A 57671-nucleotide genomic window follows, 5' to 3' on the forward strand; every position below is an offset into this window, starting at 1 on the left:
TGTTAAAGATTTCGTTTGCTCTAAAATACGGTCAGCAAGCGTTGATTTCCCGTGGTCAATATGTGCAATAATAGAGAAATTTCGTATATTCTCTTGTCGTTTTAAACGTGCTTCTCGGTTCATCTTTTCCACTCCTAATTAAACTATAATGAATTATACTATGAAAGATACGCAAAGTACAACAGCAACAAGACTAGAAAGCCTATAATATCAATACTTTTAAGTGTTTTTGCGGTTTTTATATTTTGCAAGATAAGGCGTATAAAAGCATGGATTTGGGGCTAAAGGGGTCTAGATTGGGGCCAATAAAATACGGCGAGCTATGTGCAGGATTGAGTGAGTGAGATAGATTGATGCTAATATTTTTTTAGTTAGTTCATTTAATAGATGTTATATGCACTCCCTTAAATAGAAATAAAATAAATTTATCTATTATATACAGATTTATATGAATAAGGTTTCGGCCATTAAAATACATATCCAATGATACCCATATTTATAAAGAAAATAAGCAAATTTTCAAATAGACTTTTGCAAAAGATATGGATGCAGAAAATATTAACTGTCGTTTATCCCAATTTGCTAAAGAAAATAATTTAGGTAGTCAGATAGCAATTATACACTAGTATCTAGTATATCTCGTAATCCAAAATAAATAAAAAAGAGTAGCGAAAATAAAAAAGACCAGGCTCAAATTAATTGAATACCTGGTAAATAATAAGAAGTTCTTCTAAATATCTTATAAGCATTTTATTGGTATATAAATAATTCACCTTCATTAACTACGTGTCAGTGACATCAATAAAAAATTTAATAACCATAATATATTTTGGCCCTTATTTAAAATTGGTCATTCATTAAGATTTTTTCTCTTCGAATATTTACCATCTTCAGAGTTGAATATATACACATGTTCTCTTGTGTATATATAGTACATTCCTAATTGTCCCTTTATTTCATTTTCTTTAGACAAATCAATTTCTTCAGATGTTTCCTTAATTATTATTTCTTTAGCTTCTAAATAAGTAAAATTAGGTAGATTATAAAAAATAATAAAGCTTATTAAGACTAGCCCTATAGGATAAATCATTAATAAAAGATTTGATATTTTATTAATCACTTTATCCTTACTAATTATAAAAACTACTAGAAGTAATAGACTAACTAATAAATTAGGTAACCAAGTGTTTGTATATTTAACAGTAAATTCATATTTATTTCCTATAATAAAAATTGTTATTGATATACAAACATGGATTGCCGCTAGTGCTATCAGTATTGTTTTCTTCATTATAGCACCTCACACCATTTAAATGTTACATGGGAAAAACACTTTTACCAAGCCCATGTAAATTCTTGTCTTGATGGTTCATGTCCTCTTGGATAAACAATATATCTATATTGTTTGATAGCCTATTCTATTAATATACTATGAAATCCATGTTGAAAGATTGTAAGTGTTATTGTAAAATCCCATATTTATTTTTTATTCGATCTAGTTTTTCTCTAATCGGTTTGGCAAGTAAGAGTAGAAAAATCACATTAGAAATTGCATAAATTATCATAAAGGGGACGGCGGAGGTCAGTGCCAGTGCATAAGCCTCCCAGCTGAAAACACCATACATGGATATTGTTCCCCAAATATCCATACCAAACGAAAAGAAGATACCTGCAAAAATACCAAATACAATAAGGGGAATTTTTTTATGCATCATACCCGTTTTTCCTAATAAACCAGCAATAAAACCTATCATTCCCCACATAAACATTTGAAACGGTGTCCAAGGACCTTGTCCAAAAAACATATTTGAAACTAATGCAGACATTGCCCCTGTTAAAAATCCTGCTTCTGCACCAAGTGAAAACCCTGTAATAGCTGTAATAGCTGCCACAGGCTTAAAGCCAGGTGTCACAACAAATAGGGCACGACCTGCTACTGAAATAGCTGACATCACAGCTATTACTAAAATTTCGCGTGGCTGTGGATTCCTACGCTCAAATGAAAGAAGGAATGGAATACACGCTAAAATCATAATTACAATTGAAATAAAATAATATTTTCGATCAGCAAATATTGTCATACCCACATATAAAGTAAGTGGAATTAAGACTAGGATGACAATGAGTGACATAATTAATCGAATGATTCTTTGCATAAAGTTACTACATCCTCACATGTAATGGCATTGCTTAATAGATCTCTTGATATTCGATGTGCAGCAGTTGTATAAAAATTGTTTCCACTATAAAATGCTCGCGGCTCTCCCTCAGATACGATACTACCATCGAAAAACAGGGCACATCTATTACTGTATTGTGCAGAAAATTCAATATCATGTGTCACCATAATAATTGTCATACCTTTAGCTTGTAAATCTTTTAAAATTCCTGCGAGTTCTTCCTTTGCATGTGCATCAAGACCCTTTGTCGGTTCATCTAACAGCAAAATTTTAGGTTCTATTAATAAAAGCTTTGCGAGTGCTAGCTTTTGCTGCTCACCACCACTTAAATCATACGGATGACGATTTAATAAATGAGTTAAATTGAACAATTGAATAGTTTCTTGAATTTTTGCTTCTGACACTTTATGTAAATGAGCCAACTCATTTAGCTCCTGACGCACCGTTTTTTGTACAAATAATGTTTTCGGATTCTGTGGTAATAATGTTAAATATTGTTGATACAATTGTTTATTACTGTAGCTTTTTAATGCCTTACTGAATAAAAATACTTTGCCATGATAAGGTTTTTGTAGCCCAGATAAGATTGCAAGAACTGTGGATTTTCCAGTGCCATTCCCACCGATTATCGTTACAAATTCCTGTTTCTTCACCTGCAGATTAAAATGATGGACTATATCCAAGCCGTTTTTTTCATAACGAAAAGCAATATCCTTTGCCTCTAATATAATATCTGTATCAGTTTTGGATGTTCTAGGTAGTGTGTTTGATGAGGTAAAGTTATATTGCTGATTACTAAGCCAGCGTTGTCCCTCACGAATAGTAAGAGGAATAGGCCCATTACCGTTCAGTAGGTGGAAAATCTTCGTAGCTGTTGGTAGTGCTGTAATCATGGCATGATTTGCTGGTAAAGCCTTTAACATTTCCTTAGGCAGACCATCAAATAAAATACTACCCTCATCCATAATTAGTACACGATCTGCGAGGGTAAGCACTTCCTCAAGACGATGTTCAATTAAAATAATTGTAATACCTAATTCTTTATTTAAACGATGCAGTGTTTGAATAAACTCCAATGCTGCTATTGGATCTAATTGCGATGTTGGTTCATCAAGCAACAATAATTTTGGCTGCATCACCATAATAGATGCTAAGTTTAATAATTGCTTTTGTCCGCCAGACAGCTCAGTTGTTTTATTATGAAACCATTTTTGAATGCCAAAGAAATTGGCCATTTCGGCTACTCTGCGTCGAATTGTTGGTGCATCTATCCCTAAGCTTTCTAACCCAAAAGCAAGTTCATGCCATACTTTATCTGTAACAATTTGGTTATCTGGATTTTGAAATACATAACCAATATCTGCTGCAGCAACTTCAGCATTTAGTTGCTCCAAGTCACAGTCTTTGTAGAAAATAGTACCTGTCATCGTTCCATGTGGGCGCAATTCTCGTTTGAAATGGCGCAGCAATGTACTTTTCCCACAGCCCGATTGCCCTATTAGAGCAATAAATTCGCCTTGATGAATAGTAAGATTCATATTTTTTAATATTGGATTTGTTTCATTAGGATAAGTAAAGCTTACATTGTTGATTTTAATGATCGCCATTTTAATGCCCCCCTAATTTCGATTGCTAATGGAATAGAGAGTAGAATGAAATAGCTACTATAAAATAGAATGCTTACGATATCCCATTTAATCGCTCCGAAAGTTGGATAAAAATAAAATGTTGTTGTGCCAATAAAACTTGCAGCTAAATTGCTAAGAAAAAGCAATATAATGATTGCCAAAACGTAGCCGTCCCGACGCTCAAAAATAAAGAGTGAAAAGGCAGTTCGCTTTTTGACACCGTAGCCACGAGCTTTCATAGAATCAGCTGTATCAATGGCATTATCCAATGCCCAAGTAATCAAAATTGATAAAATACGCACTATACATTTGATACGATGCCATAATGAGCCAGCTGTATAATCCATGCCGATTCCCTTTTGTGCTTGAACGATTTGCGTTAGCTGATGCTTAAAGCGCGGAACTAAACGTAATGAAATCGACAATGTTAGCGATAAAGCTGGCGACACTTTTCCAAACAAATAAATAAATTTATCTGATGTCATCACGACATTATAGCAGCTAAACCATAGCATAATAGCTACAATCATTGTGGCTATTGCGATTCCATACATAATTGCCTCTACAGTAAGCGCATTACCATTTATATAAAGCAATACAAGCTGCCCATTATGACTAATCATTGGATTAATAATCGCCATTAAGAAAAACAGAGGTACATATAGCTTCCAGTCTTTTAAAAAAGGCTGTCTTCGTAAAGCTGTATTTAAGCTTATCGCTGAAAAAATGGTAATAGCTAAATAGATTGGATGCATAAAAAACATGGATAAGCCGATAGCAGCGACAAAAAAAGAAAAAAGTACAATAGGATGATACGTTTCAAATGCCTTCATTAGTTACCATCCCAATCATGTCCTAAGTCGCGACCTAAATCGACAGTATAGTTCCATTCAATGATATCGCCATCTTTTAATACATATTGGCTACAGCCATAGTTCGGATAAACCCCGTTTACTTTATACATCCAACCACTTAATTCACCAGCACTAAATTCATACAAATGATTAATACCCTCTACATAAACACTGTTATAAATATTTTCGTTGGCTCCTTGATATTCCATTTGAATTTTATGCTCCTTCGTTGCACGCTGTAGCACATCCCAAACTGTATCTTTCTCAGACAACAGCTCGTATTTTGTTGGCTTTAGAATAATCCCGTTCTTTGGTACATATTTCTCGCTTTGTAAGGAAGGGTCTAACTTATTCCAATGCTTTAGTAATGTATCAACACGTATCGCTATTGTTACAGTACGTTTTTGCGGTGCTGGCTGTTGCTGCTTTTCTGTTTTAGAAGTAACTGTATTCGTTTTTTGTTTATCATTAGCTGGTTTTGAACTTGGTGATTTTGTGACTTCTTGCTTCTTCTCATCTTCTTGTTTTGGTTTTTGCTTTACTTCATTTGTTTCTTGCTGTGCTTTTTGCTCTTCTATTGTTTGTTGGAGCTCTTTGTCATTTCCCTTGAATAGTGCGTTGTCATCTACCTCAGGCTCCTGTAATTTCTGCTTTTCCTCGGCAGATTCACTTTCTACTGAGGGATTTTGTTCTTGTTCAGAAGTAGGATGGGGGTTAACGCTTCGTTCCTGCTCCTGCATCTGCTCGAATTTTTCAACTGTTTGAATATTACATGCTATTAAAAATATTGCTAGCAGTGATATTAGTAAGAAGTGTAAACCTTTTCTCATATTATTCTTCAATTACCTTTAAGAAGTTGACATACATTTTAGCTGCATGTGCGCGTGTAATAAAATTAGTAGGATTAAACAAACCATTTGAGCCCTGGGCAATATCAAAATCATATAAAAAAGTGATTGCTTGCTGAGAATTCATTGTTAGCTTCGCAATATCATTCAGGGGTGCAATATTTTTTGGTATATAAGGCTTACCTGTTTTATGTGTAAAGGCATTAGCTAGCATAACAGCTAGTTCCTCACGTGAAATTGATGAGGAGGGTGAAAATTTATTGGACTTTTCTACTAATATATTGGCATCGTAAGCAGCAGCAATTTCTTGTTTTGTTTCCTCTTTATATGAGTCAATGTCCGTAAAAGGTGCATTTCCTGAACTTGTTAAATGAAGAGCGCGCACTAAAATCGATACAGCCTGTACACGAGTTAAATTGTTATTTGGCTTAAAAGTATTGTCCTCATAGCCCTTTAGTAATCCTTTAGCTACTGCAGCTTCGATATCAGCCTTTGCCCAATGAGATTGTGTATCCTTAAAGCTCACTTTAGCTGGAGAAACTGTAGGTTGATTTGGCTGAGCTGGTGTTGATGGATTATTATTTGGCTTTTTATCAGATGTATCATATAGCTTTGTTTTGCCTGCAAGCAGTCTGTTATACGCTACTAATGTATAAGAAGCCTGCTCTGTTGCCATGCCGTTAGCTACAGATTCAGTTAATACATGCTTGAAGCCACCATCTTTTGCATTATAGAAGGTGAAAAAGCTTTCAAATAACTTATTAAAACGCTGATCTTTTTTGGCATCAATATTCAAGCTAGCAAGTGCTGTAATAATTTGTGCAACACTTTCTAAGTTTGTTGTTCCCCAGCTCTGATAGCTACCATTAGCTCCTTGCAAGTTTTCTAATGTATCAAGTGCTTTATTAATAGATGCCTTAACATCCGCTCTATCTTTATAAGTTGAAAGAGCTTGAATAGCCATTGCTGTCATATCTGGATCGGCTTTCGCTCCCGTTAAATTCCATCCACCATCAGGCAATTGCTTTGCTAGTATGTGCTGAATAAGCTTTTCGCGTGTCGTTGTGGCAGTTTTAGGAAGCTCGAAGCCCCATGTATCTAAAGAAATTAATGCGAAATAAGCACCATTCGGCCCTTGCCATACTACATTGTCAAAGTCACTTAATTTTTCAACTATATTGTAGCCACCTACATTTGTAGGGTCTTTTCCGATAGCAGTAAGCGCAATAATTAAACGGGAATATTCAGTATATTTACGTTTGTGTAATTCACCTTTTACTGATTGTACATGCTTTACGACATTATCATAATATTTATCGTAATAGTCTTTCGAAACATTATATTCACCACGTGCAAGGGCAATAATAAACCACTCATCACCAAAAGAAGGGTTTGGTGCTTTATTTACGATAAACTGCCCTGTTGTCTGATACGCCTCTGCCGTTGATACCTGCTGTGCAGAAACTGGAACCACAATAAGCAACAGCGCAAGTAGCATGATCAGCAATGATAATCTTTGTTTCATTTGAACAACCTCCATTCTATAAAAAGGGACTAACCCAAAAGCGTAAGCGTTTAGGTTAGTACGGATGATTACATAATGTCTGCGATATTTAACGTACGTTTTAGAATTTTCGCTGTTTGCCCTCGTGTTAACGAAGCACCTGGATCAAATGAGCCATCCGGTTTTCCTGTCATAATATCCAGACTATTTAATAGCTTGATATAAGGTAAGTACTCAGCACTAATTTTACTAGAATCATTGTAATGAACCTCTCCCTTTGCTTTCACATCGGCATTTAGATATTCTAAGATTCGTGCCATAAATGCTGCGCCTTGCTGACGTGTAATTGGTGCCTCCGGATTAAATGTTGAAGCCGTTGTACCCTTCGTAATACCTGCTTCGTACAGAGCTTGGATATCCGTTGCATACCATTTGCCGTCAGTATCACTAAATGGATTTTCTCCTGTTGCTTGTAATCCAAGTGCACGGCTAATTAATACTGCAAATTGTGCACGAGTAATTGGTTTATTTGGCTCAAATGTTTCTGGAGTTGTGCCTTGAATGACAGAACGACTCGCTAAAAACTCGATTTCTTCTTTGTTTGCTAAATGTGCAATATCATTAAATGTGACTGTTCTTTCAGTTACTATAAATGTGCCACTTCCTTTTAAGAACAGAACTATTTTGCCGTTCACAATTTTATGTGGTACTGGCTTGTATTCACCACCAACAAGCTGTAGAACAACAGTGTTAGATTTTACTTCGAAAGCAGCTAAAGTAACCTTTAAGTAATCTTGCTTTATTGAAAGTGGTTTTAATCTACCGTTAGTAGCTTCTATGGCAAAGCTAACAGTAAATTGGTTGCCTTCTGCATGTGTTGTCATAGAGGCAATAATTTTTTCATTTTTTGCAAGTTCAATGTCTGAAAGAGCAGATATTGAAATGTCTATTTGGTTGCCTTTTTCATCTTGAACCACAATTGTTTTACTTTGATTTTTAAGATGTTTTTGAATATCATCAAGTGTCAATGCTATCTCGGCTTTATCATTTTTAGAATTTACTTCGTTTTCTTCGATCACTTTATTGTCTTTATTTTCTTCCTTGTCCGTTTTTTCTTTTTCTTCTTCCTTATTTTTTTCATCTAAGATGTCTTTGCCCTTTTCAGGTGTTTTCTCTACATCTTCAACATAACCGCCAATATCTTTTCCTAAGTCAAGCGTGTAAATCCATTCAACGGTGTCGTTTGGAGACAATGTGTAATTCGCCGCTGAAAATGAAGGGAATACGCCATTTACACGGTACATCCAACCGCTTAAAGGGCCACGATCAAATTCATAAACACCTGCAATTCCGTCAATATATGTTCCGTATTCTGTTTGACGATAGCTTAATGCTACACCATTTTCAGCAGCTACTCTTTGCAAAACGTCAAAAACGGTTTCACCAGTAAATAATTTTGTTGTTGTTGTTTTTAATGGTACTTCAGAAGATGAAATTTGAATGGAAAATGTTGTATAGCCAATTTCCTCTTTTTCAGCAGGAACGGATGGCTGATTACCATTGTTACCAGGAGAGGAAGGCTCGTCATCATCACTACCATCCTCGCCACCAGGCTTAGTCGGCTTGTTTTTCGTGTCTGACATATTATAGAGCGGTGTTTGTCCGCTTAAAAGACGGTTGTAAGCTGCTAGAGTATAGCCAACTTGAACTGTCGCCATACCATCTGCTTTTGATTGGCTTTGAACATGTTTAAAGCCACCGTCACCAGAGCTAAATGTCATAATATTAGCAATAACTTTATCGAATCGTTTATCTTTATTTGCATCAATGCCTAAGCTAGCAAGTGCTGTTATAACTTGGGCAGCGCTTTCAGCAGCTTCCGGGCTGCCCGCTGTCGAAATATAGCCACCTTTAGCGGTTTGGATAGCTACTAATTGAGCGATTGAGCGATCAGTTACAGCCTTAACTTGTGGATTACTTTGATATGGTGCTAATGCTTGAAGTACCATCCCTATCATATCAGGATCAGGATCAGTACCGCTCCATGCAAATCCGCCACCATTTTTTATTTCCTTTGATAAAATACTTTGAATTAGTTTATCACGTGTTGTTGTTGCGGTTTTAGGTAATTCAAATCCCCAAGTATCCAGTGCAATTAATGAAAAGATAGACGAGTTGACACCAGGGCTTGTAGCAAAACTCAAATCTGATAACTTTTCAACTAGATTGTAGCCAGCAACATCTCTCGGATCTTTCCCAATTGCTGTGAGAGCGATTATAACTCGAGCCCAGTCTGTTGCTTGAGTGCCTATTTCCCCATTTGTTGCTTTTACATGATTAACGAGATTGCGATAATATTTATCATAATAAGTTGCATATTTTGCAGTATGATCACCACGAGCTAATGTTAAAATAGTCCATTCAGACCCATAAATGGGCTCATATGAACCTGACGTCAAGTAGTTCGCAACAGCATTGTATATTTCAACTGTTGTCGGTTGTAGTTCAACTAAGCGCTTTTGTAAAGCTTCTAGTTGGGTATAATTTGTTACTCTGCTTTGATGTGCAGGTAATAGCTTATCATAAGCCTGCTGTGCTTCAAGAACTTTTAAATGATCAGCCCAAGTAAGTGCCTCTACAGTAGGAAGTGCATTAATTTTTTCGATAACTTGTTTAATATCATCCTCTGCATTAATCATTTTCTCCTTTTCAAGGAGGTCGTTATAGTTTGATACTCCTTTGGAGGCACCAGGTATATTGTTTGGATTAGCTAACTTTTTCAAAGCGTCTTTTGCAGTTTTTAATTGTTCTTCTGCTAATGGGCTATTTATATCAATAGCATCAATTAACAGTTCAACATATCGAACTTCTTTTGCAAAAAGGTCTTCCTTATTGGCTACTTTTTTTTGTTCTGCTGTTGGTATAGCAGCATATTTTTTTCTTGCATGATCGAGTTGCTCTTTTATTGCTGAATCAATTGTTAAATCTTCTATTTTAGGAAGCGCATCGATAACAAGAAATACATATTTAACTTGTTTTGCTGCAAGTTCTTGATTAAATACTAGTATATCTGCTGGATCTGTTATTTTTTTTAGATCTCGATAACCAGATGTTTTAATCAGGGAATTATATCTTTCACGAACTGCATCTAACTTCTTATCCAATTCATCACTTAAAAAGTTTATATCTTCAGGTGCAGGTAAAGCGTTGCTAGGGTCTTGCATATAATATCTAAAATAGGCAATTTCTTTTTCTAGTAACTGAAAAAAATAAGGTAGTTTATTATCGGAGATTAAAAGAGTACGAGCCGGAGCTTTTACTTTACTATCTAGTACTCGTGCTTGCTGTAATAGCTGATAGGTTGCTTCATCGGCTCTTTCGATTGTAGGTAGGGCGATAATAAAATCTATTGCCTCCCGTGCTTCGGGTGAAATAACATATACAATAACTGTTTTAGATCCACCATCTAATTGGGCGGTAATGACTGTCTCTCCGATTGCCTGAGCTATTACGCTCCCATTTGTGTCAACTGTTGCAATTCCAGAGTTGCTTGAAGACCATGTAACTGTGGCACTATCATCTGTTGTTGCGTTAGTGGCAGTAAGTTGAAATGTTTCTCCTACTAATAATAGTAAAGGTTCCTCAGTGTTTAGCTGAATATCGCTAATTGCAACGGGCGCATTCTCTACTAATGGAGCTAGTTCCGCTGCATCTTCTAATGGTATAAGATCATCTAATTCAGCTTCTTCATCTGTATGCGGTGCTTTTTCCTGTTCTGTTAAATCCTCTACATCTATTTCATTCTTAGACTCTGTAGCATTGTCCTGCTCTTCTGAATCATCGGGTTCAATATCATTGATGTTTGGAGTAGGATCGAGTAAATCCCCTTCAAAATGCTGTGCCTTAATTGCAGTGACTGGAGAAAATAGCGATACGATTAAAATAAAAATAACTGCTATATGTAGCTGCTTTTTCCATATAGTCATATAAACACTCACTTCCTTTATAAATAATTAAATACTGACAAGCTGAATTAATTCATCTTGTCAGTATCCATTTATCTAGCTATTGTACTTTTACTTCAAGTGGCTCACTTGCTGAACTACCGAATAAAGCATTGGCAGAGGCTGTAATGGTAATAGTACCTGCTTGTGCTTGACCTGCAAATGTAATAACAGCTTGTTGGTTTGCATTCATAGTAACTGACTGAGCTGTTAATGTTGTTGTCCCTGTGTTAATTGTCCAGTTTGCTAAATTAGAGCCGTTTGGTGTCGTAAATAAATCACCAGTTAAATTTACCGTAACGGATGGATTGTTATCATTTACTGCAATTACACTTGCTGTTTCTAATTTAGACCATGTAGTGTAATAAATATGAACGACATCATCAGCCTGTAATTGATACTCAGCTAATCCAAAATTGGGGCTATATCCATTTACAGTGTAGACCCAGCCATCCCAACCATTTAAACTGCCTGCCGCAAGTCCATCAATTGATTGAAGATATGGACCATATTGAGTAGAAACTACTACATAAGGAATACCCTCGGCATCTAATACTTGCTCTACAAGCTCTAGCGCAGTTGTCCCTTCTTGAACATTTACTGTTGTTCCTTCTAAAATTTCATGGCATGAACCAGTACCGCATAAACCTTTTACTGATAACTGAACATCAAAATCTGCTGATTGTGCTTCTTGACTTACAGGCTGTAATACTGCTGCACTGGCTGATGGTGTTACGAGCGAAAATGCTAAAAGTAGGACTAACGCTAAATGCCACCATTTTTTGAAACGAACCATTTGTAAAACCTCCTATTTTTATTATTTCGTGAATGTTTTTGCAATTAACTCGAAAATAAAAAGATGCTTCTCCAAAATGGGGAAGCATCTAATGGAAAACAGAAAAAAGGCGCAAAAACGTAGTTTGCCTGTCCGTCTATTTGCCGTAAGTTCTCCTAGCTTCCGAAGAGAGTTAATACGATGGAATAAAGGCAGGTCTCCTGGCTCGTGTATCCTATTCAGAACCTTCCCATCTACTGAAGGCATTTTTCCTTGTTCGACAGTGGTATTTTCTGTAGTCATCTACACTTACAGTTGCGGAAACAGCTTCGGCTTTAAACCGAATTCCCTATTAAGCTCTTAAAAGAGCACCTTTATACTGCAATTGTTATTCACTTAATGTTAAGTCTAGCATATATTTCTATTTTTCGAAATAGTTTAACAAAAAGAATTATGCTTTATAGAAGTAGTAAGCTTTAAAAGAGGAAGTAAACATCTAGTATCAATATTACTATTCCTATTAAAAAGCAATATGATAATATAAATAGATAGATAATATAAATCGTATAATAGAGAGTGAGCGGGCAAAAAGGGTTTACCCATTTAAATATTAAGCAAAACAAAAAGCTGCACAGTTAATGGCAGCTTTTTGTTTCATCTGTTTTCAGCAACGTATACGGTGATTGTGATAAATAATAAACGGTGAGTCCCGTATATAGCTGTGTCTTTCACTTAATCTATCCATCTTAGCTTTATAAATTTTTTCTTTTGTATTCTTAGTACTCTGCAGCAATTGCTTGATAGGCTGAAGTATAGAAGTCTTCAGGCTTTTTGCTGTTTGTTTCTTTTTATAAGGTTTGCTACCGTACTTGAATCGTTGTCATTGCAGACGCTTTAATCGTCTGATGCTGTGGGGGGGCTTTTGGTTCAATCAGTAATGTTGAGTAGTATGCATCAGCAATGGTGATTAAGTAAATGACAAAAAGTAATTGTTTTGTTCAATAGTTCAAAAATGTTTTTCTCCTTTTTAAGTGCAATTCATTAAAAATGTATAATAGTAATACGAGCAACCATTAGAAAGGTTTCAACCATACTTAAATATTTGAAAAAAAGTTATCTCACTTAAAATGTTTGCAGGCTATTTATGGTTTTTAAACGAATCAATTGGTCTCGTCTATAGCTTGTTGAATTAGATTTGTTAAAGAAGCAATCCCCTTTTGCTCTAAATGTACGCCGTCTGGAGCGAAAAACTCAGGATGGTTAATTGCAGTTGCATGCCAATCAATTAAAGTAATGTTTTCATATTCCTGTGCTTTCTGTTGTAATGCTTGATTTACTTTCCCCTCCCAAGAACGTGGTACACGCGTATTTACTAAATAAATATCAGCATTGGAAAAAGCCTTTAAAAGGGTATCTATTTGTGTATTGGTAAAATACCCGTTTGTTCCAAGCTGAATGATGACTGCTTTATCTGGTTGATTAAAGCTTGCATAATTAGGAGCTAATTTAACCGCTTGTGAAACTTGGCGACCAATCTTTGCATCTATGGTAATGCTAGGGTAGATATTATGTAAGCTCGAAGCAATATCTATCATTACAGAATCGCCAATGGCTAATATTCCATTATACGATTCATGAACAGGATGAACTTCTGTCTCATTTTCCCCCTGATGAGGCTCAACCGCATTTTGATCCGAATTTGAATCAACACCCTCTTCTTCATCACTTAATGAACCTGGCTGAGATGTTTCCTGCTCCTTTTCAGAATCACGATGGGTTGAATGCTGCTCTGTTCCACCATCTATTTTAATAGTCGTTGGCCGTGATTCAATAGATTCTATTTTTTCTTCGCCCACAACCCCTGTCATTCCTGTAAAAAATACTAGGAGGAAAAGTGGAATGAGCGTGGTTGAAATTTTCCTAGCAAGCGTGAAACTTCCCCATTTGTGTTTATTGAATACAAAGTACTGTCTAAAATAACAGCGGAACCCATCCTTACGAATCGGCATTTCGATAAAACGATAGGATAGTTCTGCAATTGTAAAGATAATCAGCAGTTGTAAAGTAACTCGCCAATAGGCTGGATTACCAATTTCTCGTACTGGAGTACCTAGCACAATAATCGGATAATGCCATAGATAAATCCCGTACGATCTTGACCCAATCCAACGCAAAGGCTTCCAAGAAAGTAATTTTCCCAAAATGCTAACTGGGTGACAGACGCAACCAATTAAGATAGCTGCATTTAAGCAAAATACGAACATCCCTCCTCTATATAGGAAAGATTGATATTCATTCACAAACAAAATACTGACAATGAAAACACTAAAAGCTACTAAGCTTACACTATTTAGTTGGTAGACATGATTCGTAGAGATTTTTTGTGATGAAAGTCTTTTCATCGGCCAGATAAGAGCTAACCAGCAACCTATTAGCAATTCAAAGGAACGCGTATCTGTTCCATAGTATACACGACTGGGATCAGCGCCTGGTTGATATAGTATAGCCATTAGCATTGCAGAACCGAGTGCTCCCAAAAAAACGAAAATGGCGAGCTTATTTTTCTTTTTGGCAATAAGAAGCCCTAGCATTAAAAGGATTGGCCATAATAAATAAAATTGTTCCTCAATGGCTAACGACCATAAATTCTTCAATGGTGAAGGGGAACCAAAACTATCAAAATAGGAGAGTTTGTGAAAAATAAACCACCAATTACTTGAATAAAAAATTGAGGAAATTGCATCACCACGTAGTGTATGAAGTAGCTCCTTATGAAATAGTGTCGCCCATGCAAATGTTACAATAATCATGACATAAGCAGCTGGAAGTAAGCGTCGAAATCGTCCTATCCAAAACTTTTTTAATCCAACAGTTAACTTATTTCCTTTTAAAGGTAAAATAGTTGAAGTAATTAAATACCCCGATAAAACAAAAAAGATATCGACTCCTAAAAATCCCCCACTGGCCCATTTGAAATTAAAATGGTAAGCAATAACAGCTAATACTGCTAATGCTCTAATCCCGTCGAGTCCAGGGATATAACGATGATTGAATGACTTGCCTGACATAATATTCCTTCTCCCAATATTTTATAAACCTTTTTCCATGTATTAAATAATATAGCCAAACATCGTCTCCTTTTGTATGTTCACTTATATAATGACGAAGAAGGCACTTTAAAAGTTGATCATAAGTGCTCTATTCGTAAAATTTTTATTCGTCTATTTTTATGCATACCGTAAATCTATATGTATGTGCATTCCAAAAAAGCATCTCCATTAATGGTAGATGCTTAAAAGCGTATTTGCCTAATGCATATGCCTTAATCGTAAGAGCTAACTCGAAAATTATAAGGCATGAAATAAACAATTTAAAGGCTTTTCACTATAAAAATTTTTGGTAATTTTTTATAATCAGGCACTTTGTCCAAGACACGATTTCGCCTTCTTTAACATTAGTAAAAAGAAGGCGAATCATTCTGCTAAATCTCTATTATAATTCCTGTTTTTCTGTAATAAAGGATTTCGCAATGGCTTTCCCAATTATAGCGATTGTACGATTCAATTCTTCTTCTGTATTATCTATTCCACCTAGTTCAATTAAAATCATTTCCTTTGTCAAATCCTGGTTATAGCGTCCATCCACATTATCACCGCTTTTAGAGATCACACCTCTAGAAATTTTCGGCACAATTTCATTCATAGCAGCTGATAAGCTTTCTGCATAAGCAGTATTCCATCTATAATTTTTATGCTCTGCTCCTACAACGATGGCAATACGAGCATAGGACTCATTGTTGTGTGTAATCGTTGTAGCATTTTTCTTGGCAGAATCTCGATGCAAATCAATAACTAAATCATAGGTTTGCTCTTGCAAACGTTTAGATAAATAAGGACGCACCGTATTATAAGCATCTGGAAAAGTTTTTCCCTCAAGTTTCATTACCTTCATAACGTCAACATCTAAAACATCTGTTTGAATACCATTCATACTAAAATGCTTAGAAATAGTACCTTGTAAATTAAAAATATTTGTTTTGTCATGATAAACTTCTGCTTTCCCGCTGACAGCTTTCACCATAGGTTGATAGGATTCCTGAGAATGCGTAAACAATAATAATACTTTAAAAGGATTCGTTTCTATTGTCTGCTCTAGTGCACTTTGTTCAGCTAGATTCGTAGCAGCAAACACGACTTGCTTATCCTCGGGTTGTTTAATCGGAGTCGATGCTTGCTTGTTGAACGGAAGTTGCCCAGCAATGACAGGTAATACGAAGAAGAACAATAATAAACCAAATGACCACTGTAGTTTTTTTAGCAAAGTCACACCCTCCTCCCCTTATCGTATGGAGGGGGTGGACCTTTTAGAACGAAAAAAATTAGAGTTTATTTGCCCATTTCATCAGCATAGATGAAACAAGTTTTGCATAGTTATCTATCCAATAATCTGCTTCCTTTGGCGTCACCATCAGCTGTGTATGTGATCCTGCGAACGTCTCTTCAAACAATTGTTGACGCTCCTCCTTTGACCAAGTAGCCCACTCACCAAAGATTGGTTTTACTAAAGACATATCTAATTCTTTATTGATATCTGGTTGCCAAGATGACAAAGACAATTTGGATGACGGCTTACTCCGTTCTGCAACCCGTGCGGCTATCGATCGCATCATAAGTTCTACAGCATCTGCTATTAATACAGGCGCATCCACAACTGTGGGTATACCAATTGCTGTTACGGGAATTCCCAGCATTTCATAGGAAATCTCCTTACGCTGATTACCTACGCCAGAACCTGGATGTATACCAGTATTTGTTAATTGAATAGTTTTACATAATCGATTGCTAGCTCTTGTCGCCAATGCATCCACAACAATAATTAATTTAGGCTTTAGTCGCTCAGCTATTGCAGCTACAAACTCTCCTGTTTCATAGCCTGTTTGTCCTGTTACACCTGGCGCATACATGACAAATTTTTCATCTATTACATCCAGGCTATGCAAATGATCAATAAGATATGGTCCTATTGCATCGGGCGTAATGGTACGATTACCCAGACCAATAATTAAAATTTTATCGTCTTTATTCCAAGAGATTGCTTCATGCATTTTCTTAAAATTTACAAGCAACTCATTCTCAAGCTGCTCAAATCCGTCGTGATCATCTAGCGTCAAGGTTGGTACTGAGAGAGTAATATATTGACCTTCCTTTTTACCTATTTTCTTTTCACCTTCTGAGTCCACTAATACATCTGTAATCTTTACTCGTCCAGCAGTCCGATCTTCAATTTGAATTCCGCTCGATTGTTCAAGAGTATCTTTTTGCTCTTTCGTTTGATGTAAAACAACCTCTTCAGATTCATCGATTAAATCCGTACGTTGCCAATTTAAATTTTGCATACAGTTCACCTCAATCTATAGTTTGTTCAAACTGTCAAGTAAATATTCTTTGCATAAATCTATTGCAATTTGGCCAAGCGTTTGTTAAAATGATTTTTGTTGTATTGACACAAGAAATCAATGAGAAGATATCATCTCGTACCTAATTTAGGAGGTGAAAGATATGCCAAACATTAAATCTGCAATTAAACGCGTAAAAGTTAACGCTAAAGCTAACGCTGCTAACTCTCAAGCTAAATCTGCAATGCGTACTACAGTGAAAAAAGCTGAAAACGCTGTTGCTGCTAATGCTGAAAACGCACAAGAACTTTTACAAGCAGCTTACAAATCTTTAGATAAAGCAGCTTCAAAAGGACTTATCCACAAAAACGCGGCGGCTCGTAAAAAGTCACGCCTTGCTAAAAAAGCGTAATTGTTTAAAGGATCAGTATACTCTATAAGGGTAGCTGGTCTTTTTATTTATAGGGATAAAGAAGAGCTGTCCATTTTAACATTGGACAGCTCTTCTATTACTGATTAAAGTTGACGCAATAAAAAAAGCTCTAAATAACGCTCACGATTTCCCCCAGTCGATTTTAACTGTAAATCGACTTCTGCTAATTGATACAATGCTTTCAGCAGACTCTCCTCCGATGGACGATTACGCTGCTCCACCATTAATTTCACACGATATGGATGTATCTTTAAATTTTTTGCAATTTGCTGTGGATGATAGCCTTTTTTCAATAAATAAAATACATTGGACATCGTTCGTACATTGGATGCAAGCAATCCAACAAGCATGATTGGCTCTTGCTTTTGACGCAATAAATCATGGTAAATCGTCAAAGCCCCGACAGAGTCATTTGCAAAATAAGCATTTAACATTTTAAAAGCATCCTGCTCTAATGTTTTAGCGACTAAATCCTCGACTAACGAAGTTGTAATCTCTCCTCCATCACCTAAATAAAGACTTAGCTTCTCAATTTCCATTTGTAGCTGCAGCATATTAGGTCCAACCATCGCTACAAGTTGCTCAATGGCATTTTGTGTAATACTATTGCCTTCTGCTTTTACGACACTTTGAATCCATACGGCTAGATCCTGTTCTTTTGGTGTTTCAGCCTGTACTAAAAGCGCATGTTCCTTCATTATTTTTGTTACTTTCTTACGTTCATCTAATTTTTCATAGGGTGCGATAAATATAGTTATCGAAAAATCAGAGGGATTCGCCAGCCATGCCTCCAATCGCTTAATGTCATGGTCGATTTTTTCCTTTCCCTTTTCAGTCGCTTTTAAAAAAGAGGCATTTTTGGCTATAATAAGCTTACGCTCAGAAAAAAAAGGAATGGTATCTGCTTCATCCATCACAGCATCCACTGGGACTTCCTCTAATTCAAATGTAGACAATTCTAGCTCTTCTTCTGGCCCCATTGCCTCTTTTATACGTTTCACCGTTTCATCTATAAAATAGTTTTCTTCACCAACGAGTAAATAAACTGGTGAGAGTTGTCCTTTTTTGATATTGTTCCAAACCGTTGAAATCATACTTTTCCCTCCATCTAGCAATACTATTAGTATACATCATTTATTTTCCCTATGTGACTTTGACTGAATTGTGTCGATTCCTTGCCACTGCGTGAATTCTCCTTTTCGATATAGCTTTTATGAAAATGATGTCTTATAATAAATAACAGAATTGGAGGGATAACAATGAATCCATTTGAAGGAAAAAACATACAATGTCGCCGTAATGATGCAATCGATTCTGGCGTTGGTTTCGGTGTATCATTTGGAGTGTTTACACTTATGTTTATCATCGCAACTGTAGTAGAATTCGTATCTAAATAATCGAACAAAATGTACGAAGGAAAAAGACCCTCCTTATTGGACAAGGTCTTTTTCCTTTTGTACTGACCATATATTTTCGTGAACGCGCACTTCAATCGTACCATCTAAACCCGTAATCAATGTAGGAAGATTGCGACTGAAGAAACGCTCCATTACTTCTTCATGTGGATGTCCATATCGATTCTTAAGCCCTGCGCTAAAAATAGTTAGTTCAGGTTGTAGTAGCTCCACAAACTGTTCTGTGCTGGAAGTTTTACTACCATGATGTCCAGCCTTCAGTAACGTTATATTCGCTAATTGACTTTTATATAGCTTGATTAGCTGATGTTCACCAGCCTCCTCTAAATCACCTGTTAATAATGCACGAAAGCTTCCCTGCTGCACAAACAGAACAATTGAATCATTATTTCCCTCATAGTGAGTATCTCGAGGCCATAAATAGTGGAAGCTAATATTTCCCATTTTCCAGGCTGTCCCTTGCATCTTTTCTTTCACTGGAATTCTTCGCTTTTTGGCCTCGATTAATAAATCATGCATCACGGGCTTATCAAGTGAACCAGGAGTAACATGAATTTCCTGCATATTAATTTCCTGTAAAACCTCCTCAGCTCCCTCTACATGATCTGCATCTGCATGGGTAACGATAAAAATATCTATATCACGAATTCCTTTACCCTTTAAAAAGGGTACAACTATCTGCCTCCCAACTTCATATGGACTTTCTGCTGTCTTCCATGATTCCTGCTCAAAGCGTAGTATACCTCCTGAATCAATGACATAGACAGCCCTTCTAAACGGTAATTCAATTACCGTACAGTCTCCTTGCCCTACGTTTAAAAATGTAAGCTTAGTTTCTTTAAACAGCATTGGAGACACATGAATAACAAATGCAGGTAATAGAATCACAGCTACAAATTTACCATAATGCTTCTTTTCTAAATAATATAAGCCCACTAATACACTACCCATTGCTACACAAATTAGCCAAAAGGATGGCTTTCCTGGTGTCCATAATTGAAATGGCCACTGTTGAATATAAAGGATAAACTCTGTTAGCCAAACTCGTAGTGGCTCATAGATAGCAAAGAAAATTTTTGCGACAGGTAAGGATATAAACGTTAGTACTAGCAGAACAATATTAATGGGTAAAATAACAAAGGAAAATAGTGGAACAAAAATAATATTTGCAATAAAGGAAGAAATAGAAATTTCATAAAAATGATGCAGTAATAATGGATAAACCAGCAGCTGACAAACAAGCGTAATGAAAAAGGAACGAATCAACGTAGTCGTCGTTTGCTTAAAGATTACACCTGAATAAATAAGACTGCTAGTAGCTAAATAGGATAATTGAAAGCCAATTTGAAAAATAACACCTGGCTCAAGGAGGACAAAGCCTATAAAACTAATAGCAAGCGCATCATTGATGGGAAGTTGCCACTTAACATGGCGCATTAGTAGAATTAATTCCACGACAGATACTGCACGCCAAACTGAGGGAGCGCCACCTGCTAATACCCCGTATATGGGTAAAATGATAACAAGCACTATAGTCGCTATTTCCCTCCGTATTCCTATCCGTAAGAGGCCTTCAAAAAATAACCAAGACACAAGAGCCACATGTAGTCCTGAAATCGCAAAAAGATGTGTAATACCAAGCTTTTGATAGGCTCGTTGAAGCTCGTTGTCTACTTGATCCTGTAAACCAATTAGAAGTGCCTGGGCCTCTGCAACGAGCGATTGTGGAAACGTTCTCTCAATATGTTTTTTTATTATGTGTCTCTGCTTTGCAAGAAAAGACTGTATAGATTTTTTCTCTTCTACAAACATCCAGTCTGAAATCTCAACTATTCCAACTGCACCTTTGCTTAGTAAGTATTTCTCCATCGAAAATGCATATTGATGGGCTGGTGGAATAGGTGCACTTAATTCGCCCTGTACAAGGTAGGTGAAGCCTGTTAATGAGTTATTTTCATAATAGTTTTTCTCCTGCTCAGAAGAAAAAGTATACACTATATATAGTTTGTCACCTGTCTTAGTTTTTGCAAAGCCTCGAAGGTTTTGACCATTTATTTTATATTCACTTGTCCAAGTAATTTGAAATGTCGACGGCAGCGGGGATGGTTCCGTCAGTTGAAATGTAACAAGGAAGAGATAGCTAAGCAATCCGGTGCCGATTACTAGACCTGAGATGAAATGGGGTTCATTCTTCAAGTATAGACAAACGACCATAAGGAGGAGAATAGACAGTAGCCAAGCTGACTTGTATGCCGCTATCGAGGCTACAAGTACAGCTAATGCTATGTAAATCCATTTATGCTTTAAAAATTTTTGCCAAATAATGCACTCACCTTCTGTTCATATGGGCGCAATTTTTCAGCAGACATACCACTCTCACGAAGCTCGTTTAGCATGTCTATGTACAAGGCTAATTTTTCATCGCTTAAAAAGTCGATTTTACGTTCATCAAATGGTACGTGAACAACCTCCACACCTGCTTTTTCAAATAATTCCTGTGCATACGGGTTATTCTTATAATCTGTCGCATAGTACACACGCTCAATACCCGCTTGAATTATGGACTTTGTGCATGGGAGACATGGAAAATGAGTCACATATAGATCTGCACCCTTTGTAGGTGTACCATATTTAGCACATTGCAGAAGTGCATTCATCTCAGCATGTACTGTACGTACACAATGATTGTCTACAACGTAGCATCCCTTTTCAATACAATGTTCATCACCTGTAATTGAGCCATTATAGCCACCAGCAATAATTCGTTTATCCCGTACAACAGTTGCGCCAACAGCTAGTCTTGTACATGTACTACGCAATGCAAGAAGATGGCTTTGTGCCATAAAAAATTGATCCCAAGTAATTCGCTCCATATGACTACCTCCATAATAATTTACTATCAATCACTTAAAAATCTAACATTTTATCATATCACTTTTCTACTATAGTGTAGCCCTTTTTAAAAAGAGTCGTCAATATGACAAAGTTTGTAGCTATTATTTTACTGTAATAGAATCCTTTAGCTTCTCAAACGTTTTTTCTCCAATTCCACTTACTTTTTTTAAATCCTCAATCGTTGTGAAGCGCCCATTCTCCTCACGATAGGAGATAATACTTTGTGCCTTAGACGGACCAATCCCAGATAAAGTTGACAGGGTTGCTTCATCTGCTTGATTTAAATTGACCTTTTGATCTTTTTGAGACCCTTCATTGGTTGATATCCCACTAGTAGACATCGCTAGAATGGAAGCCGTGATCTCGTCTAGCTTTTCACCCTTAACAGGGATATAAATTACCATTTCATCCTGAACTTTTTGGGCATGATTAATGAGTTGGGGATCAGCTTCCTGTGTATAGCCACCTGCTAGCTGCACTACATCCACAATACGTTGGTCGGCTTGAAGCTCATAAACACCTGGATACATAACAGCACCCTTAATATCCACTGATACCTGCTGAATGACCGCCTCTTTTGCAGGTTCATCTTGTTCAATTTGTTCAATTGGTTGGATGGTTTCGATGAGCTCTTCCTGGGGGGATGAAGAGTCGGAACTCGAAAAAAAGAAGTAACAAAGTCCACTGATTACAAGTATGGCGGGGAGCAACATACTCTTTTTATACTTTTGCCATAAAGATTGGAGCATTCTCTACATCCTTTCTTTTGCAAAAGGTAATCATATGGAGTCTATTTCATCTTACAATATTATCCTTGTATTGAAAAGATAGTTCGACAATCAATTTCACCTTGGCGTAATTGTAGCTGCTGCTGCCGCTACGCTTTCGCGCAAAAAACATCTGCCGTTTTGTTTTCGATATAAAAAACATTTGCTGAATAGAGATAAAATAATATAACTACTTTTTGATTCACAAAACATTAGACTCTGACAGTATTAGACAAAATTGTGTTATGCTTTGAAAGTGACACAGCAAACCTTTGCGTACTGAAATGGAGGATGACAATGCAGCTAACGATCCGAGCAAAGGGAGAAAATGTGAAAGCTATCTCCTATTTACTTTCAAAAAATCCTAATAATCTTTATGAGCGAAGAGTCAGGGAGCATTTAGTTCGACTTGTCTATCATGAGTTCACTGAAACAAATCTAGGGGTAACCATTTTTGTTACACCAGATCCACTTGCTCTTGTTCAAAATGACAATGCACTTGATATAACACACTATATTAATGATCGCGAATTCGCTGCCAGCAGTATTTTTTTATCTCTTATCCGCTCAGCTTTAGGTACAGCATTAAATGGTAAGCCAAAAGAGGAGTATACGGAATGGGTCTTACATTCATTTGGATTTGAATTTGAAGTGGGACCCATCGCATCCACAATGACAAATGAAGAGATAAGTGACCTATTTGAGCCTCTAGGGTATACTGTAAGCATTGAGGCTATACATCACCAGCAACGTGCACGTTTTCTAACATTATCAGCGGACATCACGCTTCAACAAGCATTGCAACATCTTTTTGTGCTCATCCCAGTGTTAGATGATTACAAGCACTATTTTATCGATCAATTAGAGGTGGATAAGCTTAATCGTTATGGAGAAGGCTGGTTAGCTACACATCCAATGAAAGAGGTTATTTATAAAAAAGCACTTCGCTTCTCCCATCTATATGATAAGAGTACAACAGCAAAACCTTCTACTAGTTCTCTAAATGCATTACGTTATGAAAAAATAGTAGAAACGATTAAACAGCTCCCCCGAAAATCGTCTATTGTGGATTTAGGCTCTGGTGAGGGCAAGCTTTCAAGTTTACTTGCCTATATAGAAGGCGTTGAAGAGCTGCTTGCTGTTGAGCCAAGTGAAATAGCTATGAAAAAAGCGCTTAAGCGTTTTGAAGCGCTAGAGGGAGTATCTGTATCCCCTACACCTACATGGGGTTCTTTATTCTATTATGATGCACGTTTACAGCATAAGGATGTCATTGTATTATGTGAGGTTATTGAACATATTGATGAGGAGCGTCTTCCCAAGATTATGTCATTATTGCTAACTCAATACAGTCCCCAAACATTAATCCTTACAACACCAAATGCTGAATATAATAAGGTTTATGAATTGAATACTATGCGTCATAATGATCACCGATTTGAATGGACTCGAGAACAATTTCAAGAATGGTGTTCTACGATGAATACTCATGAACAATATGAGCTTTCATTTACAGGCATTGGTGATCGGCACGAACTATATGGACAACCTACTCAAATGTGTATTTTCAGGAAAAAGGAGATGATTTTATGAACATTACCATACCAAGCATTGGGATTGTTCTGCTAATTGGTCCATCCAATAGTGGGAAATCGACACTTTTACAACACTGGGTAAATACAGGCATCCTTTCTCCTTCAGAAATCATTAGTTCAGATACATATCGGACACTTGTTTCAGATTCGAATTATATAAATTTTCAAGGCCATTCACAGGAAGAAGCAGAACTTTTATATGAACAATATTTCGCAATCTCAACGCAAGCATTTGCCGTTATGGAGCGGGTTTTAGAAGCAAGATGTACGTTGAATAAATGCACCTTTGTCGATGCAACTCACCTAAAATCAGAAGAACGTCAACAATACATTTTACTTGGTAAAAAGCTACATGTTCCTGTTTGTGCAATTGTATTAGATATTCCCCTAGAAGAATTACTACAACGTGATACGATGCGTAAGGACCCACGAGGAATTAAACGCATTAAACAACAGGCACGATTATTGAAATCGGAAAAACGATTGATAAAAAAAGAGTCGTTTTTGAAAACATATTTTGTAAAAGAAATAGAGGCGCTAACGCTAACTAGACAAGAGTCCCCTTTATATCTAAATGTAGATGCAGGGCTTGATATTATTGGCGATATTCACGGTTGTTATGACGAATTACTTGAATTACTTAAAAAGCTAGAATACGAAGTTAATAACGAGGGTTATTTTATTCACCCACAAGGCCGACGCTTTGTTTCAGTGGGCGATATTATGAGTAGAGGGCCAAAATCAATCAAAACCATGGAATTTTTTGAACGTCATATCGAGCGCGGACTTGCCTTTATGACCGATAGTAATCATGGCTGGAAAATTGCTCGTTGGTTAGACGGACGAAATGTATCGTTGCATCATGGGGATGAGCTGGTAGAAGCAGAATTTATGGACTATGAAAATACCTATGGAGGGGCGCAAACAGCAGCCTTAAAAGCACGACTAGCAAAATGTTTACTTGCTGCACCTTCCCATTACGTGTTAATGAATAAAGGCCTTGCATCCGCTGTTGTCACGCATGCAGGAATTCGTGACCGTTATATAGGCAAGCAATCATCTAGAATTTCTGATTTCTGTCGCTATGGAGATGTACAAGAGCTAAATATTTCTGGCAAGCCTATACGCAATGATTGGTTTACTGAGCATCAAACATCCCAGCTAATTATTTGGGGGCATGACCCAAAAATCAATCCTCTTAAACAGAATCATACTTTGAATATCGATCAGGGCGTTGTCTTTGGTGGTCAATTAACCGCATTTCGATATCCTGAACAAACAATTATTTCTGTAAATGCCTATAAAAACTATGCTGGTACGCAAAATAATCCCTTACTTGAAGCGAAAGCAAAACGGTTCGAGCCACCGAACATTGCGGCATTTCTAGCGGGATTTGCTGTTGAAACCTCGTACTTGGGCGCAATACAAATTCCTGGTGCGCAAGCAAAAGCGGCTATAGACAGCGTTTCTCACTATACAGTACCCTTAGAACAACTTATTTATATACCACCAACTATGAGTCCCACTCCGCAAACTTCTGCTCTAGACAATACTTTAGAGCATCCTGCTGAAGCATTTGCTTATTATAAAAAACACGGCGTGCAAACAATGATTGCCGAGAAGAAACACATGGGGAGTCGTGCAGTAGTTTTACTATTTAAGGATGAACAAGTTGCAAAAGAATATATGGATATGGAAATGTTCGGTATTTTGACTACTAGAACCGGCAGACGCTTTTTTGATAAAGAGATGGAATTTAAAATTGTTCAACAGCTTCATTCTGAACTGCTTGGGAAAAACTACTTTGAAAAATTTAATACGAATTTTGTTCTGCTTGATGCCGAAATTCTACCTTGGAACTTAAAAGCACAGCAGCTAATTGATCAGCAATATGCACATGTCGCTGAACAAGCACTGATGGACCGTTCAAAGCTTGTAGAGAAATTACAAAATACAACACAAATCAATGTATCAGAATGGCTTCAAGACTATCAATATTTACTTAACAATGCACAACAATTTTCAACGATTTATCAAAACTACTGCTGGGAGGTTCAAGACACGTCAGCTATTCAAATAGCTCCCTTCCATGTATTAGCACATAGCGCTGAAACGTATTTCCACAAACCACATACATGGCATATGGAAATGAATCGACTATTTGCCAAAAACTCCGACATCTTTATTGAAACAGACTATAAAATTATTCATGATGAAGCCTCTGAGCAGGAGGTCATTGCATGGTGGGAGGAAATGACTGCTGCTGGTCATGAAGGGATTGTGATTAAACCTGAACTATTTGTAACAACATATAAAGGCAAATTAATTCAGCCAGCAATTAAAGTACGTGGGCGCGAGTATTTGCGCATCATCTATGGCATGGATTATTTACAGACTTCAAATTTAATAAAACTTAAAGAACGCAACCCAAGTAAAAAAATGAGGAATGCATTACGTGAATTCGCACTCGGATTAGAAGGGATTGAGCGTTTTGTCAGAGGCGAATCAACCGCCCGCATACATGAATGTGTACTAGGCACATTAGCACTTGAAAGCGACCCTGTCGACCCAAGACTTTAAAAGGGACAACTGTTGCTGAATTCTATCTATCATTTTGACTATTCTATCCACCGATTTGTGGATTCTATCCGTCACTTTTCTTTTTTTGCCATAAAAAAACAGCTTGCTGGATATATACCAACAAGCTGTTTTTTTATTTCACCGCACGAATAAAAATGCGTTCACTTTCGTATTCAGGGGCATCATCTGTAAAATCCGAGGTTACCTCCACATGGTTGAAACCAATTGTACGAAGCCATGTCATATATTGCTCAATGGGGAATGTACGTTGAATATGCTCCTCGTCGAAGCGTTCATACAAATCACTTACAGCATCTCTGACAAAAAAAGTCATTTGATGAATAACAGAGTGTTCGAAATCACCTGGCTCCGTATGCCATACATAGCTAATATCACCATTGTCATACGTAAATGGACTATCTAAAAAAATATCATTCATTTTATATAGTGAATGCACATCAAAAAATAGTTGACCGCCATCTTTTAGAGCATTATATATTCGCTCTAATGTAACATAAACTGCTTTTTCCTGTAAGACATAATTTAATGAGTCAATAGCTATTGTTACAACGTCAAGCGCCTCAAAGCCCTCTAATTCATCCATTGACATACAAAATAGGGGGACATGTAATCCTACATCAGCAAATCGTTCTGCGGCAATTGAGAGCATATTTTCAGATAGATCAATTCCACTCACACTGTAACCAGCCCTTGCTAATAACAGACTAAGCACACCTGTACCACAGCCGATGTCTAAGAGTTTAGGGAATTGATTACATGGTGCATGCTGCAAAACCCATTCTACATATTTATCGTAGGGAATATCGACTTGCAGTTCATCATACACATGGGCAAAACGTTCGTAGCTACTCACTTAAGCCTCGGGGATGTCTAGTTGCGGTGCATCGCCCCATAGACGCTCTAAATTATAATAAGCGCGCTCATCCTTATGGAATACGTGTGCTACTACATCTCCTAAGTCTACTAAAACCCAGCGAGCTGCATCGAAACCTTCAACACGACGAATTTCATAGCCCTCTTTTTCAGCCACATCCTGTAACTCACGCGCAATAGCTTGCACTTGGCGATCTGAGTTACCATGAGCAATGATAAAATAATCTGCTAAAAGTGAAATACCTTGCATATTTAAAACGACAATGTCCTCCCCATGTTTGTCGTCTATTGCTTTGTAAGCTGCTTGTAATAAAGTTGAAGTCATCCTTCACTGTCCTCTCTTTTCATCATATCGTTATAACATTCTATTGATAATGGATAAATTGGCTGTTTTGTGTCAATTAGAAAAGCCAATGTATGGCGCACACAAGCACTCATCGCTTTATCCAAACCTTTTTCCGCCTTTTTACGCAGACGATCTACACCATCAAATTTACGATTAGGCTCAATCATATCCGCTACAAAAATTATTTTTTCTAAACGGCTCATACCAGCACGCCCTGTTGTATGAAAACGAATCGCATTAAGCATATCCTCATCTGTTAATGCAAATTCACTTTCAGCGATATATGCACCTACTGGACCGTGCAACAGTTCACTACCCCAGCCTAGCAAACGAGCATCTAATTTTTCAGCACGAACAATATTCTCCATCCATTCAATTTCAGCATATTTTGCAATATCATGAAGGATAGCTGCCGTTTCTGCTTTTTTCTCTTCCTCGCCATACTTTTTGGCTAGCTCTATAGCTGTTTCCATTACCCCAATGGTATGAATATAGCGCTTTTCAGGCATACGAGGCTTAATCGCCGCTAAATACTGTTCGCGTTCCATAAAGACCTTCCTCTCGTATATATGCCTCTACCGCTTCAGGCAATAAAAAGGTAACTGTTCCTCCCGTAGAAAGACGTTCACGAATTAGTGTGGACGATAAATCGATTTGAGGAACTTCCACCATTAAAATAGGGTACTCTGAATTAGCCTCAGTCCTTGGACGCTTTACCCCTACAAATTGCACAAGGTTCACCAGCTCATCAATACAGTACCATGAATGAAGGGAATCAATCATATCGCCTCCAATGATAAAGTAAAATTTTACATTTGGCTCTCTTATGCACAACGCAGAAAGTGTTTCATATGAATAGGATACGCCACCCTTCTCTACCTCATACGACTCCACAGAAAAATGTGGATAAGGACTTATAGCACGCTTGACCATTTCTAGCCTCTCCATATCACTGGCATCATGACGTGCAAACTTATGAGGTGGCAGCGCATTAGGCATAAAGCGTACTTCATCTAAATCCAATGCATGTAGTACCTCATTTGCCATCATTAAATGGCCATTATGTGGTGGATTGAATGTTCCTCCCAATAAACCGATTCGTTTCATCAGCTCACCTTATTTCGTTGCTTTCGGTAGTACAATCTTTTTTTGATTACGCGATTCTTTATATAAAACAACTGTTAATCCAATTAATTGCACAAGCTCTGCATGGGCACCCTTTGCTAGTGCTTCTGCAACTTCATGCTTGTCCTCCTCACAGTTATCTAAAATGCGTACTTTAATAAGTTCTCGTACTTCTAATGCCTCACGAATTTGCTTTGTCATTTCGTCATTAACGCCACCTTTTCCTACTTGAAAAATTGGTGTTAAGTGATGTGCCTCTGCACGTAAAAAACGTTTTTGTTTACCTGTTAACATAAAAATTAGTATCCTCCTAATTGCGCCTTTAATTGCGCAATCATTGAATTTGTATTTGGGGATTCACCTAGCCAATACTCGAAGGCAATGGCTCCTTGATGAACAAACATTCCAAGTCCTGTGACAATGGTTGCTCCCTTTTCTTCAGCTGCTTGTAGAAAAGGTGTCATTAATGGATTATACACAATATCCGCAACAATTGCGCCCTTTGTAAGACGATCAAGTGAAAATGGCATTGAAAAATTGCCCGTAGCAAGTCCAGCCGATGTCATTTGCACCAAAATGCCGAAATCAGCTAAGGTTGCTTCAGCCTCTGTTAAGGATATAGCCTGACCTGTATCCATTTCATCGACAATCGCCTGTGCATTGGCTACTGTACGATTGGCAATGGTTAAATTTTCATAGCCCTGCTGCTGCATCGCAAAAGCAATGCCTCGGGCAGCACCGCCAGCACCGATTAACAGCACTGGCTTGTCCTTATGTGACTTCCCAACAGCTTCCTCTAATGAACGGACAAAGCCAACACCGTCAGTATTATACCCTTTTAATGTACCTTCCTTTGTTCGAACAACCGTATTTACAGCACCCATTTTTTCCGCTAACTCATCTAGCTCATCTAAATAGGGAATGATTGCTGTTTTATGTGGAATTGTAACGTTCCAGCCACTTGCACCTAACGTTTTCAAACCCGCAACTGCAGATTCTAGGCTTTCAGACGATACATGCACTGGAATATATGTTGCATCTATCGACATCTCCCTAAACCAAGCATTGTGCATCGCTGGTGATTTTGAGTGTTCAATAGGATCACCCATAACCGCAAACCATTTCTTCATTTCCTAGTCCCTCTTCTCTACTTGTATACCCTAAATTAGTGATGGGCGAATTGAAACTTGTACACCCTTTGGTGCATAAGCTGCTACAACTACATTGGCATGCTGTACAGTAATCCATCCAAGACCCGAAAATACAACATCTGTTTTCGCTTCTTTGATAGAAAACTCATGACGCACTAATGGAGGTAGCTGTTCTATAAATTCAGCAGTTGGAGGTGCCAGCAATTCACCCTTATGCTCTGCATACAATGTATCTGCCTTCTCAAGCTTTGTTCGGTGTATTGGTAAATCATTTGCCACGTGAACCGTAAATGCCGAACGATCTCCTTGAATAAAGTCAAAACGAGCAAGGGCGCCGATAAATAATGTTTGTCCAGCATTTTGTTGATACACTTTTGGCTTTATTTCTTTTTTAGGCATAATATATTTTAATTCACTTGCATCAATATGGTGTGCCATCTGATGATGATTAATAATCCCTGGTGTGTCATATAATGCACTACCATCATCTAATGGTATTTCAATCATGTCCAAAGTTGTTCCTGGGAAATGAGAAGTAGTAATCACTTCACCCTCACCTGTAGCCTGTTTAATGATGCGATTAATGAACGTGGATTTCCCAACATTTGTACAGCCTACAACATAAACATTTTGCCCATTTCTGTATTCGTCAATAGCTTCCATTGCTTCAGCCATTCCTTTACCTTTATGGGCACTCACTAAAAGTACATCGATAGGTTGCAGACCAAGAGCCTTTGCCTCACGTTTTAACCAATTAATTACTTTTTTTGGTTTTACTGATTTCGGTAATAAGTCAGCCTTATTCGCGACTAATAACACAGGATTTTTCCCAACAAAACGGTGAAGTCCTGGTAGCCAGCTCCCATTAAAGTCAAAAATATCAACAATTTTTACGATTAAGCCTTGCTGTGCTCCAAGACCATTAAGAATGCGTAAAAAGTCGTCATCTGTTAATGACACTGGTTGAATTTCATTATAATTTTTCAAACGGAAGCAACGTTGGCAAATGACCACGTCTTTTTCTAATGATGATGGAGGGGCATATCCAACTGCTGTTTTATCTTCTGTTTGAATTGTTGTACCACAGCCAATACAATTTGGCATTTCGTTCATTCTTTTTCCTCCCAAGTCATAATTCCTTTTCGTTTTAAATCATTGAACACGCGTCGTTCAATAAATCGATTGAATTTTGTTACGAGCCCATCAGATTGTGCCACAGGTTTTACAAGTACTGTATGCAAGCCTAAGCGATTAGCGCCCATGACATCCGTTAAGAGTTGATCTCCTACCATAACTACCTCATTCGGACGTAGCCCTAATTGAACGATGGCACTATAAAAGGCATTACGAAATGGTTTTTTTGCCTTATGGATATAAGGAATACCTAATGGCTCAGCAAAATGCTTTACACGTGCTTCATTATTATTTGACGCAATAATAACACGAATACCTGTTTCCTTCATGATACGAAGCCAAATAATTAGTTCTTCCGTTGCATCAGCACGATCCCATTCCACAAGCGTATTATCTAAATCTGTAATAATACCTTTAATGCCTAAGTCTTGAAGCTTTTCTGGTGTAATTTCAAAAATACTCGTCACAAATTCATCTGGTAATAAAAAATTATACAAAATAGCGACCCCTAATCTAAACGTATTATTCGACCATTATAGCATATTTGCAAAGGCTTCACCCATTCGAATTGGGCTTCCCTGCACTACATTGTCCGTAAATTCAATTGCTGCTTTTTCAAATAACATAACGACCGTTGAGCCGAATGAAAAATAGCCTACTTCTTCACCCTTACGCCACTGTGCTGTAGTGTTTGTAAGGACTATAGAGTTAACAAAAGTCGCACCCACCTTAATAAACGCTACCTGTTGACCATTAGCCACCTTTAGCTCTGTTACTTGACGATAATTATGAGAAATTGGTTTTTTTCCATAGGAAAGTCCGAGCTGATTTACAGGATACGATTTTTGTCCAAGTGTATATTGTCTTAGCACTAATCCATCAATAGGGCTATGAATACGATGATAGTCAGCAGGACTTAGGTAAAACACAATAAAATGACCATCAGCATATTGTGAAGCACGTTCTTTATTGCCAAGTAAATCCTGTAAAGCATACGGCTTCCCCTTTACAAGAAACGTCATATCCCATTCGATACGACCAAAGGATTCCACCTTTGCATCAACAGGGCTCGTGTAGGTAGTTGGATTTTCTTCAATTGGTCTGACATGCTCCAAAAGCTCCCTTGTAAAAAAATCATGTAAACTTGAAAATTGTTGTGGTTTTTTTGAAACTTCTTCAAGGTTAATATCGTATACCTTCATATAGCTAGGGATTATACGTTTACTCCACTTAGCTTTTGCAATCGTTTGTAAAAGTTGAGAGGATTGCTTGCCATTTGTTAATTCAATCAAGCGTTGATATAATTTTTCTTTCATAAAACAAAACCCCTATCGATTAATTTAGACTGTCAATTTTTTCGCATTCGAAGTATAATGGTACAATATCTTAAGTGTAAAGGAGTGATCCCCCTTGTTTTTTTATCACAAGTTGGTGGATACCACGGTTAAGAAAATGAAATCGCAAGCAGCAAACTTCATTACAATCAGTAATATGTCCTTTGGTGGCGCAGCCATAATGGCTACATTACATGAATACTATAGCTACAGTGTCTTATTTATCTTTATTGCTGCCCTTCTAGATCGTTACGATGGGAAGGTAGCCAGAGCTCTCGGACAAGTGTCTGATCTAGGTAAACAGTTAGACTCTATGAGTGATATTATATCATTTGGTGTAGCGCCTGCATTATTAATGTATGAAGTGGTATTAGTAGACTTTGGTTTCGTCGGCATGATGATGACCGTACTGTATATCGTCTGTGGTGCGATGAGATTAGCTCGCTTTAATATTAGTGAAGCAAACGGCTATTTTACAGGGTTACCAATTACAGCTGCAGGTACTCTCTTAACTTTAACGTATTTTGCATCTACTGCGTTCCACCCGGCATTTTATCTTTTCCTTTTTCCAATACTAGCTCTATTGATGATTAGTACATTCACGTTAAAAAAAGTGTAACAGCACATTTGCTGTTGCACTTTTTTTCATTTAACACAGTTTCCTAACATATACTGTCGAAAAATGGGGAAAGGATGAAATCATTCAATGAGCGGAATTTTTACATCTATGTTGCAGTTATGGCTTGAGATCCCAGCGCTACTTGGTTATTTAAAGGGGCAAACATTCCATAAACCCTTTTCTAAAGAAGAGGAAGCTGCTTGTATTGAACGATTTTTAGGCGGTGATGAGCAGGCGCGTCTTGATTTAATAGAGCGCAATATGCGGCTCGTTGCCCACGTTGTGAAAAAATTCCATCCAAAGCACGAACAACTTGATGATTATATTTCCATCGGCACTATTGGTCTTATGAAAGCTGTAGAAAGCTATACACCTGACAAAAAAACTCGTCTTGCCACTTACGCTGCCCGCTGTATTGAAAATGAAATATTAATGCATTTGCGGACACAGAAAAAGGTGCAAAAGGATGTTTCCTTATTCGAGCCAATCGGTACTGACAAAGATGGCAATGCGCTACAAATTCGCGATCTTTTACAATGTGATGAAGAAAGTGCCACAGAAAAAATTGAGCATAAGGAACATGTTGCACAGCTCTATCATTATTTGCACATGCTTGACGAACGTGAACTCGAAATTGTAACACTTCGCTATGGCTTAAATCAACAGGATGCTCTTACCCAAAAGGAGATTGCAGCACGTTTAAATATTTCGCGTAGCTATGTGTCGCGTATTGAGAAGCGGGCACTAATCAAACTATATCAATTGTATAAACGAGACCAAAAGACCATTGAATAATTTATTGTAAATTGATGTATCGAAAATAGCAATAAAATCTACGATATGCACGATTAGTATTCTTGTATTTTTTGTTACAACTACCAATCATAAATCGAATTTTTTAGAAAACATATTACGAAGGAAGGAAAAAAATATGTATATAAATCTTCTGAATAATTTTAACACCCTTATATCGAAAAAAACTCCTTGCGATAAAAAATATCGCAAGGAAGCTTTTTTATATTCCTATACAGTTTCTGAGAGCTCTGCTGAAATAAGTGAACCGAGTAAAGTTGTAATAATAACTACACCAACTGTTAAAAATAACATCATGAATACCTCCCAATCATTTGAAGAGATTTAATTAATGACAGTGTAGCATCCATAAAATTATTTAACTGTGATTTTTCTCACACTACTAATTGTACATTGTGTCGATTATGTGTAATTTATCTTCATTCAGCAGTGGCCCAAAGGATGTCATGGATTTTGAAGAGGAGCTTTTCGGGCTCGAAAAATCCGGACACAATTATACTGGGGTGTAATTGATCTCCCTATTATGAGGCTACTCAGTCAATAAAATAACTTATATCATTTCAATCGCTTTTAAAACAATTTGTGTTGAATGTTTTGCAGCCACAGGTAAAAATTCATCGAAGCTAATATTGGATTCTTTCCCTGCGATATCTGATAAAGCACGGATTACCACAAATGGTGTCCCGAACTGATAGCATACTTGTGCAACAGCTGCTGCCTCCATTTCAACTGCCTTCATTTGAGGGAAATGATGACGTACGGCTTCTACACGTACAGGATCATTCATAAAAGCATCTCCTGAGCAAATTAAGCCTATACCAAATTGGTGCTCTCCAACTGCCTTTACAGCCTCTTCAGCCACTTTCATTAGCTTCTCATCTGATTTGTATGCTGCCGGCATGCCAGCCATCTGACCAATCTCATAGCCGAAAATTGTTACGTCCACATCATGATGACGAACCTCGTCTGAAATGACAACTGCTCCTACTTCAAGTGACTCATCATAGCCTCCAGCAGAGCCTGTATTAATGACTACATCTGGTTGGAATTCATGTAGGAGAATCGTAGTTGACATGGCAGCATTTACTTTACCAATGCCACTTTTTAATAACACAACCTCTTTGCCATCATAGATTCCTGTTGTATATTCACTACCTGCAATTGTTGTGCTTTTCCCATCTTCTAATGATGCTCGTAGTAGCTCTACTTCTTCTTCCATTGCGCCAATTACTGCAATTTTCATAGATTTGTTTCTTCCCTTCTTTATACTCTATTAAAAATAAACAAAAGAGTTATTTTCGTCAATAGGCGCCATTTAATGTATTTAACTGCTCGAGTTTTACTGGTAACCAGCCCTCTTGATCAATCCATTCCATACTAACCCTATACATCGCTGTTTTATCATTCGTTGACACAGTTGCTATAGCAGTGTTAGCGCTCCCGTTATTTTGAATACGCCAAATAATCATGTTGTCCTTTTCAATGCCTGTTGCAGCTGTAATTGTTGCCACCTTTTCTGCCCAGTCTACAGATTTAACATCGTATGAAGATACATGCTGACCTGTTTGTGTCGTAGGTGTAGGTTTCCAGTCTTTATTCGTCACAACCTTGTCTACAATCGGATTATCAGACGTAGTTTCCTGAGGTTTGTCCTGTTCAGATACTATTTCTTCTTCGATAGGTTCTTCCTTCGTAGGTTCGTTATCATCTGTGGTTGCATCCTTATTATCCTCTTTAGAAGGCGAAGGCTCTTCCTCAACCTGCTTACTATCATTCTTTTGCTCTTGTGTCGGCTCATCTTTCACGGCTTTTTCTGCATCATCTTGCCATTTAAACACATAGGTAGCTGTGATAATAATTAATACTACAACTATACCAATTAATACATTCAATAGTTTATCTAGCTTTTTATTATGAGATGGCTGCAAATGACGACTGCTTCGAGTTTGTCGTTCACTCATGAAATTCTCCCCCTCTCTAGCCAATATTTTATCAATTTCGACAGCACATGCAAAATATTTGTGTCTTTTTTTATTTTCCATATCCTCCAGAGTATAAAGTCTTTATAAATTAAAAGCAGTTAACTTTCTTCTGAGAAGAGGAGTTAACTGCTTGTACCAAAAATATAATTATTTTATAGAAAGAATCTTAACTTTCATTTCGCCGCCTGGTGTTTGTACAACAACCTCTTCACCTTTGGCACGGCCAAGTAAGCCTTTTGCGATTGGGGATTCATTAGAAATACGGAATTCCATTGGATCAGCTTCAGCTGAACCTACAATAGTATATGATTCCTCTTCAGTCGATGGTTTACCATTAATGATTTCTACAAATGTAACCGTTTTCCCAAGTGATACTACACTGTTGTCAGTTTCATCCTCAGAAATAATCACCGCGTTACGAATCATTGATTTTAATGTAGAAATGCGTCCTTCTAGAAAGGCTTGTTCTTCTTTTGCTGAATCATACTCAGCATTTTCTGAAAGATCTCCGAAATCACGGGCAATTTTAATACGTTCAACGATTTCCTTACGTGTTTCCGTTTCTAATTTCACTAATTCTTCTTCTAATTTTCGTTTACCCTCAGCAGTCATTGGGTATTGTTTTTCATTTGCCAAAGTCCTTCACTCCTTATTTCATCAATATAAAAACATAAAACTCGACTAAATGCCTATAATATGCATTTAGTCGAATTTTATTATTTTTAAACGTTTTCAAATTACGCTTTGACCTAATAGTATGCATGCTTTTCAGAAATATGCACCGATAAGCATGTAAATATTGTCAATACCACTCTATCTTATTACAATACGTTGTCGGTTTCAAGAATAGTTTTAATTTTCGTGACCATTAAATCAATGGCAACCTCATTATCCCCACCTTCTGGAATAATGATATCAGCATAACGTTTAGTTGGTTCAATAAATAGATTATGCATTGGACGAACGGCCGTTAAATATTGGTCGATGACAGAATCTGTTGTTCGTCCACGTTCCTTTATATCTCGCATGATACGACGGATAATTCGTAAATCAGAGTCCGTATCAACAAATAATTTTATGTCCATTAAATCACGTAAATCTGCGTCCTCTAGCACTAAAATACCTTCTAGTATAATAACATCTACAGGCTCTACATGAATAACCTCATTTGCCCTTGTATGCTGTACATAATCGTATACTGGCTTTTCGATAGATTGACGAGACAACAATTTTTTTATGTGTTTAATTAACAAATCATTATCGAATGCTAACGGATGATCATAGTTTGTACCTAAACGTTCCTCAAACGTTAAATGACTTTGATCCTTATAGTAAAAATCTTGTTCAATTACAACCACTGAATGATCTCGGAAAACATCATAAATAGCATTTGTCACACTCGTTTTACCTGAGCATGAGCCACCAGCGATTCCGATGACGACTGGACGCTTCGCTGCCATTAATTATTCTCCTTTCGCATCATGTTATGCGGTTTTAATGGTGTATCACATTTAAATTTAACAATTTGCAATGGATGACGGGCTGCATCTAAGCTATTACCGTCCTCATCCCATATTTCTCCCATTGTTAAACAGAAGTTTTCGATTTCAGGGCCGAAGAACTCTACTTCATCGCCTGGCTTAAAATAATTTCGTTGCTGCATTGTGACAATTTTTGTCTCTGGATCATGGTCTAAAATTAAACCAGCAAATTCATAGGTTGTTTTACGGCCATGAACACCAAACATTTGCTCCTCGAAGCCAGGTGCATCGTGGAAAAATGCTTCAGCCGTATCACGGTTGGCACATTTATCTAGCTCCTCTAGCCATTCACGTTTAATTTTAAAATTATCAGGATCTGCACAATAGGCATCAATTACTTTACGATACACGGAAACAACTGTCGCCACATAGTGAATGGATTTCATACGACCTTCCACTTTTAATGAATCAATGCCAAGTTCAATCATGTGAGGAATGGCCTCGATTAACTTTAAGTCTTTTGGACTCATAGCAAAGGGTGCATAATTGTCATCAAACAACGCTTTTTCTTGGCCATCTTCTAATTCATATAAATCGTAGTCCCAACGACAAGATTGACAGCAACCACCTCGGTTGGAGTCACGAGCTGTCATATGATTTGAAAGCACACAGCGACCAGAATAAGCGATACACATTGCCCCATGGACGAATGCCTCAATCTCAATATCAACCTTTTCCTTCATTAGCTGCATTTCCTCGCCGCCTACTTCACGGGCTAACACTACACGATGTAAGCCTTCCTCTTTCCAATACTGCACCGCTTTCCAGTTTGAAAGCGATTGCTGTGTGGAAAGGTGAATTTCAAGCTTTGGTGCGGCTGAGCGGCATGTTTCAATAATCAGAGGGTCCGCTACAATAATGCCTGTAACACCTGCAGATTCAATATCCTTTAAATACTGCTCTAAGCCATCCATATTTTCATTGTGGGCAAAAATATTAGTTGTAACATAGATTTTCGCACCGTATTTATTGGCGAATTCTACTCCCTCACGCATTTCCTCAATAGAAAAGTTATCTGCGTTTGAACGTAAACCAAACTCTTGACCGCCGATAAATACAGCGTCGGCCCCATAATGAACAGCAATTTTTAATTTCTCTAAGCTACCTGCTGGGGCAAGTAGCTCTGGTTTTTTTGTAATGACACGTTTACCGTCGACAATCTCACGAATTTTGTCATTTTGTGCTAACGCTAATGCCATGTTCTTGCCCCCTCTTAGTAAACTGTTTCCTTGAAGATAAAGCCTGTGTCTAATGGTCTGATAGCTGGCTGAATTTCTTCTATTTTTGCTAATAAATCATCTTTTATCTCTTCATAAGCTTCTTCTGATTCATCAAAATAAGTATCTATGGCTTTGCGGTAGGCTTCTGTCACTGTCACCACATATTCTGGTGTTTGCAGAACACCCTCAATTTTCAGAGCATCAATGCCACCCTCAAATAATTCGCCAAGCTCATCAATAACACACATATCATTTGGACTGAAAATATGCGTGCCATTTACATCTTCATAAATAGGATATTTATTATTACGCTCATCATCATGTAGGAACATATTACGATTTTCTTTACGATTTTCAATTTCCATAACTTTATCTTGATATAAGAAATAATGCCCAAGTAGTGGGCGCTTCGATTGGAACATACATGTCATGCCATGAACTTGTACTTCAATCTCTAATTCAGCATTCTCTTTTATTTCCAACACTTCATCTAACGAAAGTTCACGAGCAAGCACTGCACGAGTTGCGCCGCGTTTTCCCCAATAGTTTGCTGTAAACCAGTTTGTAGCAGTCGTCTCTGGGTTCCAATGTAAAGGAATTGTTACTCCTTGCTCACGACGAATAATTAATACGGCTGGGTCGCCAAAAATTAAACGATCCACACCGATACGTTGCATTTCTTTTAAATAGTCAGCAAGTGCATCTATCTTTTCATTATGGAAAAGTGCATTGACTGCAACATAGACCTTTTTACCTGCTGCATGAATAAGCTTTGTTGCTTCTTCCACTTCATCAACAGAGAATTCTCCTGCTAGACGTAGACCAAATTGTTGTTCACCAATTACAAAAGCATCTGCTCCAGCTTCTAAAAGTGCTTTTATATGCTCTAATGATTGTGGTGTCACAAGCAATTCTGGTTTTTTCATAGTAGTCACCTCTTCAAACATAGTAATAAACCATCACCGACTGGTAAAAACGCACTTGTATAATCAGGATGCTGCATTATCCAATCCGTGAAGTTTTTTAAATTGCGAATCATTGTACGTTTACGACGTGGGACATCCTTCAAATCTAAATCAGATAAACCATGCATGTACATATTATCGATATACAAGACTCCACCTGATTTCACAAGTGGGGCATATTTTTCAAAAAAGCGCTGATATTGTCCCTTTGCTGCATCGATAAAAACTGCATCGAATATTGTTTGAATAGCCTCATCGTCTACCTCTAAAGCGTCTCCTTCAATGACTGTAATCCGATCAGATACGGTTGAACGTTTAATATAAGCTTTAGCTCTTGTCACACGCTCTGGATCACGCTCTATTGTCACGATATTCACATTTGGCAAAGCCTCTGCCATTCTTAGTGCAGAATAACCGATAGCAGTACCAATTTCTAAAATTTTTGACGGATTTTGAATACGTAGCAGTTGATTCAGTGCATCGATACCTGCAAGCTGCATAATCGGTACATGATTCTCCTCCGCGAATGCTTCCATTTCTAAAAGCAGTCCATTACGTGGTTGAATAAATGATTGTATATATGCATCTGATAATTCCATTGTTAAATCCACCCTCATTTAAAAGGCAACAAGCCCTCACTTGTTGTCTGTACTTCATCATTCATTTACACCAAAAAGAAAAAGACCAAACGTGATGTCTTGGTACTTTGCCATACAAAAATGAGCAATTGTTTCTTTATGCTCAAAACAATTGCCACCACGTATATTATCCAGCATGAAAGTTCTGACCGTATGCGGATTTATCAAAAATCACAATTTATAATAGCACGAAAATAGAAGGAAAGCTATTTTTCTTTCCTTCTATCCATAGGAATACTATATACTTTTTCTATTTTGAGTCATTACTCTGGCTTACGTAAATATTTTTCCACCTTTTGCAAATGCTCATCATAGGTTTTAGAGAAGTGATTTACTCCCTCTTTATCTGCTAGGAAGTAGAGATAATCTGTGCTGCTTGGATTCAGTGCTGCTTCAATAGAAGACTTCCCTGCACCTGCAATTGGACCAGGTGGTAGACCTTTGTTTTTGTAAGTATTGTAAGCATTTTCTACCTCTAAATCTTCATATAGTACTCGATTTTTATGAGAGCCAAGTGCATATAAAACAGTTGGATCTGTCTGAAGTGGCATTCCCTGATCTAGACGATTATAAAACACACTGGCAATAGTTTCTCGATCTGTTTGGGCAGTAGCTTCTTCCTCAAGCAATGAAGCAAATGTTACTAATTGATGTACAGACATCTGTTTTTCTGCAAGTAAATCACTGTAATTCTTCACAACCTTATCCATTGCCCCAATCATTTCTTCTACGATTGATTCCAATGATGGCTTTTCTTCAAAATAAGAATAAGTAGCAGGGAAAAGATAGCCCTCTAAATCATAGCGAATATTATCAGCTAAAACTGCATCTGTCACAAGCTCGGGATAGTTAGCCATCATCTTTTGAACAAATGCATCACTTGTTACTAAATCCATAAATTCCTTTTGTGTATATGGCGTTTTCTTCTCCACAATATTACCAATTTGTTCAAGTGTTAGGCCTTCAGGAATTGTCATCGTAAAGACTGGCTTACGATATACCTTTCCTGTTTTTAAGCTTTCGATTAGCTCATCTAACGTCATTGCCTTTGTTAAATCATAAGTTCCTGCCTGGAACTGAGATTCATTTTTAAACTTTGCGTAGTATTTAAATACACGAGCATCTTTAATAACGCCTTTTTTCTCTAATAAGGTAGAAATTGAGCTTAAACTTGAGCCAATTGGTACTTCAACAGCAATTGTTTTCGTTGAATCTGGATCTACTGGTTTGAGGGCACTTTTTACATAATTGTAGCCAAGGAAACCAACAATCACTAATAGTAGAACAAAAACAATAGCTATAATAGCAACGATTTTTCTCACGATTTTTACCTCAGATTTTCTTTCTTGCATTTTTGAAAACATTTCTTGTTTTTTTGAACCGTTATCCACGGGTTTCCCCCCTATCACTATCCAATATCATACTAGAAATCAACTTTCACGACAAACAGAAATCGATAATTCAGTAGAAATGGCACACACAAAAAAATCTGCCAACTATTTTTGCTGGCAGATAATTTCTATCTAAGTCTTTTACTGTTCATACTATAATTGAAAAGTTTCTCGCTTCTTATCGATCAATAACCCTATCGCAAGTTGAGTAATAACCACATCATCTGCTGGAGGATTAAAGCGGCTACATTGAACATCTCTAAATAGGCGTTGGATTTTGTTTTCCTTCGATAAACTTCGTCCTCCTACAACCTGCATGGCTTTTGTTACAATATCGATGGCATTATTGCAAATAACATACTTGGCAATACTAACAGACTCCGATAGTTGCTCCTTAAGAGCTGGATTTTGTTCAACCTGCGCTGCAATACTATACAAAGTTCTTCGTGCAGTTTGGTAAAGTACTTCTATTTCACCGATTTTTTGTTGCACATGACTCGCATGAGCGATAGTATTTTCTAAGCTATGTGAATACGTATTTTTCGCAAAATCAATGGCATAATCTCTTGCTGCACCTGCCACCCCTAAGTAAACAGCTGGAATTTCTAATGAATAGACACGACCATCAGCTAAGAAGCGATTAACCTCATTTTGGCGATGTCTGTATAGCAATGCTTCCTCTGGTACAAACGTATCATGAAAAATAATATCATGACTGCCGGTCGCCCTCATGCCCATCGCATCCCATGTTTCAACAATCTCTACCTGTTCATTTTTGGTAATGAGAAACTCTGCTGTTAAATTTTCTTCTTCTACATAGGCAATAATGGTGAATTGTTTTAAAATCGGTGCTAAGGAAGCAAATGCCTTTTCACCAGTAATGCGATATCCTCCTGGCACTTTTTTAGCAATTGTACCAGGTAAACTTCCTCGAGAAATATTCCCCTTTCCACGTTCACTGTTAATAATATTTAGTAGAGAGCCTTCTTCTACAGCTTTTCGGCTTAATTCTGCAAATATAGGCTCTGGCCATGTTTTCGCCTCACGAACATTCAAAAACGTTAATAAATGCCAGCCAACTGACAATGCAGTAGAAGCATCCCCTCTAGCTAATTGTTCCTGTACTAATAACATTTCGTAGAGAGAAATTTCTTCTCCACCATATTTTTTTGGCACTGTTAATCGAAAATAACCTGCCTCCTCTAAAATTTGAAAGTGCTCAAACGGAAATTCACCACTTTCGTCATATCGAATTGCTGTCTTCTCAATTTTCTTGGCTAAATTTTGAGCATACTGAACGAGTTTTTGCTCTCGTTCATTTCGAATAAAAATATCAATCATCCTTGTGTCACCTTACTTTGAGCAAAACGATTCAGCGGCTTTTTCAAACCTAAATGCTCTCTTAATGTTGTGCCTGTATAATCTTTACGATAAATGCCTCGTACTTGTAGAATTGGTACTACCTTGTCAACAAAATCCTCTAAATCTCGTGGTAATAATGGAAACTGTAGCATAAAGCCATCTGCTGCTCGCTCTGTAACCCAACGCTCCATCTCATCTGCAATTTGTGTCGGTGTTCCGACAAAAGCATCACGCTTTGCAGGTCCAAATAGGCGTGCATATAAATCACCAACCTTTAAATTCTCTTTCTTAATTATCTCTAAGTGCTCATAAAAGTGACTTTGAATACTATTGACTTCTGGAAATTCCACTTCGATAGCAGGTGTATCGAGTGAGTACTTTGAAAAGTCAACATTCCCCATATACCCAGAAACAAATTTTAAGCTTTCGTAAGGGTCAATCAATGACTGTAACTCATTAAATTTACGAATTGCCTCCTCTTCTGTATCACCCACAATGGGGGAAATACCCTGTAAAACGAGAAGCTCCTCTTCTGTACGGCCAAATGGAGCAAGCTGTGCCTTTAATTGACGATAGTGTTCTTTTGATTTTTCAATATTATCCCAATGGACAAATACAACTTCTGCTGTACGTGCAGCTAATTGTTGGCCTGGTTTAGATGCACCAGCCTCCACAATTACAGGCTGCCCCTGTACAGAACGAGCAATATTTAACGGACCTTTGACAGATAAATAGTTGCCCTTAAATGATGTTTCATGCACTTTATGACGATCATAAAAAATATTATTATCTCGATCATAGAGAAAAGCATCATCCTCCCATGAATCCCATAATGACCGAACAACATCGATAAATTCTTCTGCACGTTCATAGCGGTGATCGTGCTCCCAATGTTTATCACGGCTGAAATTTAAAGCCGTTTCCCCTGTAGCATCTGCTGTTGTCACTAAATTCCAAGCTACTCTTCCATTACTTATATGATCAATAGACATCAATTGTCTTGCTAGTACATATGGCTCACTGTATGTAGTTGAAGCTGTTGCACCAAGTCCAATTTTAGTGGTTGCTGCAGCTAAAGCCGTTATTTGAATGAGTGGATCAAAGCGATTTAAAATATGTGGATGTGATTCATGATTAATGGCTAAACTGTCTGCCACGAAAGCTATATCAAACTTTCCTTTTTCCGCAATCTGAGCTGTTTTTTGTAATGCCTTAATGTCGATGCTTGCATTTGCTTGTGCAGATGGGTGCTTCCATGCAGCAACATGCATACCCGCTCCAATTAAATATAGGGCTAGCTTTATTTCTCTTTTCTTAGTCATTGTTAAACACCCTTTCTAATATGAATAGAAATCGTTCCATGTTGCTAATTCATCCAGTGGCATTTTCACAGGAATATAGTTTCCGTTTGATATTTCTTTAATAAACTTAGCTGTTTCATCACGCTGATAAATTGCCACTATTTTTTTCAATGTTTCATTATTTTTGTCTTCTGCCTTTGCCACGATAACATTAATAAATGGCTTAGCTGTTTCACTCTCATGAATGATGGCATCTTTCAATAATAGACCAGCCTCTACAGCCACACCATTGTTAATAACGGCAAAATCAGCATCCTCCATTACCCTTGGCGTTGTCGCACCATCAACAGGCAAAATTGTTACTTTTTTTGGATTATCTTTAATTCGATCCTCCCCACCATTACCATCAAAATTGTCCGTTACTGTTAGTAGTCCATGCTCCTGAAGTAGTAGTAAAGCTCTTCCCCAGTTGGAAGGATCATTTGGTACTGCGATTTTTGCACCGTCTTTTAGTTCATCTAGCGATTTAAATTTATTAGAATATAAGCCAATTGGGGCCATTATTGTTGTGCCAATGGCCTGTAAATCCGAGTTATTGTTTGTATTAAATAAATTTAAATAGGCAACATGTTGAAAAGCATTAATATCTACTTCTCCTTCTGCCAGCGCTTGGTTTGGGTCATATTGAGCAGAGAATGTTACTAAATCGAGGTTAATACCTTCCTTGCTAGCCTGTTCCTTGATATACTCCCATGTTTTCAATTCTGAGCTACGAATACCAACCTTCACAGTATCCTTTTCATCTGCAGCTGCACATGCCACGAGTAAAAATAGCAATATAAAAAGTCCTAATAAATAGTTAAGTTTTTTCATGTTCACATTCTCCCTTAAGACACCCTACGTATTTTTCGTTCAAGACTATTGCCGATGCTTTGAATAATCTGTACAAGGACAACTAAAATTATCACTGTTACCAAAATCGTCGCATTATCAAAACGTTGATAGCCGTAAGTAATGGCAACATCACCTAAACCACCTCCCCCCACAGCTCCTGCCATGGCTGTCGCACCAATAAGCCCTATCGTTGCAGTCGTGACACTTAGAATTAAAGATGGAAAAGCTTCAGGTAATAGAAACTTTCGTATAATTTGAAACGGGGAGGCTCCCATTGCTTTAGCTGCTTCAATAATGCCCTCATCCACCTCTAATAATGAATTTTCTATTAATCTTGATATATAAGGCCCAATATGCAAAACTAGTGGCACGATGGCAGCTGTCGTTCCAATTGCCGTTCCAACAAGTAACCGTGTAAACGGTATAATTGCAACAAGTAAAATAATGAACGGAATGGAGCGCAGTGTATTAACAATTGGATTAACAATCGAGAAGATTAATTTATTTTCAAGAATATGCCCTTTTCTCGTTACGACTAAGACTACTCCTAAAAGAAAGCCCAAAATGGCCCCAAAGAACAACGAAATGCTAACCATGTACAGCGTATCTAGAACCGCTTCGATAATAATTTGTGTGCTCACTTTCATGTGCAACTACCTCCTCTATTTGAATATTTTTAGCCTGAATAAATAGAAATGCTTTTTGTATTTCCTTGTCAGAACCAACAAGCTCTACGATTAAATGACCGAATGGAATTCCTTGTAATTCTGTGATACTGCCAAATAATACATTGACATCTACAGCAAATTTTTTCGCTACCTGTGAGACAATTGGCTGTCCAATATCTACTCCAATGAATTTTAAATTGTAAATTTTTTTAGAGGTATCTATGCTTTTTAATTGCTCATAAACAGAAGGTGGTATTTCATCTCGAACAACCGACTGGACAAAATTTTTGGTTGTCTCCTCTCTTGGTGTAGAAAAAATTTCAAGCACATTACCTGTCTCAATAATTCTTCCGTTTTCCATGACAGCCACACGATGACAAATATCTCGAATAACTTCCATTTCATGCGTAATCATCAAAATCGTAATACCGTACTCAATATTAACCTTCTTTAGTAACGCTAAAATCGATTTGGTTGTTTGTGGATCTAGAGCAGAAGTTGCTTCATCACATAAGAGAATCGTCGGTTTGGTAACAAGTGCTCTAGCGATGCCGACTCGTTGTTTTTGCCCGCCTGATAGTTCGTCAATATAGCGATCAGCTTTGTCAGTTAAACCAACAAACGCTAATACCTCTTTTACTTGACCCTCCAAGTTTGATTTTTTTACTCCACTTATAATTAAAGGCATTGCCACATTTTCGAATACAGTTTTAGAATGAAGAAGATTAAAATGTTGAAAAATCATGCCGATATTTTTCTTCTCCTCTCGAAGCTGCTTTTTAGTAAGCGTAGTTAACTCTTTCCCATTCACAAGCACTCGTCCAGACGTTGGCTCCTCCAGTAAATTTACTGTTCGAATTAAGGTACTTTTACCAGCACCACTAAAGCCAATAACACCAAAAATATTTCCTTTCTGAATTGATAAATTGATATGATTTAGGGCCGTCACTGTTGATGCTCCTACCTGAAATTCCTTTGTTGTTTCAATAAATTCAATCATGCAGTCTACCTCCTTAACATGTATGTTGTTTACTAAGCTTTAAAATGCGGGAACAACAGCACCTTTGTACTGATCTTCAAAGAAAGAACGTGCCTTTTCACTTGTTAACCACTTAACGACTGTTTGGATAGCTGGATCATCCTTGCTTTCCTTTGTCGAGGCAATAATATTGACATAGGGCGAATCAGAACCTTCTATAATCAATGCATCCTCCATTGGATTATAGCCACCTTCTAAGGCGTAATTCGTATTAATAGCAGATGCGTCTACATCATCTAATGACCGAACAAGTAATGGAGAATCTACACCGATAAATTGAATATTTTTCTCATTTTTCGTAATATCCTCAACTGTATAATCACCCGTCTTCGCTTTATCTAATTCAATCAAGCCATTATTTTGAAATAGCAGTAACGCTCGAGAGAAATTAACAACATCATTTGGTACAGCCACCTTTGCATTTTGTGGCAAATCATTTATTTTTTTTAGTTTTTTCGAATACACACCAAATGGCTCAATATGAATCCCTTTTACACTGACTAAAGCTAAATGACTTTCTTTATTCGTTTGCTTTAAAAACGGAACATGTTGAAAATAATTAAAATCCAACTCACCATCTGCTGTTTGTTGGTTCGTTTGCACAGCATCTTTTATAATGGAAATGTCTAGTTTCACTCCATCCTTTTCAATATCTTTTGCTAAATACTCTAATACCTCCGCATGAGGAACATTGGCAGCACCCACTTTTAATGTGACAATCTCCTCTTTACCTTCCTCTCCTTTGCTCGTGCAGCCAGCAAGCAAGCCTATTATCAATGCTCCAATTAGCAATTTCCAACCTTTTCTCATACCATTACCTCCTTAATTAATCAATTTACTTGGTTTAATGTAAAACAAATCTTATCTATTTACTAAGAATTGGTCAATACCTCCTTTACTGTATTTGTCCAAAAATTCAGAAAATAAATCTTTGAAAAAGCATTTTTTTCTCGTAAAATCACCAAATTCAATCGAAAGTACAAAAATTCCATTTGCAGATAGAATCCTTTTTAACTATAGATAGAAAATTTCTATTATTTAAATATCAATTTCGCCTTGGCGTAATTGTAGCTGCCGCTTTGCTTTCGCTACAGAAAACATTTGTTGCTGTCGCTTCGCTTTCGCACAGATAAATTGCCACAGGACGTGGCGTTCCGCTATTTCAGTAGGTGTTTGGATACCTACTGAAAAGGAACCAAAACCGCATTCATCTAACCGCCTGTAGAGGTAGGAGTCTTCTGCTGAATGAAGATAAAAAAACTCTGAGTGGCTCACAACCACTCAGAGTTTTTACAATTCATTCAAAATATCTTCAACAAATGTCCATTCCTCATTAGTTTCAATTGGTAATAATTCTTCTATTGAACCGTCATTACCAGATAAATATTGCGCCGCAAAAATATCTCGTTCCTCAATAGGTTCGTCCGTTACAGGTACATATAAAACATAGGACTTTCTAAATTGTTCGGATGAAAATGTATGAATAACCTCACAGACTTGATCTATTCCATCCTCATCCGTAACGGTAATTAACTGTGGCTCCTCCTGAAATTCGTCCAGAAGTGTTAGCACGACCTCATTAATCATTTCCCATTCTGCCTCAGTTTCAACAGGCATTAAATTGGTCATTTCTCCGTTGTTATCATCGTACTCAAATGTCATAGCAGAAATATCCCCTGGAATTTCATTACCCACTTCGTCAATTAACGAAAATAGTACATATGATTTTTCCTCTGCATCAAAGGTAAAAACGACCCTGCATTTTTGTTCCTTGCCATCTTCACCAATAATCATAAATTCTTGTGTTTCTTCATTCATTCAAATTCCTCCTTTTTGTTTTTTTGAGAGATAGGGGTCATTCAGTTGTATGGTAAAGTTAGGCTTGTTGGTAATATTCCTTTCGATCACGTTTAAATCACTGTTGAGTGACTCCTTACTCTTACAACCGATTTGTCACTTCTAACGGTTTAAGCGGCTCCTCACTCTCTTCCTTTCACAGCTATATTGACGTCCCATATTTTTGACCACTTTCACCAACTGTATTAGGCCGAATTCCCGCAATTTTTGATCACTATTACTCCATATTGAGCATTCGCCTGCATATCCCAATAAAAAAGGAACAAGGACTGCAAGTTGCGCTCCTTGTTCCAAGCTTAAGAAAGAAGATTAGTCTTCGTATTCATCCTCTAAAGCATTTAAAACATCCTCTACCATATCCCACTCTGCTTCTGTTTCGATTGGTGTTAACTCGCCGTCTTCACCATTTTCAGAAGGAACGAATGAAGAAACGAAAATTTCTACAGAACCATCCTCATCTTCTTCTGCTCCTACCATTGAGTAAAATACGTAGGATTTGCCAAATTCAGGCGATTCATGAACATGAATCACTTCACAAAGCTGTTCATTCCCGTTCTCGTCAATCACTGTAATGTGTTGTACGTGTAATTCTTCTTCATGGTTGTGCTCGTGTGCCATGTGCTTGTCACCTCATCAATTAATTTTTGCTATCCAAATAGCCTTGTAAGATCATCACAGCAGCCATTTTATCAATGACTTGCTTCCGTTTTTTGCGACTAACATCTGCATCAATTAGCATACGCTCAGCAGCCATTGTCGTTAAACGTTCATCCCAAAGCTTTACTGGCAGTGAAAAGGTCTCCTCTAAAAGCTTTTTATAGTTTTCAGATGCCTCTCCACGTGGTCCCACCGTATTATTCATGTTTTTCGGATAACCTACAACAAATTCTGTTATAGCATACTCCTTTACTAGCTCGGCTATTCGTTCAACACCAAATTCACCGTTTGCTTCATCAATTTTCACGGTTTCAATACCTTGGGCCGTCCACCCTAAAGCATCGCTTATTGCCACGCCCACAGTTTTTGACCCAACGTCTAATCCCATAATTCTCATTTCTAGTCCTCGTTATTCTTTTTAATATAAAATTTAACAAGCTCTTCTAGAATTTCGTCACGCTCAAGCTTGCGAATTAAATTACGAGCATCCTGATGGCGAGGAATATACGCCGGATCACCAGAAAGTAAATAACCGACAATCTGATTGATAGGATTATATCCCTTTTCCTCTAATGAAGAATGAACTTTCAACATTACCTGCTTGACTTCCTGTTCCATTGATTCTTCTGGAAAATTAAATTTCATCGTTTGATCAAATGAACTCATGACCAGCACCTCGCTTTCAGAAATAAGGAGATGTGCAAAAAGCTCATCTCCAATTTCTCTTTATTATAACCGATTTGGCGTATTAATTAAATGGATTTAATATAATCATACACAGAAAGTAGTGCTTCATCAAGTTTTGATGCATCTTTTGCACCTGCCATCGCCATATCCGGACGACCGCCACCTTTACCACCACATGCCTCTGCTACCATTTTTACGATATTTCCAGCATGATAATTGCCGCCCACTAAATCTTTTGTGACGCCGGCACATAGCATTACTTTCTCGCCATCAACAGCTCCTAAAACGACAATAGCTTTATTCATTTTCACTTTTAAATCATCCATCATTTGACGCAATTGATTGTTATCTTTCGCTTCTACTCTAGTAGAAAGGACTGTTACATCACCAATTGTTTGAGCTGCATCTACAATTGCTCCTGCTTGTGCATTCGCAATTTTTTGTGATAGTGCTTCATTATCACGTTGTAATTCTTTGTAGTCTGCTTGAAGTGCCTGTACTTTTGTCACAATATCTTTCGGATTTGCTTTTAATAGGGCTGCAGCATCGTTTAATAAAGCTTCCTCTTCTTTAACTGCTTCATATGCCACTTTTCCTGTTACAGCCTCTATACGACGCGTACCTGCACCGATCCCACCTTCTGAGACAATTTTGAAGAAACCTATTTCAGAAGAGCGTTTTACATGTAAACCACCACAAAGCTCAATAGAGTAATCCCCAATAGAAACTACACGGACAATATCGCCATACTTCTCACCGAATAATGCCATAGCCCCCATTGCCTTCGCTTCATCGATGCCTTTTTCTTCAATCACAACCTCTATATCATCCCACACTTTTTCATTTACAATACGTTCAATTTGCTGTAACTCCTCTTTTGTCACTTGACCAAAGTGTGAGAAGTCAAAGCGTAAGCGATCAGGACCTACATATGAACCAGCTTGGTTAACATGATCGCCTAGCACATCTTTTAATGCACGTTGCATAATATGTGTAGCTGTATGATTTTTAATAATTAAATTTCGATCATCACGATTAACAACTGCTTGCACAGTATCTTCTACATGCATTTCACCAGATTCAACTACCACTGTATGGAGCGGCTGACCATTTGGTGCTTTTTGAACATCTTTGACAACAGCAGTAAAGCTATCATTTGAAATGATACCGCTATCTGCAATTTGTCCGCCCATCTCAGCATAGAATGGTGTTTTTGCTAAAATTACTAGCGCTTCTTGACCTTCAGAGGCAACCTTCGCTACTTGTCCATTGACAATCATCGCTGCAATTTCTGTGTCTGTCGTTAAAGTATCATAGCCTACAAATTCGCTGGCAACCGTTAAATTTGCGAGAACTTCATTTTGCACTTGCATGGAGTCTACATCTTGACGAGCTGCACGGGCACGCTCACGTTGCTCTTCCATTGCTATCTCGAAGCCTTCATGATCTACCTTCATGCCTACTTCTTCTGCATATTCTTCTGTTAATTCAATTGGGAAACCATAAGTATCATATAATCGGAAAGCATCTGCCCCTGGAATATAAACATGTCCTGCTGCTTTTTGTGATTCAACGACCTCATTAAAGATAGCTAAACCACCGTCTAATGTTTCATGGAAGCGAATTTCTTCATTTTTAATGACACGTTGGATAAATTCACTTTTTTCCGTTACCTCTGGATAGAAGTCCTCCATTATTTTGCCAGCAGTTGGTACCAATTCAAACATAAATGGTTTTTCAATACCTATTTGTTTTGCATAGCGAACAGCACGACGTAATAGACGACGTAATACATAACCACGACCTTCATTTGAAGGAAGTGCGCCATCACCAATCGCAAAAGCTACTGTACGGATGTGGTCTGCAATTACTTTGAATGGTGTATTAATATCCTCTTCTGAACCGAAGATTTCATTTAAATCTACTTCACTAGGACGCTTATACTTACGGTTAGCAAACTCCTCAATTTTTTCAATAATTGGCATGAATAAATCAGTATCAAAGTTAGTTGGAACATTTTGAACAACTGACACAATACGCTCAAGACCCATACCTGTATCAATATTTTGCTTTGGCAGCGGCGTATACGTACCATCTGGATTATGGTTGAATTGTGAGAACACTAAGTTCCAAATTTCAAGGTAGCGTTCATTTTCTCCACCTGGATACATTTCTGGATCACTATCATTAGAGCCGTATTCTTCTCCACGGTCATAAAAAATCTCTGAGTTTGGACCAGAAGGACCTTCTCCAATATCCCAGAAGTTCCCCTCTAATCGGATTAAACGTTCTTCAGGGATTCCAATTTCGTTATGCCAAACATCATAGGCTTCTTGGTCTTCAGGATGAATAGTAATAGATAAAAGCTCTGGATCAAAGCCCATCCACTTTTTATCTGTTAAGAACTCCCAAGCATAATGAATCGCTTCTTTTTTGAAGTAATCTCCAATAGAGAAGTTACCAAGCATTTCGAAAAACGTATGGTGACGTGCTGTTTTACCTACGTTTTCAATGTCATTTGTACGAATCGATTTTTGCGCATTTGTGATACGTGGATTTTCTGGAATAACACGTCCATCAAAATATGGTTTAAGAGTAGCAACACCAGAGTTAATCCAAAGTAAGGATGGGTCATTAATGGGTACTAGTGGAGCTGATGGCTCATGATGATGACCTTTCTCTTTAAAGAATTCCAAATACATACGGCGAATATCTGCTGCTTTCATAGGATAAATTCCTCCTCATTAATTTTGTTAAGTTTACGATATGAATCCGCAAATAAGCATAAAAAAGCCCTCATCCCAATAAGGGACGAGGACTTGTTAGTTGTCTCGCGGTACCACCCTAGTTGTAAGTAAAAAATACTTACCTCTTTAGCACTTGTAACGTAAGTGAACGGCAGAGATTAACTGCACTCTGGAGTAGCTTTCGGTATCTGCCATGTGAGGATTTTTTCAGCCAAGAAATCCCTTTCTGAACACCCACAAATACGTACTTGTTCCATCATCGTTTTTACTATTTTCTATCGAGCATTATAAAAAAAATATTTTGTTCTGTCAATTGGCACTAGTATGACTAAGCATCATTAGGCAATCATTTTTTTGAAGTATGCCCACATTCCCCAAGTAAATACAACTAAAAATACACTAATTGTAATCGTTGTAATTGGTGAATCCGGATATGGCAATGGAACATTCATGCCAAAAAAGCTTGTAATGACTGATAATGGCAGCATAATTGTTGATATTACAGTAAGCAGATTAAGCTTTTCAATTGATTTGCCACTAATAATTGAAAAATAAGTATCTAAGGTACTGTTTACTAAATCTCTATAGGTTTCTGTCGATTCAACAATTCGTTCAAGATGGTCATTTAAATCTTTATAGAATGGAATATTTTCCTCACGAATTTCAAATTTCCACTGACCATTACTATTTGAAAAAATTCTTTTTTGTGGCATAATTGCCTGTCGAATGAATATAATAGTTCGCTTAAGCGCAAGAAACTCCTCTGTAACTATTTTCGGCTGATAATCATATATTTCCTCTTCAAGCTCATCTATACGCGCTCTAATCCGTTCTAAAACTGGGAAATATTCATCAGTAATGCCGTCAATAAGTGTATGCAAAAGAAAATCAGTGCCTTTATCTAAATACTTTGTACTGTTTAAGCAAATATTTTCGATGTGACCTAGCCATTTAAGCTTTTGCTTATGAACCGTTACAACATAATTAGGACCCATAAAAATATTTAATTCTACTGTAGTTATTTCATTGCTACTTTTTTCATTATAGATCGGGGCATGAAAAACAAAAAATTTATAGTCGCCATAATGATCCATTTTAGGGCGAGAACCTTCGTTTAAGCAATCCTCTACCGCTAATGGATGGAAGCCAAAAATTTCCGCGATATCATTTAATTCATTGTAGCTATATGCATATAAGTCAACCCATAATAAATCCTCGGCATGGAGGCCATGTTTAAATTCTTTCAAATTAAAATCATGTTCTACTACGTTGCTTCTTTTTTTAAAATAATGGATTTTAATCATTGTTTTTCACCTCATGTTTTATTATTTAAGGAGAACAAACAGGCATAACCCTATTGTTGTTTCGGCGATAAGAAATCGACGATCCTTAATTGTTTATTTCTTCCTAACATTTGCTTACCCGGCTCAGGACTACTATCCATTTCTCATCACCTTCCTTAAATAACAAAAACACGCCTTCGACGAATGAAGGCGTGTTGAATACACATATCAAAAAAACAGCACAGTAAAGTACAGTACTTTGCTTTCTTACCTTCAAACGTTGAGTTTTAGCACTATGCGGCATAGGAAATTTACTCCAGCTACGTTAAAAAACACCTTATTTCGATGATTTCTGTTGACCCATTGGCGTCTCTCGACATTTTTGGGTAGTAGCGTATCTCCAGCATAGGAGCCTCACCTAACGAAGGGATTGTTATTTTTTTATTCCTGTAAATCATAATGCATAATGAAACAACTGTCAAACTGAAAAAGCACTGGATCAGTTTTAGGAACAATCATATTTTTAAAAAGTTTTCCACCCTTCCAATGTATTGTTCTCGATTATAGGTTTGATAAAGTACAGATGCTAGGCGGACTGGGTCACCAAAGAAGTAACGCTCGTAAAGTGTTTGCCTTGTGCCAAAGCTACTCATTGTTAAATCCCAAGCTAAACGGAATTTTTTAACCCGTTCTTTGCCTCCATCTTTAAAAGACTGTAAATAGTGTTCTAGGTCCCCATCATCTGCTACAAATGCTTTTTCACTTGGAATAGACATTAATCCACTCGCACCAAGTAATTGGATGATTTCAGTAAAAGTCGAATACACTTTAGGGAAAACATGGATGGCAACTTGCAATGTTGGATGATCTGGTCTCATAAAGCCAAAAGCATCCCTTGTTGCCTCAATTTCTGACTTTAACAATAAAGCCTTCATTGTTTCTAGTGGTACAATAATATCTACGACCTTTTGCTGCACATGCTGGTAGTCTCCGATATTTATCGTATCTACAATTGATTGTACAACGCCCAAAATAAATTCTGTTTTAGCTATTTGGCGTGACAGCACCTGATGTAAACCATAGGCCTGAAAGCCACTGATATTCATAAAGGTATTGGCAACTTCTAAATTTTCATAATAAAAGACGCGCTCCCATGGCACAATCACATCATCAAATACAACAATTGCATCCATTTCCTCAAAGCGGCTGCTTAATGGATAATCAAACGTTGATTCACCACCTACAAAGGTCTGTCTACATAAAAACTTTAAGCCTTTAGTATTACTAGGAATCGAAAATGCAAAGCCTTTTCCTTCGTCATAACCGTTGGTTGAAATCACAAGAAGCTCATCGGTAATTCCTCCCTGAGTAGCGAGTAATCTTGCCCCTTTAATGATTAACCCTTCACTTGTTTTAGCAACAATTTTAGCAGCAATAGTGAGTTCCTCATTCTCAAAATAAAACTTCTTTCGATTAACTTGCGGCTCTATAAAGGTATGGGTCATCGTTAAATCATTTTCGCGAGCATGCTCATAAAATCTCAGTAAATGCTCAGGGAAACAATTTGGTTTATCTTTTAAATAATCAGCAGCTGACGCAAGTGCCATTAATGTCGTATTCATATAATCTGGACTTCTTCCCATAAGGCCATGAGTCGATAATGCCCATTCTCTTGCGGCAAGACGTCTTTTTACAAGATCCTCGACTGTCAATACCTGTAGAAAAGACATCCCAACACGATGGTCACTGGTCGGTGATAGATAGGTCATCGTGTCAAGTAACGCCTGCTCATTTTGCAGATCAAAGAGTCTTGCCTGACTCTGCATAACTCCCTTAAATGCTGGATGCTCCGACACCTTCCCTGTTACAATTTCACCATCAATAGAAATATACGTTTGCAACGCATCAATACGTTCAATATATTGCTGTCCTGTAATTGCTGGCATGCAGTCACCCCCAAATATTCCAATTTTTTATACTCATTTAGTATATGGAATTTCCCAGTTTTAGGTTCCAAGATTCCCAACTGTATTATATCAATCCATCAATACAGGGAAACTGTACCACTTTTTTGAAACAAAAAGAAATTTGCATATATTGCTGATTTTTCAGTTATTTTAGATAAAATCGATTACAATAAGCGATTTTTAAACAAGTTCAATTTACTGTCACATTCATAAAAAAGTCTGTTTTAACTAGTACAGAGTTTCTAGATTTTTACTTCACGCAGGTGTAAGATAACCTCGTAAACAAAAACAAAAAACATCTTTTTCAAAGGAGAATATAGATGAACCATAAAATCATTGCCTATGTCGAAGAATTAGAATCTGCCTTAATGAATCAAATGGAGGATCATAACGAAGAAAATCTTTTATTTTCTATTGCTTCTAATTTAATTGCTCAAGATAGAGCTCAATATAAAAATGTTTGCCAGGCTTATGAAGTTGTAAAACATCATATCGTAGGTATTCATTAATCACCCTTTAAAGCAAAGTGAAAAGCGCGAGCAATTAATGCTCGCGCTTTTTAGATTGGTCAAGTTCTTTTATTTAGCATATGGTAGGACCATTTTTTGGAACTGCTCAAATGTAGTTTTCTGATCACTATACAGTCGTTTAATTTGATACACATCATCATACGGCTTATTATAGCCAGGTTGTGTTGAAAACGCCATGACAAACCCTGCTTCTTTTACTGCATAAATTGTATTCGACGTATATTGTCCAAATGGATAGGCAAATGCTTTTGCTTCAGGGATAAGCGTTAAGCTTTGTTTTAAATCCTGCACTACTTCATGGTATGGGATTAGTAGCATCTTCCCTTTATTTCCTATTAAGTCATGTAGGTTGTAAGTATGGGAGCCATAGGAAAAGACATCTTGCATATTTTCAATATCCTGCCGTGAAAGTGCCTGTAGGTCGTCATAATTAAACATTTGCTCAGCTGCTGAACTTTCATTGCGTGATGTAATTAAAAACTGAGTAGCTTTGAAGCCGTTCTTTTGAAGAACTGAATAAGCATATTCACGTGTTGAAAGCAAGCCATCATCAAAGGTTAAGACAATGGAATAAGCTGGTAATGTAATTTCATTGCGCATAAAACGCAATAGTTCATCCGTAGTAATTGTTTCATAGTTTTTAGTTTTTAAAA

General features: G+C 37.3%; 55 protein-coding genes, 2 riboswitches and 1 other annotated feature (2 of these 58 cut by a window edge). Of the genes, 7 read left to right on the forward strand and 48 right to left on the reverse strand.

Annotated features, from left to right (window positions below; translation table 11 throughout):
• The 12 genes from lepA to gpr all read right to left on the reverse strand — a co-directional run.
• A protein-coding gene (gene lepA / locus QNH24_RS17520; RefSeq protein ID WP_283868811.1) for a translation elongation factor 4 crosses the window boundary here: on the reverse strand, positions 1 to 123 show its beginning. The gene continues 1704 nt to the left of window position 1, outside the view; the window shows 123 of its 1827 coding nt (coding positions 1-123); it begins with the start codon at positions 121 to 123; its stop codon lies beyond the left edge, outside the window.
• A gap of 727 nt (positions 124 to 850) precedes the next feature.
• On the reverse strand, positions 851 to 1291 hold the full coding sequence (locus tag QNH24_RS17525) for a hypothetical protein (RefSeq protein WP_283868812.1): 441 nt from the start codon (positions 1289 to 1291) through the stop codon (positions 851 to 853).
• Between the two features lie 169 nt (positions 1292 to 1460).
• On the reverse strand, positions 1461 to 2156 hold the full coding sequence (locus tag QNH24_RS17530) for an ECF transporter S component (protein WP_283868813.1): 696 nt from the start codon (positions 2154 to 2156) through the stop codon (positions 1461 to 1463).
• Positions 2135 to 3787 carry an ABC transporter ATP-binding protein gene (locus QNH24_RS17535; protein WP_283868814.1) on the reverse strand — a complete coding sequence of 551 codons (1653 nt, stop codon included), beginning with the start codon at positions 3785 to 3787 and terminating at the stop codon, positions 2135 to 2137. Before QNH24_RS17535 ends, QNH24_RS17530 begins: the two co-directional genes overlap by 22 nt.
• A complete protein-coding gene (locus QNH24_RS17540; RefSeq protein WP_283868815.1) occupies positions 3760 to 4641 on the reverse strand; it encodes an energy-coupling factor transporter transmembrane component T in 882 nt (293 codons plus the stop codon). Before QNH24_RS17540 ends, QNH24_RS17535 begins: the two co-directional genes overlap by 28 nt.
• Positions 4641 to 5492: a DUF4430 domain-containing protein gene (locus QNH24_RS17545; RefSeq protein ID WP_283868816.1), complete on the reverse strand. Its 852-nt coding sequence runs from the start codon at positions 5490 to 5492 to the stop codon at positions 4641 to 4643. The genes QNH24_RS17540 and QNH24_RS17545 overlap by 1 nt, the downstream gene beginning before the upstream one ends.
• 1 nt (position 5493) lies before the next feature.
• On the reverse strand, positions 5494 to 7035 hold the full coding sequence (locus tag QNH24_RS17550) for an S-layer homology domain-containing protein (protein ID WP_283868817.1): 1542 nt from the start codon (positions 7033 to 7035) through the stop codon (positions 5494 to 5496).
• Between the two features lie 68 nt (positions 7036 to 7103).
• Positions 7104 to 11000 (reverse strand): S-layer homology domain-containing protein, encoded by a 3897-nt coding sequence (locus QNH24_RS17555; protein WP_283868818.1) that lies wholly within the window; start codon positions 10998 to 11000, stop codon positions 7104 to 7106.
• A 79-nt stretch (positions 11001 to 11079) separates the two neighbouring features.
• A complete protein-coding gene (locus QNH24_RS17560) occupies positions 11080 to 11814 on the reverse strand; it encodes a DUF4430 domain-containing protein (protein WP_283868819.1) in 735 nt (244 codons plus the stop codon).
• 173 nt (positions 11815 to 11987) lie between these two features.
• A riboswitch (cobalamin riboswitch) is annotated at positions 11988 to 12184 on the reverse strand.
• Between the two features lie 769 nt (positions 12185 to 12953).
• Positions 12954 to 14861 carry an acyltransferase family protein gene (locus QNH24_RS17565; RefSeq protein WP_283868820.1) on the reverse strand — a complete coding sequence of 636 codons (1908 nt, stop codon included), beginning with the start codon at positions 14859 to 14861 and terminating at the stop codon, positions 12954 to 12956.
• A 424-nt stretch (positions 14862 to 15285) separates the two neighbouring features.
• Positions 15286 to 16119, reverse strand: coding sequence for a stage II sporulation protein P (gene spoIIP / locus QNH24_RS17570; protein ID WP_283868821.1), 834 nt, complete (start codon positions 16117 to 16119; stop codon positions 15286 to 15288).
• 52 nt (positions 16120 to 16171) lie between these two features.
• The gene (gpr, locus tag QNH24_RS17575) at positions 16172 to 17188 is read right to left on the reverse strand and encodes a GPR endopeptidase (protein WP_283868822.1); all 1017 of its coding nucleotides are present in this window, start codon (positions 17186 to 17188) and stop codon (positions 16172 to 16174) included.
• Positions 17189 to 17351: 163 nt separating this feature from the next.
• Here gpr and rpsT point away from each other — a divergent pair, with 163 nt between their 5' ends.
• A complete protein-coding gene (gene rpsT / locus QNH24_RS17580; RefSeq protein ID WP_283868823.1) occupies positions 17352 to 17600 on the forward strand; it encodes a 30S ribosomal protein S20 in 249 nt (82 codons plus the stop codon).
• Positions 17601 to 17704: 104 nt separating this feature from the next.
• Here the strand turns inward: rpsT and holA are convergent, their stop codons facing one another.
• A complete protein-coding gene (holA, locus tag QNH24_RS17585) occupies positions 17705 to 18715 on the reverse strand; it encodes a DNA polymerase III subunit delta (protein ID WP_283868824.1) in 1011 nt (336 codons plus the stop codon).
• A 165-nt stretch (positions 18716 to 18880) separates the two neighbouring features.
• Here holA and QNH24_RS17590 point away from each other — a divergent pair, with 165 nt between their 5' ends.
• Positions 18881 to 19018 (forward strand): YqzM family protein, encoded by a 138-nt coding sequence (locus QNH24_RS17590; protein ID WP_283868825.1) that lies wholly within the window; start codon positions 18881 to 18883, stop codon positions 19016 to 19018.
• Between the two features lie 33 nt (positions 19019 to 19051).
• On the opposite strand, the gene QNH24_RS17595 is transcribed toward QNH24_RS17590, so the two are convergent.
• From QNH24_RS17595 to QNH24_RS17605, 3 genes are all read right to left on the reverse strand, one after another.
• Positions 19052 to 21232 (reverse strand): DNA internalization-related competence protein ComEC/Rec2, encoded by a 2181-nt coding sequence (locus tag QNH24_RS17595; RefSeq protein ID WP_347342915.1) that lies wholly within the window; start codon positions 21230 to 21232, stop codon positions 19052 to 19054.
• A 107-nt stretch (positions 21233 to 21339) separates the two neighbouring features.
• A complete protein-coding gene (locus QNH24_RS17600; protein ID WP_283868827.1) occupies positions 21340 to 21909 on the reverse strand; it encodes a ComE operon protein 2 in 570 nt (189 codons plus the stop codon).
• Positions 21910 to 22032: 123 nt separating this feature from the next.
• Positions 22033 to 22680, reverse strand: coding sequence for a helix-hairpin-helix domain-containing protein (locus QNH24_RS17605; protein ID WP_283868828.1), 648 nt, complete (start codon positions 22678 to 22680; stop codon positions 22033 to 22035).
• 315 nt (positions 22681 to 22995) lie between these two features.
• On the opposite strand from QNH24_RS17605, the gene QNH24_RS17610 reads away from it, so the two are divergent.
• Positions 22996 to 24291 (forward strand): methyltransferase domain-containing protein, encoded by a 1296-nt coding sequence (locus QNH24_RS17610; RefSeq protein WP_283868829.1) that lies wholly within the window; start codon positions 22996 to 22998, stop codon positions 24289 to 24291.
• Positions 24288 to 26873, forward strand: a complete 2586-nt coding sequence (locus QNH24_RS17615) for a polynucleotide kinase-phosphatase (RefSeq protein WP_283868830.1) — start codon at positions 24288 to 24290, stop codon at positions 26871 to 26873. Before QNH24_RS17610 ends, QNH24_RS17615 begins: the two co-directional genes overlap by 4 nt.
• Before the next feature lie 133 nt (positions 26874 to 27006).
• Here QNH24_RS17615 and QNH24_RS17620 read toward each other — a convergent pair whose 3' ends face one another.
• Genes QNH24_RS17620 through QNH24_RS17660 form a run of 9 tightly spaced genes read right to left on the reverse strand, consistent with a single transcriptional unit; the run spans position 27007 to position 32839 of the window.
• A complete protein-coding gene (locus QNH24_RS17620) occupies positions 27007 to 27747 on the reverse strand; it encodes a class I SAM-dependent DNA methyltransferase (RefSeq protein ID WP_283868831.1) in 741 nt (246 codons plus the stop codon).
• Positions 27748 to 28092 (reverse strand): ribosome silencing factor, encoded by a 345-nt coding sequence (gene rsfS, locus QNH24_RS17625; protein WP_054771089.1) that lies wholly within the window; start codon positions 28090 to 28092, stop codon positions 27748 to 27750. It abuts the gene before it with no gap.
• Positions 28089 to 28661 (reverse strand): bis(5'-nucleosyl)-tetraphosphatase (symmetrical) YqeK, encoded by a 573-nt coding sequence (gene yqeK / locus QNH24_RS17630; protein ID WP_283868832.1) that lies wholly within the window; start codon positions 28659 to 28661, stop codon positions 28089 to 28091. The genes rsfS and yqeK overlap by 4 nt, the downstream gene beginning before the upstream one ends.
• Complete coding sequence (locus QNH24_RS17635; protein ID WP_054771088.1) at positions 28630 to 29220, reverse strand: nicotinate-nucleotide adenylyltransferase; 591 nt, start codon at positions 29218 to 29220, stop codon at positions 28630 to 28632. Before QNH24_RS17635 ends, yqeK begins: the two co-directional genes overlap by 32 nt.
• Before the next feature lie 9 nt (positions 29221 to 29229).
• Positions 29230 to 29532 carry a ribosome assembly RNA-binding protein YhbY gene (yhbY, locus tag QNH24_RS17640; protein ID WP_283868833.1) on the reverse strand — a complete coding sequence of 101 codons (303 nt, stop codon included), beginning with the start codon at positions 29530 to 29532 and terminating at the stop codon, positions 29230 to 29232.
• A 5-nt stretch (positions 29533 to 29537) separates the two neighbouring features.
• Positions 29538 to 30368 (reverse strand): shikimate dehydrogenase, encoded by an 831-nt coding sequence (aroE, locus tag QNH24_RS17645; protein WP_283868834.1) that lies wholly within the window; start codon positions 30366 to 30368, stop codon positions 29538 to 29540.
• A gap of 30 nt (positions 30369 to 30398) precedes the next feature.
• Positions 30399 to 31502, reverse strand: coding sequence for a ribosome biogenesis GTPase YqeH (gene yqeH / locus QNH24_RS17650; RefSeq protein WP_283868835.1), 1104 nt, complete (start codon positions 31500 to 31502; stop codon positions 30399 to 30401).
• Positions 31499 to 32020, reverse strand: a complete 522-nt coding sequence (locus QNH24_RS17655) for a YqeG family HAD IIIA-type phosphatase (RefSeq protein WP_283868836.1) — start codon at positions 32018 to 32020, stop codon at positions 31499 to 31501. The genes yqeH and QNH24_RS17655 overlap by 4 nt, the downstream gene beginning before the upstream one ends.
• Before the next feature lie 36 nt (positions 32021 to 32056).
• Positions 32057 to 32839, reverse strand: coding sequence for a phosphatidylserine decarboxylase (locus QNH24_RS17660; protein WP_283868837.1), 783 nt, complete (start codon positions 32837 to 32839; stop codon positions 32057 to 32059).
• 136 nt (positions 32840 to 32975) lie between these two features.
• On the opposite strand from QNH24_RS17660, the gene pssA reads away from it, so the two are divergent.
• Positions 32976 to 33476 (forward strand): CDP-diacylglycerol--serine O-phosphatidyltransferase, encoded by a 501-nt coding sequence (pssA, locus tag QNH24_RS17665; protein WP_283872880.1) that lies wholly within the window; start codon positions 32976 to 32978, stop codon positions 33474 to 33476.
• An 87-nt stretch (positions 33477 to 33563) separates the two neighbouring features.
• Positions 33564 to 34271, forward strand: a complete 708-nt coding sequence (gene sigK / locus QNH24_RS17670; RefSeq protein ID WP_283868838.1) for an RNA polymerase sporulation sigma factor SigK — start codon at positions 33564 to 33566, stop codon at positions 34269 to 34271.
• A 568-nt stretch (positions 34272 to 34839) separates the two neighbouring features.
• Here the strand turns inward: sigK and mtnN are convergent.
• From mtnN to hpaB, 22 genes are all read right to left on the reverse strand, one after another.
• Entirely contained in the window at positions 34840 to 35532 is a 693-nt protein-coding gene (mtnN, locus tag QNH24_RS17675) for a 5'-methylthioadenosine/S-adenosylhomocysteine nucleosidase (protein ID WP_283868839.1), read from the reverse strand.
• Between the two features lie 58 nt (positions 35533 to 35590).
• Positions 35591 to 36250, reverse strand: a complete 660-nt coding sequence (locus tag QNH24_RS17680) for a YrrS family protein (protein ID WP_283868840.1) — start codon at positions 36248 to 36250, stop codon at positions 35591 to 35593.
• A gap of 168 nt (positions 36251 to 36418) precedes the next feature.
• On the reverse strand, positions 36419 to 36907 hold the full coding sequence (greA, locus tag QNH24_RS17685) for a transcription elongation factor GreA (protein WP_283868841.1): 489 nt from the start codon (positions 36905 to 36907) through the stop codon (positions 36419 to 36421).
• A 185-nt stretch (positions 36908 to 37092) separates the two neighbouring features.
• Positions 37093 to 37731: a uridine kinase gene (udk, locus tag QNH24_RS17690; RefSeq protein ID WP_283868842.1), complete on the reverse strand. Its 639-nt coding sequence runs from the start codon at positions 37729 to 37731 to the stop codon at positions 37093 to 37095.
• Positions 37731 to 39011 carry a peptidase U32 family protein gene (locus QNH24_RS17695; protein WP_283868843.1) on the reverse strand — a complete coding sequence of 427 codons (1281 nt, stop codon included), beginning with the start codon at positions 39009 to 39011 and terminating at the stop codon, positions 37731 to 37733. The genes udk and QNH24_RS17695 overlap by 1 nt, the downstream gene beginning before the upstream one ends.
• Positions 39012 to 39025: 14 nt before the next feature.
• Positions 39026 to 39958: a peptidase U32 family protein gene (locus tag QNH24_RS17700; RefSeq protein ID WP_283868844.1), complete on the reverse strand. Its 933-nt coding sequence runs from the start codon at positions 39956 to 39958 to the stop codon at positions 39026 to 39028.
• Between the two features lie 5 nt (positions 39959 to 39963).
• Positions 39964 to 40596, reverse strand: a complete 633-nt coding sequence (locus QNH24_RS17705) for an O-methyltransferase (protein ID WP_283868845.1) — start codon at positions 40594 to 40596, stop codon at positions 39964 to 39966.
• A 302-nt stretch (positions 40597 to 40898) separates the two neighbouring features.
• Positions 40899 to 42026: an endolytic transglycosylase MltG gene (gene mltG, locus QNH24_RS17710; protein WP_283868846.1), complete on the reverse strand. Its 1128-nt coding sequence runs from the start codon at positions 42024 to 42026 to the stop codon at positions 40899 to 40901.
• 153 nt (positions 42027 to 42179) lie between these two features.
• A complete protein-coding gene (locus tag QNH24_RS17715; protein WP_283868847.1) occupies positions 42180 to 43367 on the reverse strand; it encodes an acyl-CoA dehydrogenase family protein in 1188 nt (395 codons plus the stop codon).
• Positions 43364 to 44710, reverse strand: coding sequence for an LLM class flavin-dependent oxidoreductase (locus QNH24_RS17720; protein WP_283868848.1), 1347 nt, complete (start codon positions 44708 to 44710; stop codon positions 43364 to 43366). Before QNH24_RS17720 ends, QNH24_RS17715 begins: the two co-directional genes overlap by 4 nt.
• Positions 44711 to 44725: 15 nt before the next feature.
• Positions 44726 to 45562, reverse strand: coding sequence for a MetQ/NlpA family ABC transporter substrate-binding protein (locus tag QNH24_RS17725; protein ID WP_283868849.1), 837 nt, complete (start codon positions 45560 to 45562; stop codon positions 44726 to 44728).
• Positions 45563 to 45576: 14 nt separating this feature from the next.
• Entirely contained in the window at positions 45577 to 46230 is a 654-nt protein-coding gene (locus QNH24_RS17730) for a methionine ABC transporter permease (protein ID WP_054771078.1), read from the reverse strand.
• A complete protein-coding gene (locus QNH24_RS17735) occupies positions 46172 to 47251 on the reverse strand; it encodes a methionine ABC transporter ATP-binding protein (RefSeq protein WP_283868850.1) in 1080 nt (359 codons plus the stop codon). Before QNH24_RS17735 ends, QNH24_RS17730 begins: the two co-directional genes overlap by 59 nt.
• Before the next feature lie 39 nt (positions 47252 to 47290).
• Entirely contained in the window at positions 47291 to 48100 is an 810-nt protein-coding gene (locus QNH24_RS17740; RefSeq protein WP_283868851.1) for a MetQ/NlpA family ABC transporter substrate-binding protein, read from the reverse strand.
• A 228-nt stretch (positions 48101 to 48328) separates the two neighbouring features.
• A complete protein-coding gene (locus QNH24_RS17745) occupies positions 48329 to 48565 on the reverse strand; it encodes a hypothetical protein (RefSeq protein WP_283868852.1) in 237 nt (78 codons plus the stop codon).
• Positions 48566 to 48580: 15 nt separating this feature from the next.
• On the reverse strand, positions 48581 to 49108 hold the full coding sequence (locus QNH24_RS17750; RefSeq protein WP_283868853.1) for a DUF1292 domain-containing protein: 528 nt from the start codon (positions 49106 to 49108) through the stop codon (positions 48581 to 48583).
• A gap of 348 nt (positions 49109 to 49456) precedes the next feature.
• Entirely contained in the window at positions 49457 to 49765 is a 309-nt protein-coding gene (locus tag QNH24_RS17755; protein WP_016994165.1) for a DUF1292 domain-containing protein, read from the reverse strand.
• Between the two features lie 19 nt (positions 49766 to 49784).
• Positions 49785 to 50201 (reverse strand): Holliday junction resolvase RuvX, encoded by a 417-nt coding sequence (ruvX, locus tag QNH24_RS17760; RefSeq protein WP_283868854.1) that lies wholly within the window; start codon positions 50199 to 50201, stop codon positions 49785 to 49787.
• Positions 50202 to 50203: 2 nt separating this feature from the next.
• On the reverse strand, positions 50204 to 50470 hold the full coding sequence (locus QNH24_RS17765) for an IreB family regulatory phosphoprotein (protein WP_004226839.1): 267 nt from the start codon (positions 50468 to 50470) through the stop codon (positions 50204 to 50206).
• A gap of 86 nt (positions 50471 to 50556) precedes the next feature.
• Complete coding sequence (gene alaS / locus QNH24_RS17770) at positions 50557 to 53217, reverse strand: alanine--tRNA ligase (protein WP_283868855.1); 2661 nt, start codon at positions 53215 to 53217, stop codon at positions 50557 to 50559.
• Positions 53218 to 53295: 78 nt separating this feature from the next.
• Positions 53296 to 53507 (reverse strand) — a binding site (T-box leader).
• Positions 53508 to 53576: 69 nt separating this feature from the next.
• Positions 53577 to 54542 carry a magnesium transporter CorA family protein gene (locus QNH24_RS17775; RefSeq protein WP_283868856.1) on the reverse strand — a complete coding sequence of 322 codons (966 nt, stop codon included), beginning with the start codon at positions 54540 to 54542 and terminating at the stop codon, positions 53577 to 53579.
• Positions 54543 to 54786: 244 nt separating this feature from the next.
• Positions 54787 to 54954: riboswitch (M-box (ykoK) riboswitch) on the reverse strand.
• Between the two features lie 82 nt (positions 54955 to 55036).
• Complete coding sequence (hpaB, locus tag QNH24_RS17780) at positions 55037 to 56467, reverse strand: 4-hydroxyphenylacetate 3-monooxygenase, oxygenase component (RefSeq protein WP_283868857.1); 1431 nt, start codon at positions 56465 to 56467, stop codon at positions 55037 to 55039.
• Between the two features lie 341 nt (positions 56468 to 56808).
• Between hpaB and QNH24_RS17785 the strand changes: the two genes are divergently transcribed.
• The gene (locus QNH24_RS17785; RefSeq protein WP_054771076.1) at positions 56809 to 56997 is read left to right on the forward strand and encodes a hypothetical protein; all 189 of its coding nucleotides are present in this window, start codon (positions 56809 to 56811) and stop codon (positions 56995 to 56997) included.
• A gap of 69 nt (positions 56998 to 57066) precedes the next feature.
• On the opposite strand, the gene QNH24_RS17790 is transcribed toward QNH24_RS17785, so the two are convergent.
• Positions 57067 to 57671, reverse strand: the 3' portion of a protein-coding gene (locus QNH24_RS17790) for a polysaccharide deacetylase family protein (protein WP_283868858.1). It continues 1093 nt past the right edge of the window; the window shows 605 of its 1698 coding nt (coding positions 1094-1698); its start codon lies off the right edge, out of view — the gene reads right to left on this strand; it ends in the stop codon at positions 57067 to 57069.

Origin of the sequence: Lysinibacillus pakistanensis, assembly GCF_030123245.1 — a bacterium.
In the GTDB taxonomy this organism is placed as follows: Bacteria; Bacillota; Bacilli; order Bacillales_A; family Planococcaceae; genus Lysinibacillus; species Lysinibacillus pakistanensis.

Excerpts from the sequence above, each read along its gene's own strand:
- QNH24_RS17700 (WP_283868844.1), bottom strand. The coding sequence starts at position 39,958 with ATGAAAAAACCAGAATTGCTTGTGACACCACAATCATTAGAGCATATA.
- alaS (WP_283868855.1), bottom strand. The coding sequence starts at position 53,217 with ATGAAAGCAGCAGATATTCGCCGTATGTATTTGGAATTCTTTAAAGAG.
- QNH24_RS17600 (WP_283868827.1), bottom strand. The coding sequence starts at position 21,909 with ATGGAGCGAATTACTTGGGATCAATTTTTTATGGCACAAAGCCATCTT.
- QNH24_RS17730 (WP_054771078.1), bottom strand. The coding sequence starts at position 46,230 with ATGAAAGTGAGCACACAAATTATTATCGAAGCGGTTCTAGATACGCTG.
- QNH24_RS17725 (WP_283868849.1), bottom strand. The coding sequence starts at position 45,562 with ATGAAAAAACTTAACTATTTATTAGGACTTTTTATATTGCTATTTTTA.
- rsfS (WP_054771089.1), bottom strand. The coding sequence starts at position 28,092 with ATGACTTCAACTTTATTACAAGCAGCTTACAAAGCAATAGACGACAAA.
- ruvX (WP_283868854.1), bottom strand. The coding sequence starts at position 50,201 with ATGAGAATTATGGGATTAGACGTTGGGTCAAAAACTGTGGGCGTGGCA.
- gpr (WP_283868822.1), bottom strand. The coding sequence starts at position 17,188 with ATGCAAAATTTAAATTGGCAACGTACGGATTTAATCGATGAATCTGAA.
- QNH24_RS17530 (WP_283868813.1), bottom strand. The coding sequence starts at position 2,156 with ATGCAAAGAATCATTCGATTAATTATGTCACTCATTGTCATCCTAGTC.
- QNH24_RS17715 (WP_283868847.1), bottom strand. The coding sequence starts at position 43,367 with ATGATTGATATTTTTATTCGAAATGAACGAGAGCAAAAACTCGTTCAG.
- mtnN (WP_283868839.1), bottom strand. The coding sequence starts at position 35,532 with ATGAAAATTGCAGTAATTGGCGCAATGGAAGAAGAAGTAGAGCTACTA.
- QNH24_RS17615 (WP_283868830.1), top strand. The coding sequence starts at position 24,288 with ATGAACATTACCATACCAAGCATTGGGATTGTTCTGCTAATTGGTCCA.
- QNH24_RS17680 (WP_283868840.1), bottom strand. The coding sequence starts at position 36,250 with ATGAGTGAACGACAAACTCGAAGCAGTCGTCATTTGCAGCCATCTCAT.
- yhbY (WP_283868833.1), bottom strand. The coding sequence starts at position 29,532 with ATGTTAACAGGTAAACAAAAACGTTTTTTACGTGCAGAGGCACATCAC.
- QNH24_RS17765 (WP_004226839.1), bottom strand. The coding sequence starts at position 50,470 with ATGAGTTCATTTGATCAAACGATGAAATTTAATTTTCCAGAAGAATCA.
- QNH24_RS17705 (WP_283868845.1), bottom strand. The coding sequence starts at position 40,596 with ATGGAATTATCAGATGCATATATACAATCATTTATTCAACCACGTAAT.
- QNH24_RS17635 (WP_054771088.1), bottom strand. The coding sequence starts at position 29,220 with ATGAAACGAATCGGTTTATTGGGAGGAACATTCAATCCACCACATAAT.
- QNH24_RS17755 (WP_016994165.1), bottom strand. The coding sequence starts at position 49,765 with ATGGCACACGAGCACAACCATGAAGAAGAATTACACGTACAACACATT.
- QNH24_RS17740 (WP_283868851.1), bottom strand. The coding sequence starts at position 48,100 with ATGAGAAAAGGTTGGAAATTGCTAATTGGAGCATTGATAATAGGCTTG.
- QNH24_RS17605 (WP_283868828.1), bottom strand. The coding sequence starts at position 22,680 with ATGCTCCAATCTTTATGGCAAAAGTATAAAAAGAGTATGTTGCTCCCC.
- QNH24_RS17590 (WP_283868825.1), top strand. The coding sequence starts at position 18,881 with ATGAATCCATTTGAAGGAAAAAACATACAATGTCGCCGTAATGATGCA.
- udk (WP_283868842.1), bottom strand. The coding sequence starts at position 37,731 with ATGGCAGCGAAGCGTCCAGTCGTCATCGGAATCGCTGGTGGCTCATGC.
- QNH24_RS17785 (WP_054771076.1), top strand. The coding sequence starts at position 56,809 with ATGAACCATAAAATCATTGCCTATGTCGAAGAATTAGAATCTGCCTTA.
- hpaB (WP_283868857.1), bottom strand. The coding sequence starts at position 56,467 with ATGCCAGCAATTACAGGACAGCAATATATTGAACGTATTGATGCGTTG.
- QNH24_RS17550 (WP_283868817.1), bottom strand. The coding sequence starts at position 7,035 with ATGAAACAAAGATTATCATTGCTGATCATGCTACTTGCGCTGTTGCTT.
- yqeH (WP_283868835.1), bottom strand. The coding sequence starts at position 31,502 with ATGAACGAAATGCCAAATTGTATTGGCTGTGGTACAACAATTCAAACA.
- QNH24_RS17720 (WP_283868848.1), bottom strand. The coding sequence starts at position 44,710 with ATGACTAAGAAAAGAGAAATAAAGCTAGCCCTATATTTAATTGGAGCG.
- QNH24_RS17610 (WP_283868829.1), top strand. The coding sequence starts at position 22,996 with ATGCAGCTAACGATCCGAGCAAAGGGAGAAAATGTGAAAGCTATCTCC.
- yqeK (WP_283868832.1), bottom strand. The coding sequence starts at position 28,661 with ATGGAACGCGAACAGTATTTAGCGGCGATTAAGCCTCGTATGCCTGAA.
- QNH24_RS17695 (WP_283868843.1), bottom strand. The coding sequence starts at position 39,011 with ATGGCATTAGCGTTAGCACAAAATGACAAAATTCGTGAGATTGTCGAC.
- rpsT (WP_283868823.1), top strand. The coding sequence starts at position 17,352 with ATGCCAAACATTAAATCTGCAATTAAACGCGTAAAAGTTAACGCTAAA.
- QNH24_RS17775 (WP_283868856.1), bottom strand. The coding sequence starts at position 54,542 with ATGATTAAAATCCATTATTTTAAAAAAAGAAGCAACGTAGTAGAACAT.
- sigK (WP_283868838.1), top strand. The coding sequence starts at position 33,564 with ATGAGCGGAATTTTTACATCTATGTTGCAGTTATGGCTTGAGATCCCA.
- QNH24_RS17735 (WP_283868850.1), bottom strand. The coding sequence starts at position 47,251 with ATGATTGAATTTATTGAAACAACAAAGGAATTTCAGGTAGGAGCATCA.
- QNH24_RS17565 (WP_283868820.1), bottom strand. The coding sequence starts at position 14,861 with ATGTCAGGCAAGTCATTCAATCATCGTTATATCCCTGGACTCGACGGG.
- QNH24_RS17750 (WP_283868853.1), bottom strand. The coding sequence starts at position 49,108 with ATGAATGAAGAAACACAAGAATTTATGATTATTGGTGAAGATGGCAAG.
- aroE (WP_283868834.1), bottom strand. The coding sequence starts at position 30,368 with ATGAAGAAATGGTTTGCGGTTATGGGTGATCCTATTGAACACTCAAAA.
- QNH24_RS17555 (WP_283868818.1), bottom strand. The coding sequence starts at position 11,000 with ATGACTATATGGAAAAAGCAGCTACATATAGCAGTTATTTTTATTTTA.
- QNH24_RS17560 (WP_283868819.1), bottom strand. The coding sequence starts at position 11,814 with ATGGTTCGTTTCAAAAAATGGTGGCATTTAGCGTTAGTCCTACTTTTA.
- holA (WP_283868824.1), bottom strand. The coding sequence starts at position 18,715 with ATGATTTCAACGGTTTGGAACAATATCAAAAAAGGACAACTCTCACCA.
- QNH24_RS17545 (WP_283868816.1), bottom strand. The coding sequence starts at position 5,492 with ATGAGAAAAGGTTTACACTTCTTACTAATATCACTGCTAGCAATATTT.
- QNH24_RS17540 (WP_283868815.1), bottom strand. The coding sequence starts at position 4,641 with ATGAAGGCATTTGAAACGTATCATCCTATTGTACTTTTTTCTTTTTTT.
- QNH24_RS17535 (WP_283868814.1), bottom strand. The coding sequence starts at position 3,787 with ATGGCGATCATTAAAATCAACAATGTAAGCTTTACTTATCCTAATGAA.
- QNH24_RS17660 (WP_283868837.1), bottom strand. The coding sequence starts at position 32,839 with ATGAAAGAAAAATTATATCAACGCTTGATTGAATTAACAAATGGCAAG.
- pssA (WP_283872880.1), top strand. The coding sequence starts at position 32,976 with ATGAAATCGCAAGCAGCAAACTTCATTACAATCAGTAATATGTCCTTT.
- QNH24_RS17525 (WP_283868812.1), bottom strand. The coding sequence starts at position 1,291 with ATGAAGAAAACAATACTGATAGCACTAGCGGCAATCCATGTTTGTATA.